49 protein-coding genes, 2 rRNA genes, 1 pseudogene and 1 riboswitch (2 of these 53 running past the window's edge) are annotated in these 52,437 nt (G+C 53.5%); of the genes and pseudogenes, 27 read left to right on the forward strand and 25 right to left on the reverse strand.

Annotated elements, in window-relative coordinates:
* The 3 genes from glyS to RHH53_RS08465 all read right to left on the reverse strand — a co-directional run.
* Positions 1 to 106 carry the 5' end (the start) of a glycine--tRNA ligase subunit beta gene (glyS, locus tag RHH53_RS08455; RefSeq protein ID WP_310743674.1) on the reverse strand. It extends 2,078 nt beyond the left edge of the window, so the window shows 106 of its 2,184 coding nt (coding positions 1-106); its start codon is at positions 104 to 106; its stop codon lies off the left edge, out of view.
* 12 nt (positions 107 to 118) lie between these two features.
* Positions 119 to 2,266 carry a polyribonucleotide nucleotidyltransferase gene (locus tag RHH53_RS08460; RefSeq protein WP_302678049.1) on the reverse strand — a complete coding sequence of 716 codons (2,148 nt, stop codon included), beginning with the start codon at positions 2,264 to 2,266 and terminating at the stop codon, positions 119 to 121.
* A 70-nt stretch (positions 2,267 to 2,336) separates the two neighbouring features.
* Complete coding sequence (locus RHH53_RS08465) at positions 2,337 to 3,362, reverse strand: hypothetical protein (RefSeq protein WP_302676110.1); 1,026 nt, start codon at positions 3,360 to 3,362, stop codon at positions 2,337 to 2,339.
* 201 nt (positions 3,363 to 3,563) lie between these two features.
* Here RHH53_RS08465 and RHH53_RS08470 point away from each other — a divergent pair, with 201 nt between their 5' ends.
* Together RHH53_RS08470 and menA are read left to right on the forward strand one after the other, a co-directional pair.
* On the forward strand, positions 3,564 to 3,953 hold the full coding sequence (locus RHH53_RS08470) for a hypothetical protein (RefSeq protein WP_310743675.1): 390 nt from the start codon (positions 3,564 to 3,566) through the stop codon (positions 3,951 to 3,953).
* A gap of 33 nt (positions 3,954 to 3,986) precedes the next feature.
* Positions 3,987 to 4,883, forward strand: a complete 897-nt coding sequence (menA, locus tag RHH53_RS08475) for a 2-carboxy-1,4-naphthoquinone phytyltransferase (RefSeq protein WP_206199788.1) — start codon at positions 3,987 to 3,989, stop codon at positions 4,881 to 4,883.
* Here the strand turns inward: menA and RHH53_RS08480 are convergent.
* The 5 genes from RHH53_RS08480 to metE all read right to left on the reverse strand — a co-directional run bounded on the left by RHH53_RS08480 (position 4,871) and on the right by metE (position 9,303).
* Entirely contained in the window at positions 4,871 to 5,137 is a 267-nt protein-coding gene (locus RHH53_RS08480) for a DUF5340 domain-containing protein (protein WP_206199789.1), read from the reverse strand. The two genes, menA and RHH53_RS08480, sit on opposite strands and share 13 nt — an antisense overlap.
* A 44-nt stretch (positions 5,138 to 5,181) precedes the next feature.
* Positions 5,182 to 5,688: a GNAT family N-acetyltransferase gene (locus RHH53_RS08485; protein ID WP_225901709.1), complete on the reverse strand. Its 507-nt coding sequence runs from the start codon at positions 5,686 to 5,688 to the stop codon at positions 5,182 to 5,184.
* Between the two features lie 171 nt (positions 5,689 to 5,859).
* The gene (locus RHH53_RS08490) at positions 5,860 to 6,516 is read right to left on the reverse strand and encodes an NAD(P)H-dependent oxidoreductase (protein ID WP_310453678.1); all 657 of its coding nucleotides are present in this window, start codon (positions 6,514 to 6,516) and stop codon (positions 5,860 to 5,862) included.
* Between the two features lie 128 nt (positions 6,517 to 6,644).
* The gene (locus RHH53_RS08495; protein WP_255521535.1) at positions 6,645 to 6,797 is read right to left on the reverse strand and encodes a His/Gly/Thr/Pro-type tRNA ligase C-terminal domain-containing protein; all 153 of its coding nucleotides are present in this window, start codon (positions 6,795 to 6,797) and stop codon (positions 6,645 to 6,647) included.
* Between the two features lie 253 nt (positions 6,798 to 7,050).
* Positions 7,051 to 9,303 carry a 5-methyltetrahydropteroyltriglutamate--homocysteine S-methyltransferase gene (metE, locus tag RHH53_RS08500; protein WP_310743676.1) on the reverse strand — a complete coding sequence of 751 codons (2,253 nt, stop codon included), beginning with the start codon at positions 9,301 to 9,303 and terminating at the stop codon, positions 7,051 to 7,053.
* Positions 9,304 to 9,594: 291 nt separating this feature from the next.
* A riboswitch (cobalamin riboswitch) is annotated at positions 9,595 to 9,740 on the reverse strand.
* A 151-nt stretch (positions 9,741 to 9,891) separates the two neighbouring features.
* On the opposite strand from metE, the gene RHH53_RS08505 reads away from it, so the two are divergent.
* Complete coding sequence (locus RHH53_RS08505; protein WP_302676115.1) at positions 9,892 to 10,341, forward strand: SufE family protein; 450 nt, start codon at positions 9,892 to 9,894, stop codon at positions 10,339 to 10,341.
* 180 nt (positions 10,342 to 10,521) lie between these two features.
* On the opposite strand, the gene thrS is transcribed toward RHH53_RS08505, so the two are convergent.
* Positions 10,522 to 12,339 carry a threonine--tRNA ligase gene (gene thrS, locus RHH53_RS08510; protein WP_302676116.1) on the reverse strand — a complete coding sequence of 606 codons (1,818 nt, stop codon included), beginning with the start codon at positions 12,337 to 12,339 and terminating at the stop codon, positions 10,522 to 10,524.
* A gap of 248 nt (positions 12,340 to 12,587) precedes the next feature.
* Here thrS and RHH53_RS08515 point away from each other — a divergent pair, with 248 nt between their 5' ends.
* Positions 12,588 to 13,292, forward strand: coding sequence for a response regulator (locus tag RHH53_RS08515; protein ID WP_310438214.1), 705 nt, complete (start codon positions 12,588 to 12,590; stop codon positions 13,290 to 13,292).
* 1 nt (position 13,293) lies between these two features.
* Here RHH53_RS08515 and recR read toward each other — a convergent pair whose 3' ends face one another.
* Together recR and RHH53_RS08525 are read right to left on the reverse strand one after the other, a co-directional pair.
* The gene (recR, locus tag RHH53_RS08520; RefSeq protein ID WP_206199797.1) at positions 13,294 to 13,902 is read right to left on the reverse strand and encodes a recombination mediator RecR; all 609 of its coding nucleotides are present in this window, start codon (positions 13,900 to 13,902) and stop codon (positions 13,294 to 13,296) included.
* A gap of 7 nt (positions 13,903 to 13,909) precedes the next feature.
* Positions 13,910 to 15,535 carry a peptide chain release factor 3 gene (locus RHH53_RS08525; RefSeq protein WP_310743677.1) on the reverse strand — a complete coding sequence of 542 codons (1,626 nt, stop codon included), beginning with the start codon at positions 15,533 to 15,535 and terminating at the stop codon, positions 13,910 to 13,912.
* A gap of 44 nt (positions 15,536 to 15,579) precedes the next feature.
* Between RHH53_RS08525 and galE the strand changes: the two genes are divergently transcribed.
* Positions 15,580 to 16,632 (forward strand): UDP-glucose 4-epimerase GalE, encoded by a 1,053-nt coding sequence (galE, locus tag RHH53_RS08530; protein ID WP_206199799.1) that lies wholly within the window; start codon positions 15,580 to 15,582, stop codon positions 16,630 to 16,632.
* Positions 16,633 to 16,636: 4 nt separating this feature from the next.
* On the opposite strand, the pseudogene RHH53_RS08535 reads toward galE, so the two are convergent.
* Positions 16,637 to 17,003 (reverse strand): annotated as a pseudogene (locus RHH53_RS08535) (transposase); the annotation flags it as partial.
* Between the two features lie 166 nt (positions 17,004 to 17,169).
* Here RHH53_RS08535 and RHH53_RS08540 point away from each other — a divergent pair.
* Positions 17,170 to 18,435 carry a hypothetical protein gene (locus tag RHH53_RS08540; RefSeq protein WP_310453681.1) on the forward strand — a complete coding sequence of 422 codons (1,266 nt, stop codon included), beginning with the start codon at positions 17,170 to 17,172 and terminating at the stop codon, positions 18,433 to 18,435.
* Here RHH53_RS08540 and RHH53_RS08545 read toward each other — a convergent pair.
* Positions 18,424 to 19,161, reverse strand: a complete 738-nt coding sequence (locus RHH53_RS08545) for a hypothetical protein (RefSeq protein ID WP_206199802.1) — start codon at positions 19,159 to 19,161, stop codon at positions 18,424 to 18,426. The two genes, RHH53_RS08540 and RHH53_RS08545, sit on opposite strands and share 12 nt — an antisense overlap.
* Positions 19,162 to 19,388: 227 nt before the next feature.
* Complete coding sequence (locus RHH53_RS08550; protein ID WP_310743678.1) at positions 19,389 to 19,598, reverse strand: chlorophyll a/b-binding protein; 210 nt, start codon at positions 19,596 to 19,598, stop codon at positions 19,389 to 19,391.
* Between the two features lie 187 nt (positions 19,599 to 19,785).
* On the opposite strand from RHH53_RS08550, the gene RHH53_RS08555 reads away from it, so the two are divergent.
* Genes RHH53_RS08555 through RHH53_RS08565 form a run of 3 tightly spaced genes read left to right on the forward strand, consistent with a single transcriptional unit; the run spans position 19,786 to position 24,216 of the window.
* Positions 19,786 to 20,766, forward strand: a complete 981-nt coding sequence (locus RHH53_RS08555; protein ID WP_302678060.1) for a bestrophin family protein — start codon at positions 19,786 to 19,788, stop codon at positions 20,764 to 20,766.
* A 23-nt stretch (positions 20,767 to 20,789) separates the two neighbouring features.
* The gene (locus RHH53_RS08560) at positions 20,790 to 23,096 is read left to right on the forward strand and encodes a heavy metal translocating P-type ATPase (protein WP_310743679.1); all 2,307 of its coding nucleotides are present in this window, start codon (positions 20,790 to 20,792) and stop codon (positions 23,094 to 23,096) included.
* Entirely contained in the window at positions 23,071 to 24,216 is a 1,146-nt protein-coding gene (locus tag RHH53_RS08565; protein WP_302678061.1) for a tyrosine-type recombinase/integrase, read from the forward strand. The genes RHH53_RS08560 and RHH53_RS08565 overlap by 26 nt, the downstream gene beginning before the upstream one ends.
* On the opposite strand, the gene RHH53_RS08570 is transcribed toward RHH53_RS08565, so the two are convergent.
* From RHH53_RS08570 to RHH53_RS08580, 3 genes are all read right to left on the reverse strand, one after another.
* Complete coding sequence (locus tag RHH53_RS08570; protein WP_011058047.1) at positions 24,194 to 24,397, reverse strand: hypothetical protein; 204 nt, start codon at positions 24,395 to 24,397, stop codon at positions 24,194 to 24,196. The two genes, RHH53_RS08565 and RHH53_RS08570, sit on opposite strands and share 23 nt — an antisense overlap.
* 65 nt (positions 24,398 to 24,462) lie before the next feature.
* On the reverse strand, positions 24,463 to 24,726 hold the full coding sequence (locus tag RHH53_RS08575; protein WP_302678062.1) for a DUF3146 family protein: 264 nt from the start codon (positions 24,724 to 24,726) through the stop codon (positions 24,463 to 24,465).
* A 12-nt stretch (positions 24,727 to 24,738) separates the two neighbouring features.
* Entirely contained in the window at positions 24,739 to 26,331 is a 1,593-nt protein-coding gene (locus tag RHH53_RS08580) for an Hsp70 family protein (protein ID WP_310743680.1), read from the reverse strand.
* A 120-nt stretch (positions 26,332 to 26,451) separates the two neighbouring features.
* Between RHH53_RS08580 and hemH the strand changes: the two genes are divergently transcribed.
* From hemH to RHH53_RS08595, 3 genes are all read left to right on the forward strand, one after another.
* Entirely contained in the window at positions 26,452 to 27,618 is a 1,167-nt protein-coding gene (gene hemH / locus RHH53_RS08585; RefSeq protein ID WP_302678064.1) for a ferrochelatase, read from the forward strand.
* Positions 27,619 to 27,698: 80 nt separating this feature from the next.
* Complete coding sequence (locus RHH53_RS08590) at positions 27,699 to 27,989, forward strand: hypothetical protein (RefSeq protein ID WP_206199810.1); 291 nt, start codon at positions 27,699 to 27,701, stop codon at positions 27,987 to 27,989.
* 6 nt (positions 27,990 to 27,995) lie between these two features.
* Positions 27,996 to 28,166 carry a hypothetical protein gene (locus RHH53_RS08595; protein ID WP_206199811.1) on the forward strand — a complete coding sequence of 57 codons (171 nt, stop codon included), beginning with the start codon at positions 27,996 to 27,998 and terminating at the stop codon, positions 28,164 to 28,166.
* A 3-nt stretch (positions 28,167 to 28,169) separates the two neighbouring features.
* On the opposite strand, the gene argC is transcribed toward RHH53_RS08595, so the two are convergent.
* Positions 28,170 to 29,222: an N-acetyl-gamma-glutamyl-phosphate reductase gene (gene argC / locus RHH53_RS08600; RefSeq protein WP_310743681.1), complete on the reverse strand. Its 1,053-nt coding sequence runs from the start codon at positions 29,220 to 29,222 to the stop codon at positions 28,170 to 28,172.
* Positions 29,223 to 29,425: 203 nt separating this feature from the next.
* Between argC and RHH53_RS08605 the strand changes: the two genes are divergently transcribed.
* Positions 29,426 to 29,755 carry an Hpt domain-containing protein gene (locus RHH53_RS08605; protein ID WP_302678066.1) on the forward strand — a complete coding sequence of 110 codons (330 nt, stop codon included), beginning with the start codon at positions 29,426 to 29,428 and terminating at the stop codon, positions 29,753 to 29,755.
* 5 nt (positions 29,756 to 29,760) lie between these two features.
* Positions 29,761 to 30,459 carry a DUF1995 family protein gene (locus RHH53_RS08610; RefSeq protein ID WP_302678067.1) on the forward strand — a complete coding sequence of 233 codons (699 nt, stop codon included), beginning with the start codon at positions 29,761 to 29,763 and terminating at the stop codon, positions 30,457 to 30,459.
* Positions 30,460 to 30,466: 7 nt separating this feature from the next.
* On the opposite strand, the gene RHH53_RS08615 is transcribed toward RHH53_RS08610, so the two are convergent.
* Genes RHH53_RS08615 through lpxA form a run of 3 tightly spaced genes read right to left on the reverse strand, consistent with a single transcriptional unit; the run spans position 30,467 to position 33,302 of the window.
* Positions 30,467 to 31,903: a serine/threonine-protein kinase gene (locus RHH53_RS08615; protein WP_206199815.1), complete on the reverse strand. Its 1,437-nt coding sequence runs from the start codon at positions 31,901 to 31,903 to the stop codon at positions 30,467 to 30,469.
* 7 nt (positions 31,904 to 31,910) lie between these two features.
* Positions 31,911 to 32,444, reverse strand: coding sequence for a hypothetical protein (locus RHH53_RS08620; RefSeq protein WP_206199816.1), 534 nt, complete (start codon positions 32,442 to 32,444; stop codon positions 31,911 to 31,913).
* Positions 32,445 to 32,498: 54 nt separating this feature from the next.
* A complete protein-coding gene (gene lpxA / locus RHH53_RS08625) occupies positions 32,499 to 33,302 on the reverse strand; it encodes an acyl-ACP--UDP-N-acetylglucosamine O-acyltransferase (RefSeq protein ID WP_206199817.1) in 804 nt (267 codons plus the stop codon).
* A gap of 64 nt (positions 33,303 to 33,366) precedes the next feature.
* Here lpxA and RHH53_RS08630 point away from each other — a divergent pair, with 64 nt between their 5' ends.
* The 13 genes from RHH53_RS08630 to RHH53_RS08690 all read left to right on the forward strand — a co-directional run bounded on the left by RHH53_RS08630 (position 33,367) and on the right by RHH53_RS08690 (position 47,497).
* Complete coding sequence (locus tag RHH53_RS08630) at positions 33,367 to 34,893, forward strand: UbiD family decarboxylase (protein ID WP_206199818.1); 1,527 nt, start codon at positions 33,367 to 33,369, stop codon at positions 34,891 to 34,893.
* A gap of 25 nt (positions 34,894 to 34,918) precedes the next feature.
* Positions 34,919 to 35,197, forward strand: coding sequence for a hypothetical protein (locus tag RHH53_RS08635; RefSeq protein WP_310743682.1), 279 nt, complete (start codon positions 34,919 to 34,921; stop codon positions 35,195 to 35,197).
* Positions 35,194 to 35,514 carry a nucleotidyltransferase family protein gene (locus tag RHH53_RS08640; RefSeq protein ID WP_302678071.1) on the forward strand — a complete coding sequence of 107 codons (321 nt, stop codon included), beginning with the start codon at positions 35,194 to 35,196 and terminating at the stop codon, positions 35,512 to 35,514. Before RHH53_RS08635 ends, RHH53_RS08640 begins: the two co-directional genes overlap by 4 nt.
* Positions 35,515 to 35,578: 64 nt before the next feature.
* A complete protein-coding gene (gene recO / locus RHH53_RS08645) occupies positions 35,579 to 36,406 on the forward strand; it encodes a DNA repair protein RecO (RefSeq protein WP_310453686.1) in 828 nt (275 codons plus the stop codon).
* Positions 36,403 to 37,704, forward strand: a complete 1,302-nt coding sequence (locus RHH53_RS08650; protein ID WP_310743683.1) for an MFS transporter — start codon at positions 36,403 to 36,405, stop codon at positions 37,702 to 37,704. The genes recO and RHH53_RS08650 overlap by 4 nt, the downstream gene beginning before the upstream one ends.
* A gap of 91 nt (positions 37,705 to 37,795) precedes the next feature.
* Positions 37,796 to 39,199, forward strand: a complete 1,404-nt coding sequence (locus RHH53_RS08655) for a PP2C family protein-serine/threonine phosphatase (protein WP_310438207.1) — start codon at positions 37,796 to 37,798, stop codon at positions 39,197 to 39,199.
* A gap of 98 nt (positions 39,200 to 39,297) precedes the next feature.
* Positions 39,298 to 39,630, forward strand: coding sequence for a hypothetical protein (locus RHH53_RS08660; protein ID WP_206199824.1), 333 nt, complete (start codon positions 39,298 to 39,300; stop codon positions 39,628 to 39,630).
* A 76-nt stretch (positions 39,631 to 39,706) separates the two neighbouring features.
* Complete coding sequence (mutS, locus tag RHH53_RS08665) at positions 39,707 to 42,331, forward strand: DNA mismatch repair protein MutS (RefSeq protein WP_310743684.1); 2,625 nt, start codon at positions 39,707 to 39,709, stop codon at positions 42,329 to 42,331.
* A 49-nt stretch (positions 42,332 to 42,380) separates the two neighbouring features.
* The gene (locus RHH53_RS08670) at positions 42,381 to 43,607 is read left to right on the forward strand and encodes an MFS transporter (RefSeq protein WP_302678074.1); all 1,227 of its coding nucleotides are present in this window, start codon (positions 42,381 to 42,383) and stop codon (positions 43,605 to 43,607) included.
* 68 nt (positions 43,608 to 43,675) lie between these two features.
* Entirely contained in the window at positions 43,676 to 45,385 is a 1,710-nt protein-coding gene (locus RHH53_RS08675; RefSeq protein ID WP_302676140.1) for an AarF/ABC1/UbiB kinase family protein, read from the forward strand.
* 24 nt (positions 45,386 to 45,409) lie between these two features.
* Positions 45,410 to 46,132 carry a Stp1/IreP family PP2C-type Ser/Thr phosphatase gene (locus RHH53_RS08680; RefSeq protein WP_302676141.1) on the forward strand — a complete coding sequence of 241 codons (723 nt, stop codon included), beginning with the start codon at positions 45,410 to 45,412 and terminating at the stop codon, positions 46,130 to 46,132.
* Positions 46,133 to 46,149: 17 nt separating this feature from the next.
* On the forward strand, positions 46,150 to 46,329 hold the full coding sequence (locus RHH53_RS08685; protein ID WP_206199829.1) for a hypothetical protein: 180 nt from the start codon (positions 46,150 to 46,152) through the stop codon (positions 46,327 to 46,329).
* 34 nt (positions 46,330 to 46,363) lie between these two features.
* The gene (locus RHH53_RS08690; protein ID WP_302678075.1) at positions 46,364 to 47,497 is read left to right on the forward strand and encodes a cob(I)yrinic acid a,c-diamide adenosyltransferase; all 1,134 of its coding nucleotides are present in this window, start codon (positions 46,364 to 46,366) and stop codon (positions 47,495 to 47,497) included.
* Here RHH53_RS08690 and RHH53_RS08695 read toward each other — a convergent pair.
* From RHH53_RS08695 to RHH53_RS08710, 4 genes are all read right to left on the reverse strand, one after another.
* Positions 47,494 to 47,817 (reverse strand): helix-turn-helix transcriptional regulator, encoded by a 324-nt coding sequence (locus tag RHH53_RS08695; RefSeq protein ID WP_302678076.1) that lies wholly within the window; start codon positions 47,815 to 47,817, stop codon positions 47,494 to 47,496. The genes RHH53_RS08690 and RHH53_RS08695 overlap by 4 nt on opposite strands.
* Positions 47,817 to 49,151, reverse strand: a complete 1,335-nt coding sequence (locus RHH53_RS08700; protein ID WP_225901541.1) for a S41 family peptidase — start codon at positions 49,149 to 49,151, stop codon at positions 47,817 to 47,819. Before RHH53_RS08700 ends, RHH53_RS08695 begins: the two co-directional genes overlap by 1 nt.
* A 157-nt stretch (positions 49,152 to 49,308) precedes the next feature.
* Positions 49,309 to 49,425 (reverse strand): 5S ribosomal RNA (rrf, locus tag RHH53_RS08705).
* Positions 49,426 to 49,554: 129 nt separating this feature from the next.
* Positions 49,555 to 52,437 (reverse strand): 23S ribosomal RNA (locus RHH53_RS08710) (it continues 732 nt past the right edge of the window).

The following is a 52,437-nucleotide window of genomic DNA, read 5'->3' on the forward strand; positions in this document are numbered from 1 at the left end:
GGGGAATCAGGGTATGCCACTGGCGCAGGGCACTACTGACAAAGCGGGCGGGGAGATCCTCGGTTCCCACCTCTAGGAGGAACGTATGCGGTGATGACTTGGGCATGGTGACCATGGGCTAGATAACGGAGCTACTGCGGGCGGCTTCGGCCTCGTCGGGATGAATACCAAGGCGGGTCAAGTTAATGCGACCTTTGCTGTCCACCTCACGGATTTTGACGACAATTTCATCGCCAATTTTCACTTCGTCCTCGACTTTGCCAACGCGATATTCCGCCAACTGGGAAATGTGGATCATCCCCTCCTTGCCGGGGAGAAACTCGACAAAAGCGCCAATGGGAATAATCCGCGTCACCTTGCCCAGATAGACATCACCGGCGTTGAGCTTTCGCGTCAGACCCTCAATGGCCGCCCGTGCTTGCTTGGCGTTGGTTTCATTGGGGGCAGTAATGGTGACCAGCCCTTCTTCACTAATATCCACCTTGACGTTGTATTGCTCGGAGATACCGCGCACGGTTTTACCACCGGGACCAATGACAAGGCCAATCATATCGGGGGGAATTTGCAACGTCAGCAGTCGTGGCGCACTGGGGGGCAGTTGTGGACGGGGTTTGTCCAGCACCGCCAGCATTTTCTCAAGGATATGGAGCCGTGCCGGACGTGCCTGTTCGATCGCCTGCTTGATCACGGCAACGGGCAAGCCAGTAATTTTCATATCCATTTGCAGGGCGGTAATACCGCTATCGGTGCCGGCTACCTTGAAGTCCATGTCGCCAAGGAAGTCTTCAATCCCCTGAATGTCGGTGAGGATGCGCACCTCATTGCCCTCCTTGATCAGCCCCATGGCCGCCCCACTGACGGGTTTACGGATCGGTACCCCGGCATCCATCAAGGAGAGGGTGGAACCACAAACGGATCCCATGGAGGTAGAACCATCGGAAGAGAGCACCTCCGACACGACGCGAATCACATAGGGAAACTCCTCTTTGGGAGGAATGACCGGTTCGAGGGCACGCTCGGCGAGGGCACCATGGCCAATTTCCCGCCGCCCGGGCGATCGCAGGGGTTTGACTTCACCCACAGAGTAGGGGGGAAAGTTGTAGTGGTGCAGATAACGTTTGCTGTCCTCCGGATGCAGATCATCGAGGGCTTGGGCATCGGCAGGAGAACCGAGGGTGGTCACAGACATCACCTGCGTCAAGCCGCGATTAAAGAGGGCACTACCATGAACCCGCTCTGGCAGAACCCCCACCTCACACCAAATGGGACGCACTTCATCGAGACGGCGGCCATCCACTCGCACCCCTTTTTCAATAATTTGCTGCCGCATGAGTTTCTTCGTCACGGCCTTAAAGAGGGTAGGCAGGGCTTTCGGGTTTTCCGCTGCCGCCACTGCGACCGGGTGATCCGCTGGCAGGGCAGCAATTTCTTGGGCGATCGCCCCTTGCACCTCATCGAGGGCAGCATCGCGAACATTTTTGTCCTTTTCAAAGCGTTTGAGAATGGCTTTGACCGGTTCAACAGCGCGATCGTAGATGAAGTTTTCCAAGGTGGGGTCGATCGCCGGCGGTTCCGCGTGGACAATGTCAATGCCCAATTCCTTGAGGAGATCCCGCTGCGCTTGAATCAGGTCTTGGATCACCTCATAGCCAAAGTCAATGGCTTCAATCATGTCGGCTTCGGGCAGCTCATTGGCACCGGCCTCCACCATCACCACGCCATCGGGAGAGCCGGCCACGACCAGATCTAAGCCACCGCGCTCAATTTCTTTGTAGGTGGGGTTGATAATAAACTCATCCCCCACAAGGCCCACCCGCACTGCTGCCATTGGACCATTAAAGGGAATTTGCGCCAAAAGAACAGCGATCGAGGCTCCCGTTACCGCCAATACATCGGGGGGAACATTTTCATCCAAGGAAACCGTCGTGGCTACTACTTGCAGATCATCGCGCAACCATTGGGGAAAGAGGGGGCGCAGCGGCCGGTCAATCAGGCGACCAATGAGAATCGCTTTTTCGGGGGGGCGACCCTCACGCCGTAAAAAACCGCCGGGAATCCGCCCAGCGGCATAGAGGCGCTCTTCGTAATCCACCACAAGGGGTAAAAAATCAATGCCTTCGCGAGCGGCGGCACGATTCGCCGTCACGAGTACAGCCGTTTCTCCCGAACTAATGAGAATGGAACCGGCAGCTTGGGGGGCAAATTTTTGCAATACTACCTTAATATCCCGTCCATCTAGGGGGATAATCTTTTCTAGACCCTTCATTGGCGTTCTATTTTTTCCTTCTTCCTATTTCTTTCTCTCTACTAGGATAGCCGCTTCTGCCACTCATCCGCTAAAGTTCAAGGATCAGCCGTGTGCCCCCAAGGACGGCAAGACTGGGGGTGGCTGTCCAGCTTTGGGTTAATAAAATTTGTATCAGTTCTGCCGATCGCCGGCTGCTGGGGCTGTCCTGTAACCCCAAATAGAAACTGGCAGAGTGGTGGCTATCTTGACCGAGCACTTTCAACAGATCATCAGCGTAGTGAATGGCTTTTTCCATCTGGGTTTGCAAGTTAGTCCACAGATCGACATTGCGAAGATTGCTCAGGGTTTCGGCCACCACATCTTGACGGTGTTGAATTAGGATGGTTCGCGGCTGTAGCTCTGGCGGTAAATCCGCAAAGAAAATGGCCGGGCCATAGCCAATGAGATGAACCATCTCCATCCATTTCGTTTGTGGCAGCAGCAATTGGCGGACAATGTGGCAGGCAAGGGCAGTAATAATTAACCCTTGACTATGGGCGACAAGGTACAATTCGGCTCCCGCTTGTAACCCCTTGACGATTTCATAGGCCAACCGCAGGGTGGGACGCGGCGCGCCGGCTGGAAAGGCACCGTAGAGATACTGGACAAAATCCCCCCAGCCTAATTTTTGTAGGAACGAGAGGTCAAGGAGTTTCGTTAAGTCAGCGGTGCTATTGATATCGAGGGGGCGCTGTTGCAGTTGGCTCGGTTGGGCGATCGCTAGAATATCGGCATCATCGGCAAGGTCTTTGCTCACCAGTTGGCTAAGGAGTTTGGCATACTCATAGCGGCGATCTTTGCTGGGGTCTGGGGCTGGGGTCTGGAGCCAAAAACGGTAGAGTTCTGCCTTACCGAGGAAACTTTCCAAGAGATCCGCTTGGAAGCCATGGGTCTGATTGTGAATGCCCCGAATTTCTAAAGGATAAGTCGCTGTGAGTTCGGCAAGGCGGTTCAAATCCCGCCGTTGCTTGGCAGCATCGCTCCCTATCCCATTCACATGGAGTAAACGCCGCCGTAGGGGGACGCTCAGGGGGTTGCCGGGCAAAATAATCGTACCGTCTAGGGGAGAGGTCATAGGGAATTTGGAAAGTCTAATGAGAGAATTTGGTGAAACGCAATAAAAGGCGGCTAAATTGTGATCATCGTCACAGTCATTCTATCGGGGGATGGGTCATACTAAATAGTGACTCAGTACTATCCGAGTCATCAACAGGGAACACACAACGAGCCGACAGACTGTAGGTAAGTTTGTCGGTTTTTTTTTAGAATTTCAGGCATGCCCCACAAAAAGATCACGGTTCGTTTAGATGCTGAACTCTATGGCCAACTCCAACGCTGGCAAGTCCAGCAGGGATGCGGTTCCCTTAGTGAGGCAATTCGTAAAATTTTGCAACAATCTCTTCAGCCGACGGAGATGGCCTGTCCCACAGTTTTGCAGCGACTGAGTGCCCTAGAACAGCAAGTGGCCGCCCTTGAACGCCGACTGTGTCCGCCTCAACCCACTATCGAAACGCTGACGATCGCGGAGCTAGAGCGGCTGACTCGCCCACAACTGGTGGCCTTAGCGCGGGACTTGGGCATCTATAGCTATAAGCTGAATAATCCAACGTTGCGGCAGGCCATTTGGGCAGCGAAACAAGCGATCTATGGACAGGAGCGGCAATGATATGCTGACGAAGGTGACTCAAGTATGGGTGAGATGGCTAGTCCGTCAGAATCGATAGATCGCTCCCGTTTGTGGTGGGCGGCGATTAAACTGCCCATGTACAGTGTGGCAGTGATGCCCATTTGGTTGGGCACGGCGGTGGCGATCGCCGAAACGGGAAGGGTGCACTGGTGGCCTTTTGGGTTGTTTCTGACAGCGGCAGTGCTGATTTTGGTTTGGCTGAATCTCAGTAATGATGTGTTTGATGCCGAAACGGGGATCGATCGCCACAAGTACCATTCGGTCGTCAATCTCACGGGCAAAAAGCAACTCATCTTCTGGCTGAGCAACCTCTGCTTACTCTTGGGGCTACTGGGGATTGCGGCCATTAGTTGGTTGCAACAGGATGCAACGGTTTTAGGGTTGGTATTGCTCTGCTGTGCCCTAGGCTATAGCTACCAAGGCCCGCCCTTTCGTTTGGGCTATTTGGGCTTGGGGGAGCCGATTTGTTTTATCTGCTTTGGACCTTTGGCGATCGCTGCTGCCTACTATAGCCAAGTGCAAACCTTTAGCCCTAGTATTTGGCCAGTGGCTATCCTCAATGGTCTAACGACAACACTGATTCTTTTTTGCTCCCACTTTCACCAAGTGGCCGATGATCTAGCCGCTGGCAAACGTTCACCGGTCGTGCGCTTAGGGACGGCTCGCAGTGCTCAACTGGTCTATGGTGCCTGTGGTCTTTTTTATGGGGTGTTGCTGGCCAGTGTCGCATGGGGAATCCTGCCATGGCCAACACTGCTGGCTTTGAGTTCACTGCCTTGGGCGATTTATTTGTGCCAGCGGATGGCGCAATTTCACAGTGTCCCTGAGCAGATCAAGAACTCGAAATTTATTGCGGTGCAACTGCATTTTTGGAGTAGCTTGCTCTTGGGATTGGGTTACTTGCTCTGAGCTGGGGGGCGATCGCGATTCAGCGACCATTGGTACTCCACACTGCCGCCTCTCAATTGCCATTCCTCCTCAAACTGCTTTTGCAGCCGCAGGGCTTTGCGCAGATGAATGACCGCACTATGGAGTTGCTGGTAACCACTGGAGTGGGGAGGGAGGGCGGGCAACGAGACCTGTTCCAAAATTTGCAGCGCTAACTCGTAATGGATGTGGGCAGGAACAGGAATCTCATCTGAGGGGGCAGAAGAAAGAGTCACCGGGGCAGACACCTCCAAGGAACGACTATCTAGATTTCCGCTTTCTAGCGGCGGCGGGGACGGCGATAGGTCAACCGCTCGGAGCGATCGCGCTCGTAGGCAATCAGCCGGCCATAGATTTCGTGCTTGGTTAAGTTTAACGAAAAAAAGACATGCCGCCGCGGATTGCCAAAGCCCTTACGCGTAAAGAACTTCACTGCGGGCGTGTTGGCCGGATCGGTATCCACCAGCATAAATCGCGCCCCCTCCTCAATCATGCGTTCAATGAGCTTATCTACGAGCTTGTCGGCAATCCCCCGCCGTTGATACTGCGGATGTACCCCCAGCCAGTTAATGTAGCCATAGACCCAAGGGGCTTTGCTAATAATTGTGCCTAAGATAAACCCTGCCACTTGCGAGTCGGCTTCGGCCACCAGACAGTATTCGGGATCGGTGTTGTAGAAACCAATAACCTCCCACTCATCCCAGATGCGATACAGCGAGGGATACAGATCACTGGTGAAGAGTTCCTCACCAAGGTGAAATACAGGGGCAATGTCGTCAATGCCCATCTCGCGAATAATAATGTTGGTGGGTTCAGAGCGCTCTTCTTCTTTGGCGGGAACGATTTCTAAATCAACTAAATTGTGGTCAATGGGATCATCGGTGTGCAAAGACATACAAACGTTTGTACCGAGCTATTTCTAGCTTAGCCCATGTCCAGCGGGGTCAATTCGTGAACCTTAGCGCACTTCCACAACTGCCTCTAGGGGATAGCGTACCTTGGGCAAAGTCGCATAGTTGTCATCGGCCGCTCGATAGCCCGCTGCACATAGAACGACGGCATGATAACCCTGGGCAGGTAGACCGAGAAGGCGATCATATTCTTGGGGCAAGAAACCCTCCATCGGGCAGGTGTCAATGCCCAGCAGCGCCGCCGTCACCATAAACTGACCCAAAGCAATATAGACTTGGCGGGTTGACCATTCATCAACATTGAGGGGGTAGGGGGGTGACTGCAAAAAGCCCTTGACCAAGTCCCCATACTTTTGCAGATTTTCCACTGCGGTTTGGTGGACTTCCGCTTGCCGTGCAAGGTAGCGATCGACGTCCGTAGCATTGAGATTGGTTTTAATGGCAAATACCACTAAGTGGGAGGCATCCACCACCTGCCGTTGATTCCAAGTGTGGGGGAGCAGGGCTTGGCGTAGCGCAGGCGTCTCAATGACGTAAAACTTCCACGGTTGCAGGCCAAAGGAAGAAGGAGCCAGTACCAGACTTTGTAGAAGTGTTTGCCACAGATCCACAGGAATTTTGCGATTGGGGTCAAATTTCTTCGTGGCGTAGCGCCATTGCAGTTGTTGCAAAACCGTTGTTGGTGAAATCGGTGTTTCAGTCATTCTGTTCCCTAGAGAATTGATTAGAGCGATTACCCAAAGGGTACGCTACGCGATCGCGAGAACCACTCGCCGCTCATTTTGACAAACTATTAAAGGTGAGGTCAACTGCCCTGTAGATCAATTGCCCACTATTGCCACTGAATATCGGCATCGATCGCAGTCATGGCAGAGGTGAGTTTTTCAACCAGTTCCTTAACAGGGAAAGCGCCGACATCTCCTGCTGCACGGGTGCGGATACTCACGGTCTCGCTTTCGACTTCCTTGGCACCCACAATGCCCATCACAGGAATTTTCTAGGTTTCAGCATTGCGGATTTGTTGACCTAGCGATCGCCCGTACGATCCACACTCATGCGGATGTCCCATCAGCCGAGGTCAGGTGCCCCTACCAATCATGGAGCAGGTCTTTAGGCATGGGGCAGCCTGCTTACAAGCATTGCCCCGCTAATCGCAGGAATGGAAACGCAGTTTTGAGTGGTGGAAAAATCCTGCGATTTTAAGGGGGCAACGGTGCGCTGGCAGCGACAACAGATCCTCAGTTGGTAAGACGAGCCCCTCGCAATTGCTGGGCGGCGGCCACCATGTTTTTCAGTGAGGGAATCACTTCCTCCCAGCGACGGGTTTTCAGACCGCAGTCTGGGTTAACCCAAATCTGGTCACTGGGTAGATGGGCGATCGCAGTCTCCAGCTGCTGAACCATCTGCTCAACAGTGGGAACTGCCGGACTATGAACATCATAAACACCATTGCCCACCTGCTGTTGATAGCCGGCATCAGTAATTTCAAAGAGCGTTTCATTGTTACTGCGGCTATTTTCAATGGACAACACATCTGCATCTAGGCGCTCGATATGTTGAATAATGTCGCCAAACTCCGAATAGCACATGTGGGTATGAATTTGGGTTTCTGGCTTAGCCACACCAGCCGCCAACCGAAACGCATCGACGGCCCAAGCCAAGTACTCCTGCCAACGTTCCGGCTTGAGGGGTAATCCTTCCCGTAAAGCGGGTTCATCAATCTGGATAATCTTTGCCCCAGCAGCTTCTAAATCGGCCACTTCATCCCGTAGAGCCAAGGCAATCTGCATCGCCTGTTCGCTACGCGGAATATCGGTGCGGGTAAAAGACCAGTTAATCATTGTTACCGGCCCCGTCAGCATACCCTTGACGATTTTTTGTGTCAACGATTGCGCCACCTTAAACTCTCGCACCGTCATTGGCTCGGTTCGCGCTACATCCCCATAAATAATGGGTGGACGCACACAGCGACTGCCATAGCTTTGCACCCAGCCGTGTTCAGTAAAGACAAAACCAGTGAGCTTCTGGCCAAAGAATTCCACCATGTCGGTGCGTTCAAACTCGCCATGCACCAATACATCTAGGCCAATTTCTTCCTGAAATCGAATGCATTTGGCAATTTCAGCATCAATTGCTGCTTGGTACTCAGCAAGGGTGATTTCTCCGCGCTTGAGCTTCACCCGCAATTGCCGCACTTCTGGGGTTTGCGGAAAAGAACCAATGGTAGTTGTCGGAAAGAGCGGTAAGGTGGGCTGCAGTTGGCGGCGTTGTTTATAGGGCATAGCCCGTTCCAGATCGTTGACGGTTAAATTGCGCAACCGCTGTTGTACCACTGGATTCACAGGCCTAAATTCCTTAAAGGCCTGCCACTGGGCTTCAATCTCTGCCAATTGGGGGTGCTGGGCAAGGGCTTTGGGACTCTCCTGCAGCGTCTGTGCCAATAGCACCACCTCATCCAACTTTTGTTCGGCAAAACTCAACACCCGCCGCAATGGCTCTGGTAACTTCACTTCTCGTGCTGCATCGTAGGGGACGAATTGTAAAGAGGCTGAGGGGTGCAACCGGATATTAGTTGTGATACCCTGAATCGCTGCTAAGGTTGACACGACAGGTTCTGGGCAAATTTTCCAAATGTTTCGGGCATCCACAATACCCACTCCCAGCTGTTTATCCCTTGGGAAACCATACTGCTGCAATAATGCCAAGTTCTGCCCACGGGTAAAATCTAGACTAATGCCGGCTACGGGCAACGTCACCACCCAAGGATAGGCAGCGCCGAGATCATCAAAGTAGGTCACTAGGTAAATCGGCAAGCCAACTTGACAGAGCGCATCAAATGTTGATTCATACAATTCCCTGAAGTTGTTGGTGTCCCCAAAAACCAAGGCAGGTTCGTGGATTTGTACCTCAACCACCCCTAGGTTCTTCAATTCAGCCAACAGGATAAGATAGCGCTCCACTAGGCAAGACAACGCTTCCTCTAGATTCATCTGCAGCCGACTCAGCCGTAGCAGGGTTAAAGGCCCTAGCACCATGGGAACGGCGCGATCGCCCAAGACCCTTTGGGCGCGACCAATGATGCCCAGAAAATCACTAAAGTCCGCTGCCTGAAGAGGCTGACTCATTTCGGGAACCAAGTAGTGATAGTTGGTGTCAAACCATTTGGTCATCTCAAGAGCTGGAATCCTCTCTTTGCCACGAGCCATTGCAAAGTATTGCTCCAGCCCTGTAAAGGCTTGATACCGCTGTGGGATGAGGCCGAGGCGGACACTCCAGTCAAGGACGGGATCGTAAAAACTGGTATCGCCAACGCCAATGCGATCAATGCCAGCCTGCAGTTGCGTTTGCCAATTTGCCAATTCAATCTCTTGAACTGTTTGTAGCAAATTTTCTTGATTGTATTTGCCATTCCAAAAGGCTTCCAATGCCTTTTTCAGCTCACTATTTTTACCAATGCGGGGGTAGCCTAGCGTTGCAGTTTGAATGGTCATTGTTGCAGTACCCTGAGTTTTGACAGTTCTCTCAATAGACAAAGAAAGATAGCTGTTTTCAGCCCAACAAGCAGTACACTTCCAGCATCATCAGCAGAACCTAACGTGGGTCACTGCAAGAGCAACCCCTTGTCTAAGTGCTTGTAGGTGCTTGAAAATCTCCAAAATCACTTGTGCTACAGCAACGGCAGCAACGTTGCGAGAAAAGGGCGGTAGGGGGGTTCTTTACCTAGGCAAATTAATGAAAATTGAAGCATGAAGAACATCATCTGTACCTCGCAGATGTTGGCATAACGACATTCACAACTCGGCGGGCATTCTGACTGAGAGAGTAGTGCCTCTCATCACAGCTGCGGGACAGCGGCAGATTTGCACTGCACTTTCCCCCTTGCGTCTGATGGCTGATCCCCACCAGAACCGAGTGAGTACATTCAAGGCTAACACAAGTTATGAGTTAAGGGTAAGAGCACGGCGGTCTATTGGTATGAAAAGCTGCCCCTAGGTTGACTGCTGCCGTTATTGTGCAACTGCTGAGGCTAAAATGAGAAATAGCTATCATTTTTCTCAGCAGCGTTCTTCTAGGTAAATATGCCCTCCGCCTGCCAGCCTTTACCGGCTTCCCTCGATCGCATTGTTCAGCGGTTCCAACAGATCTCAGATCCAAAGCGGCGCTATGAATACTTACTGAGCTTTGCAAAGCGCCTGCCGCCATTTCCTGAGGAGCAGAAGGTTGCCGCCAACCGCGTACCCGGCTGTGTCTCCCAAGTGTACGTGATGGCCTCTTTAGAGCAGGGCAAGGTGATTTTTCAGGGGGATTCTGACGCTCAAGTGACGAAGGGATTAGTGGGGCTATTGGTTGAAGGGTTGAGTGGGTTGACACCTGCAGAAATCCTCCAGTTAAAACCTGACTTTATTCAGCAAACCGGACTGAATGTCAGCTTAACCCCCTCGCGAGCCAATGGCTTTTACAACATTTTTCGAACGATGCAACAGCAAGCCCTAGCCTATCACTTGGCCGAGACTTCGTGTCACACTTAAAAATCTCAGCTGATGGGACTACAGCAGCAAAAGCTGGGCTGGGTGCTAGAGAACACCCTTACGAAGGAGGATAATCCTTTAGTTGTAGGATGACGCAACAGTCCCCGCAACGGGGACATTAAGCTTCGTTTGCGGATTTAACACTTCTGCTTATACTCCCTATTCGCCAGAAGGCTCGGCCTACTGCCACTGAATCTCGGCATCCATTGCATTCACTGCCGATGTCAGTTTCTCGATGAGTTGTTCAACAGACAAGGCGCCGACATCTCCCGCTGCACGGGTGCGGATACTCACGGTCTCGCTTTCGACTTCCTTGGCACCCACAATGCCCATCACAGGAATTTTCTGGGTTTCAGCATTGCGGATTTGTTTACCTAGGCGATCGCCCGTGCGATCCACACTCACGCGGATGCCCTGCTCTCGCAGTTGAGCGGCCACACGTTCGGCATAGGGGCGTTGCTCATCCCCCACGGGCAACAGGCGCACTTGCTCGGGTGCCAGCCAGAAGGGGAAATCCCCTGCATACTCCTCAATGAGAATGCCAATGAGCCGCTCCAGCGAGCCAAAGGGGGCACGGTGAATCATCACCGGTCGGCGGCGGGTATTGTCCTCAGCAACGTATTCCAAATCAAAGCGCTCAGGCAAATTGTAGTCCACCTGAACCGTTCCCAACTGCCACTCGCGACCGAGGGCATCCTCAAAGATAAAGTCGAGCTTGGGGCCATAGAAGGCGGCCTCCCCAATCCCCAAGAAATGCTCCATGCCCAACTGTTCTACCGCTCGCTGAATTGCTGACTCCGCCTTTGACCAAGCCTCATCGGAGCCAATGTACTTGTCGGATTTGGGATCGCGGAAGCTCAGCCGTGCCTTGAATTTATTTAAACGCAGACAGCGAAAGACCGAGAGAATGAGATCAACCACATTCAAAAACTCGGCATCCAACTGCTCCGGCGTGACAAAAAGGTGGGAGTCATCAACGGTAAAGCCCCGCACCCGCGTCAAGCCCCCCAATTCCCCGGACTGCTCATAGCGATAAACCGTACCAAACTCCGCCAACCGTAGGGGCAAGTCACGGTAGGAGCGCAACTCACTTTTATAGATTTGAATGTGGAAGGGGCAGTTCATTGGCTTGAGGACAAAGCCCTGCTCGTTGGCTGCCGCCTCAGCATCTTCGGCCATCAGGGGAAACATATCCTCTTTGTACTTTTGCCAGTGGCCAGAGGTCTTAAATAGATCCACACGGGCAATGTGCGGACTCACCACCGGTAGATATCCCCGCTTCATTTGCTCTTTTTTGAGAAACTCCTCGAGGGTTGAGCGCAGAATCGTTCCCTTAGGAGTCCACAGGGGTAGCCCTGGTCCTACAGGATCAGCGAAAATAAAGAGACCCAGCTCTTTGCCCAGTTTGCGGTGGTCACGGCGCAGGGCTTCTTCTTTGCGGCGTTTATATTCCGCCAGTTGTTCTGGGGTTTCCCAAGCAGTACCGTAGATGCGCTGCAGTTGGGCTTTGGTTTCATCGCCGCGCCAGTAGGCACCGGCAACACTTTCAAGGGCGATCGCCTTGGGGTTAATCTCGCCCGTATTTTCAACGTGGGGTCCCGCACAGAGATCCCACCACTCATCCCCCAAGTGGTAAATCGTAATTGGCTCCTCGAGGTCTTGGAGAATTTCCAGCTTGTAGGGTTCCCCTAGCTCCCGGATGCGGCGCTCGGCCTCCTCACGGGTCACTTCCTCGCAGATCACCGGCAACTTGCGCTTAATGATCTTGACCATCTCCTTTTCAATGAGCTTCAAGTCTTTTTCGCTGAAGGGTTCGGGGTGGTCAAAATCGTAATAAAATCCACTCTCAGTCCAAGGACCAATTGTGACCTGCGCCTTGGGAAACAGCTTCTGGACTGCCATTGCCAAAATATGGGACGTGGTGTGGCGAATACGCTTGATCCGCTCCGATTCACTGGTTTTGGGAAGGTGGATAGGGGCAGCAGCAAACTCTGGCATAGGGGCTGATCTATCTAACAAATCTTTCATCCGGCTGAGACTTCTATTGTGACATTCTCCTGCCCTCAAGGGTGGGTCTTTGACCCCAAATTTTTGGGTTCAGGGACGCTTTGCCGCAGTGTAAGGCGAGTGGCCAACTCCAAAAGATAGGGCTATGCTAAGGTTGAAATCACGTAGTGGTCATGCCACTGCCGCCCTCTATTCACAATCTCTTGCTATAGGAATCTTGTATAGAATGGAGTGTTTCCGTGACTAGCCGCAAAGTCCTTGTCATTGATGACAGTAAAGTAATCCGGATGCGCGTCCGCGAGATGTTGCCAGAGGGCGACTACGAAATCCTTGAGGCCAAGGATGGCCGTGAAGGTCTGCAACTCATTGAGCAGTCTGAGCCGACGTTGATCATGCTGGATTTTCTGCTGCCGAAGGTGAGCGGCTGGGAAGTTTATCAAGAATTGGAGAAAAATGATCTCCTTGGCGCTATCCCCCTCGTAATTATGTCAGGGCGCAAGGAAGAGGTCACCGAGAAGCTCCAAGAACCCTTTGAGTGGTTTGAGTTCATTGAGAAGCCCTTTGAAAAAGAACAACTCGAAGCAGCAATTCAAGAGGCCTTTCGCAAAGCCCGTAAGCCCAGACCCGTCAAAGCAGCAGCTCCTGCGGAAGTAGCGGCTCCCGTCGCTGTGGATCTCACCCCCGTCTATGCCAAACTGGCCGCCCTTGAAGGTGCCATTCAAGCTTTGCAGGCACAATCTGTCAAGGCAAATGACTTTGCTCAACTTCAAGCAACGGTTGCGCAACTGCAACAGCAACCAGCGGCAACAGGTAGTGGTGGGGATGAGAATCGCCTCGCCGCTTTGGAAGCGGAAAACCAGCGGTTACACCACGAGGTCGAGCAACTGAAGCGAGCCATTCACCAAATTGTGACGGCATTGCGGCGATTGCAGGGGGGGCACTAAGCTACTGCCACTCAATTTCCCGGCGACCGGCAAGGGCACGGGCAAGGGTCATTTCATCGGCATAGTCGAGATCACCGCCCACCGGTAGGCCAAAGGCAATGCGAGTGACCTTCACAAAAGGCCGCAGCAGCTGCCCCACATAGAGAGTGGTCGTTTCCCCTTCAATACTGGGGTTGATGGCCAAGATCACCTCTTGCACCTGCGGTTGGCTGGCGCGCTGAATCAGAGGTTGAATGTGCAGGTGTTCGGGGGTGATGCCCTCTAGGGGCGAAATGAGTCCGCCCAAGACATGGTACTTGCCGTGGTACTCGCGGGTTTTTTCAATGGCAATGACATCGCGGGAATCAGCCACCACACAAAGGAGATGATTGTCTCGCTGGGGGGAGGCACAGATGTCACACACGGGTTCGGCAGAGAGGTGAAAGCACACGGAACAAAGCCCCACCTGCTGTTTCGCTTCAAGGAGAGCTTGCGCCAAGGCTTGAATATCAGCCTCGGGACGTTTGATCAGGTGAAGGGCAAGACGTTGGGCGGTTTTGGGGCCAATGCCCGGCAGGCGTTGCAACTGCTCAATGAGACGAGCAAGGGGACGGGTATAGACACTACTCATGGGGCAGCTAGGCAGACACAACAGCGGCAAGGGGGGCGATCGCGCTCAGGCGCAGTTTGGGATGATCTGCCATTGTCTGTTGCAGATTCCACTCATTCTTAAAGAGCAGCACCGGCCGTCCCCAACTGTCTTTGACGGTGACAGCATTAAAGATGCGGCCAATGGCTGCAAGGGCTTCCCAACCATCCAGTACCCAGCGCGCAACGGTATAGGGGAGAGGGTCAAGACGAGTTTCCACACCGTATTCGTTTAATAGGCGAAACTGCACCACTTCAAATTGCAATTGGCCAACTGCCGCCAGAATCGGTTCTCGTTTCGATTCATCGGTAGAGTACATGATTTGCACGGCACCCTCTTCCCGTAGCTCATTCACCCCTTTTTGGAAGGATTTGAACTTGGAGGGGTTGGGGTTGCGCAGATAGGCAAAGAGTTCTGGGGAAAAACAGGGAATGCCTTCATATTCCAATTTGGCGCCGACATAGAGGGTGTCGCCAATGGCAAACATGCCTGGATTATTCAGGCCAATCACATCGCCCGCATAGGCCGTTTCAAGGGATTCGCGACCTTGGGCAAAGAGTTTTTGGGGACGAGAAAGGCGGATGGTTTTGCCGGTGCGAGCATGGTTGACGGTCATGTCCTTCTCAAATTTGCCGCTACAGACCCGCACAAAGGCGACGCGATCGCGATGTTTCGGATCCATATTGGCCTGCAGCTTAAACACAAAGCCAGTGAAATGCTCCTGCGTCGGATCAATCGCCCCGCGATCGCTCTTGTAGGCCATGGGTGGCAACGCATAGGTCAAAAAGTGCTCCAGAAACAGGCGCACGCCAAAGTTGGTCATGGCACTGCCAAAGAAGACGGGAGTCATTTTTCCCTGATGCACCAAATTGAGGTCGAGTTCAGCACCAACCCCATCTAGCAGTTCCAGTTCGTCCTTGAGTTGGTGATATTCCAAGCGATAGGGCTCAATGTAGGCGTCAATGGCCGGATCGCCAAGGGCAAGGATGGTTTCCGCCGCAGCACGACTACCGTGGGTCGTGCGCTCAAAAAAGTGAAAGTTGCGGCGCACGCGATCATAGACGCCGCGAAAGCGATCGCCCATTCCTAGCGGCCAGTTCACAGGATAGGGAATCAGCCCCAACTCCTGTTCAATTTCATCAATCAGTTCAAGGGGTTCCCGCCCCGGCCGATCCAGCTTGTTGATGAATGTAAAAATCGGCAGACCCCGCAGTTGGCACACCTCAAAGAGCTTACGGGTTTGGGGTTCTAGACCCTTGGCCGCATCCACCAGCATCACGGCATTATCAGCCGCCGCAAGGGTGCGATAGGTATCTTCACTAAAGTCTTGGTGGCCGGGGGTATCCAAGAGGTTAATCTGATAGCCTTGGTACTCAAACTGCAAGACCGTCGAGGTAATCGAAATCCCCCGTTGTTGCTCCATTTCCATCCAGTCAGAGGTGGCCTGCCGCTGTGCCCGTCGTGCTTTGACGGCTCCCGCCTCGTGAATAGCCCCACCGTAGAGCAGTAACTTTTCCGTCAGCGTCGTTTTCCCGGCATCCGGGTGAGAGATAATGGCGAAATTACGACGTCGTTTCACCTCTTGGGTGATTTCATGGTGCAAGTCACTGGTCATGGCAGAATTTGTAGCAGCTTTCCTAGTGTAACAGATGGACTTTAATGACAATTAATAATGGTAATAATTCGCCGCTGATTCTGGTCACCGGGGGCGCGGGCTATATTGGCAGCCATACCGTTTTGGCACTGCAGCAAGCCGGCTTCCAAGTACTGATTTTAGATAGCCTTGAGCGAGGGCACCGCGATTTGGTCGAGTCTGTTCTTAAAACAGAACTCATTGTGGGTCATATTGGCGATCGCTCCCTCTTAGATTGGATTTTTCAAACCTATCCCGTGACGGCAGTAATGCACTTTGCTGCCTATATTGAAGTGGGCGAGTCTGTCCGCTCCCCCGATCGCTTTTATCAAAATAATGTTTATGGTGCCCTGACCCTCTTACAGGCGATGGTGGCCGCCGCGATTCCCTATTTTGTCTTTTCCTCCACAGCCGCCGTCTATGGCTTGCCCTCAGAGGTGCCGATTCGCGAAACCTGTCCCTGTGCTCCCATTAACCCCTACGGGCGCTCCAAGTGGATGGTGGAGCAAATTGCTGCCGATATGGGCAGGGCCTACGGCCTCAAGTCGGTAATTTTCCGCTATTTCAATGCCGCAGGCGCCGATCCCGACTCCCGCTTAGGGGAAGATCACCATCCAGAAACCCACTTGATTCCCCTAGTGTTGCAGGCGGCGATGGGACGACGCCCCCACATCTGCATTTATGGCACAGATTACCCTACTCCCGATGGCACCTGCATTCGCGACTACATCCATGTCGTGGACCTAGCCCAAGCCCATGTGCTGGGATTAAAGTACCTCCTGAGTGGCGGCGACTCGCAAATTTTTAACTTGGGGAATGGCCAAGGCTTTTCGGTGCGGCAAATTATTGAAGCCGCTCAGAGGGTCACAGGTTGTTCGATTCCAGTCGTTGAGGGCGATCGCCGAGCAGGAGACGCCGCAATCCTCGTTGCCAATAGCGATCGCGCCCGTCAGATTTTAGGTTGGCAGCCGCAGTACCCTGACATCGAGCAAATCATTGATCACGCTTGGCGATGGCACCAATACCGCCACGGATCAGGCACGATTGTGGCAATATATAGCTATTCCAATCAAGAATGAGACATTATCCAGCACAATACTTGCGAATCACCTCATCCATAGAACGGTTTGACCCTGCATACCTCCGCGCTCGCTTCAGCCCACTCACTTCAGCCCACTAAAGTCATGCTCAACCACATTCAAATCAGGAGAGGATTTCGGTAAAAATAACACCGCGTGACCCGCCGCTTTTACCACTGCCTGCATCCCCCCTTGGGGATGAATCGGTGCATTATCCATAATCAACTAATCAACAGCGATGGTCTCTCTAACGCCGGCAAACAGTATTGACTCAGCCAGCTCACAAACCCTCACCCATTCAAATATCCTGAAAACAGCATTGGGGCGATAAAGTCTTTCTGGTGTCTATACCGTCTTGCCACTAAACGCTCTACTTTTCTGACACTTCCCAACTCTCCATCAATCCGTTAGCCTCGCGCTGACCGCCCCTACTCACAGGACACCTGAGAGTCAAACGCTGTCTCATCATCCGACACAGCCTGAAATATAGGGGATGATTGCGGCAACATAGACAAGAGACCTTCTGTGAAAACCACTATGGGTTGTAGCATTCTCCTTTCCTTTGTGGGTCATCAAGATCCGTACTCTGAGAAAACCAACCAAGAAGGCTCCATTGTTTCACTGGCAAAGTTTTTAGCCCAACAGCAGCCGATCAAACGGGTTCTATTGCTCTACACAGAAGACTTTCAACAACGGGCGATCGACACCAAGGACTGGCTTCACAGTGAGCTGCAAATTGGCGAGGAGGCAATTCACCTAAAAGTGGTCAGCAGGGAACTCTCCGCAGACCCAATTAACCCTGTCATCGCCGTCCAAGAGGCCAGGCGCGCACTACACCTAGCCAAGTATTATCAAGGCTCCAACGACTGGCTAGAACTGAATGGTTCCTCTGGTACCCCCGCCATGAAAGCGGCTTGGGGCATTTTACAGGCGATCGAGACGCAACACCGACTCCGGCTATGGCAAGCCCGCAATCCCCAAGAAATTCGACCAGGTCAAGAGCGAATATTTGCGGTGGACTTAAATGTCTTTCGCCAAGCGTTAGATCGTCAAGGGATTCAACAGCAGTTGGATAGTTATGACTACCAAGGGGCTGAAATTTCCCTCAAGCATAGCTCTATTGAGGCTCCTCTGGCCTTAGCACTGATTCGCTATGGTAAATATCGCCTTGCCCGCAACTACCACCAAGCCTTTGATGCCATCAACCCCTACAAAACTGAGATTGAAAAGCTCTGGTTTCAGGAAATCGCCCAACTGCGGCAGAACAATCGCCATGCTCTCTTTCGGGACACTTACTTTCAAGTTGTTGGCCTATTTACGGTGGGGCGCTATGCAGAAGCCCTAATCTTGGCCATGAGTTTGTACGAAAACTTATTGCAATACTTTGTACAAGAGACGGTGGGCCTTGGCATTACAACTGATGGGGCAACGCGAGAACGCAGCTTGAACTTGCTGCAACACCACGATCAGGGTCGACTTTGGCAATACCTCAGAAGCTACCAGCGCAAAAATGGCGATCGCCTGTTCCTTGATGTCGTGACGCGGGAGCTTTTGCTAGCAGTTTTAGAGTATGACTCCCAAACAACGGATCTTGCTCCTCACTTCCAGCGGATCGAGGCCTACTATCAGCAACGCAATAACGTTGTCCATCAACTGGCAGGACTGGCCAAGGTTGAAGATATGCAGGAAAAGGTGCTGAATGCCCTGAGACAGATATTAAGCAAAGTGTTGCCCGAAAAGCAATTGTCTCGCGATCCTTTCAAGGCCTTAAACTGCGTGATTGTCACTCACCTATCCCGCTGAAGCGACTCCATTAGCCTGATAAGGATTTTGTGCCACGATTGTGATGACCTCAAATCCCCCGCGATCGCCCCTCAGGTGATTTTCAAAGCCACGCGGATTGGGTAATTGATTATTAGGATCGTAAACAAAACAAATCAATTTTCTAAAACTCATTTCACTATGGCGGTACGCTTCAAGGTCTATTGCTAATTCTTTAAATAACCGATTCCGCCCTCCCTGTGCTGAGACTACCTTGACCTCAATTGCAACCTTCTCATCAACAAGCATAAAGTCAATCAATCGACCATGGGAGTAGGGCTGAGGAATAGGGTACTCCCGTCTAATATCCGAGTTGGGAAACGTACTTCTCAAGAGCCTTTCAAGGACAACTTGCACATCTTTCTCTTGGAAATTACTGGGAAGCTGTGAATGCGCTCTACTGTAGAAATTGCGACATAGATCAAGAATTTGCTCTAGGGATTCTCGCTGGAAGTGATCTAAACTGACATCTGTTTGATCCCTTGGGGCGATCGCCCTTTGAGGTTGCTGACTGAGGAGAGCTTGCTGATTCTCGCGAATGGAAAACCAAGCCGCACTGAGACTAATTGAGACACCGCCGGTGGCTACAGCCATATTGCCATAGCCAATGCCCACGCCTGCACAACCCAAACCGAACAAAACTGCCAGATCAGCCCACAGGCATTTGGTCGAGTAGCCGAGGATGCGCAAAATTTTTTCTCGCAGCATAGGTTAAATAGACAATTCTTTGGTTAGTTTACATAGCTCTGTCCATAGAAGCAAGATGTAAACAATAATTTATGATTTACTAATTCCAATAAAGACTAATTCCAATAAAGACTACAAGCAAAAAGCCCACCCCGAGAGGCAGGCTGACCCATTCCATGAGTTATTTGTTCTTTCTAACCGCACAAGGGCTGCTGAAGAACGGATATGCCTAAGAGCGCAGCGACGACCTAGAGGCTATTCAAAAAGCCAATCAGACCGTGACCCGTAATCACTTCCAAGACCAGCAGGGAGATAAAGCCAATCATGGCCAAGCGACCATTGAAGAGTTCTGCATAGGGAGTAAACCCAGCCTGCGGCTCACTCATCACGTACATTTTGGGTTCAATGGCAAAGTTGTTCATTTTGCCTTGTTCATCAATAATGCTGCCGCTTCTCATTTTTGTCCTCCGTTTGTTACAAAGTGTTTCATGTTCTTAATATAACTTAACACTTCTGTGGGGGAATGGCAAGGGGTAACGGATTTTCTTAAGATTTGCAGTCTCTTCGGCTGTTCTTTGCGGTAAAAACACGGTTTCAGCACGCCAGTGTGCTAAAGATTGGGGTGGGAATCGCCCACTGGTATTCATGAGCCGCTTCTCTTTCTTCGGTTTTCACCCCTTCAGACGCCAATTACCCCGAGATCGGTCGGGCGTGGCGAAGTTTTTGTTGCAACCGCCGCAATGGTTACGTCTGGCGCTGCGTTTGCGTGGCTCGGTCATTCCGGCCATTCTTTCGGAAGTGCTCTTTTGCGGTGGCTTTGGCGTCTTGGTGACGGTGATCGACCTTTATGTGATCAATGTCCACTGGCCAGTGCTAGGCAGTCTCATTCCCTCGATTGTGCTGGGGTTGCTCCTCGTCTTTCGCACCAACACTGCCTATGAGCGCTTTTGGGAAGGTCGCCGCCAGTGGGGCAACATTGTGAATAATTCCCGCAGCCTAACCCGCTTGATGTGGACTGCCATTGACGAAAATAGTCCGGAGGATCACCAAGCCAAAATTGATGCCGTTCATTTAGTGGGGGTGTTTGCGATCGCCACCAAGCAACACCTGCGAGGAGAATCCTTTGCCGAATTAGAACCCCTGCTCAAGCCCCATCAATACAAAGAGCTACAAACGGTGCAAAATGTCCCCTTGCGCATTGCCCTGTGGATTGAGGACTATCTGCACCACCAACACCGCTGTGGCTCCCTGTCCCTGTACCAACTCACTTACATGGATGAACTGCTGGTGCAATTGGTGGATGCCATGGGTGCCTGTGAGCGAATTTTGAAAACACCGATGCCCCTTGCCTATGCCATTCATCTCAAGCAGCTATTATTTCTCTATTGCTTGCTGCTACCCTTTCAACTGGTGGATAACCTCGTGTGGTGGACAGGCCTAATGGTGGGACTCATTGCCTTTACCCTCTTTGGCGTTGAAGAAATTGGCATCGAAATCGAAAATCCCTTTGGCCGTGACCTCAATGATCTGCCCTTGGATGCAATTTGCCTAACCATGCAGCAGAATATCAATGACCTCATTAGTGCGCCGAACCATGGCCATCGCTCCGCCCAGCCCTTTTCTTAACCGATCCTTAGGGGTAATTGATCATGACTGCAACTGTGCTTTCCCCGCCGCCAGCAAGGGTTCATTACGAAGTGGTGCATCACTTACCGGGGCGAGTGCGGTTGCGGATTCCCCGCCTGCAATATGACGATCGCTATGGGCGGCAACTGCAAGCTCTCTTTGTTCAAGAAGACAGTGTGCAACAAATTCGCCTTAACTTGCCCGCCGCTAGCCTGATTGTTCAATACAGTCCCGAAGTTGACAATCCCCTTCACCGCTTTGGCCAATTGATTCAGGCCGCAGCAGATGAACGTTTACCCTTACCGGGGATGCTGCCCATTGATAAGTTGGTGTACTCCCCTTGGAACACCGCTTACTTTATCGAGAAAATGGCGCTACCCACCTTGGCGCTGGCGATCGTGGCGCTACTACCAGTACAAACCCCCTTCTACCCTGCCATTGTCGCCACTGTGATTGTGATTGTGGCACTGCCCACCTTCCAAGAAGCCCTAGAGAGCCTCGAACACCGCCATCTCAACGTCACCCAACTGGAATCCCTCTGGACGATTCTGCATACGCTGCAAGGGGAATACATGGCGCCGGTGTTAGCTGCCTTTATGGGTCAAGTGGGGGGGTCACTGCGGGATATGACCGCTCAAGTGGGGGAAAACCAAGTCTTTGACCCCCTCGATCAACAGCGCACCTATTGGGTAGAGCGGGGCGGCACTCGCCAAAATGTCTCTGTGCGCGAGCTACAGGTGGGCGATCGCGTGATTGTGGCCGCCGGATCCGCGGTGCCCGTGGATGGTACCGTGCTCTGGGGATCCGCCGTGATTCAGCGGCAGTTTCTCACGGGAGAGTCGGATCTATTGCCCTGTGAACCTGAAGAAACGGTGCTGGCCTCTTCCCTTGTGGTGCGGGGACAAATTTGCATTGTTGCTGAAGCCGTTGGTGAAGAGACGCAGGTGGGCAAAGCGCTGCAACTGGCTCGCCAAGCGCCGCAACTGGATACTCGCATTGAAAACTACGCTGAGGAAATCTCGAACCAAGCCATTTTGCCCGCAATGGGCGTGGCTGCTATTGTTTATGGGGTCACCTTGGATGCCCATCGGGCGATCGCCCCTCTGCAATTGGACTTTGGCTCAGGGATTGGCATTACTATTCCCACTGCAATTTTGGCAGCCCTCACCCATGCGCCCCATGTCGGGGTGTATTTTCGCAATGGCCGCGCCCTCGAACTCCTCTCACGAGTCAATGTCATTGTTTTTGACAAAACCGGCACACTGACGGAAGTGAAGGGAACCATTGTGGGGGTCAATCTCCTCAAGCCCGGCCTGAGTGAACAAACGCTGCTCTATTGGCTGGCAACTGTGGAACAGTCAATCAATCACCCCTTTGCCCTTGCCATCCTTGAGTATGCGGCTGAACGCGGGATTGAGGGGGGAACCTATAGCAACTGGGTCTATGAACCGGGTAAGGGAGTTGCGGCAACCGTCGAGGGGCAAGAGATTTTGGTGGGCACACCCCAATGGATGGGCGATCGCCAAGTGCCCATTGATCTTGATGAACTGCGCACCCATGAAGGCGTGCTTTGGAACCGCTCCCTTGTCTGTGTTGCCTGTAATGGTGAACTGGTGGCACTGGTGTTCTATAGCAACCCCGTGCGTTCTGAAGCCGCTAGTGTGATTGCCGCTCTGCAACAGCGGGGTATTGAGTGCTATATGGTGACGGGAGATCACCACGAAGTCGCCAATGCGGTGGGCTATGCCACTGGCTTTCGTCTTGGTCAAATCTATACCAATAAAATGCCAGAGGACAAAGTTGAACTTCTAGAGAAGTTTAAAAATGGTGGCGAAAAAGTCGTGGCCTATGTGGGCGAAGGCTTCAATGATACAGCAGCAATGGCCTACGCTGATATTTCCATTACCCTTTCTGAAGGCAGTGATGCGGCGCGGCAAACCGCAGATCTTCTCTTGATGAATAATCGCCTTGAGGGACTGGTGCAGGCGATCGCCCTCAGCCAAGAAGTGATGAACATTATCAATCAAAATATCGCCCTTGTGGTCATTCCCAATGTCAGTGTGGTTTTAGCGGGGGTCTTTTTGAGCTTGCACCCCGTGATTGCCGTCTTGATTAGCAATGGCGCCACCCTCTTGGCCGAACTGAATAGCCTGCGCATCCTCACGGACTATCGCCCCGTCAAAGTTGAGCACAAGTCCAGTCGTAGCCGCTCCCAAGCGGGGGTTCTCGATATTCCTTGGAAAAAACGTCCTCGCCGCAGTTTTGGTCATTTCGGCAGCGAGTTGAGTTCTGAGTCCCTCAGCAATGGCCACGTCCCCTCAGAAACTTGACCAACAACTTCAGCAGGTCAATCAACGCCTCAAACTAGCGCAGTTGGGTCTGCAAATTGAACAACGCGGCCAACGTCTCAGCCTGAGGGGTACCCTGCCGCCACGACCGGGCAGCCATCGGCTCCGCCCCCACCAACAGCGTTTAAGTCTAGGGTTACCCGCCACCCCCAGCGGCCTCAAGGCGGCAGAGCGAGAAGCCAAAATTATTGCCGCCAAATTACTAGAAAACACCTTTCGCTGGCAGGACTATGAACGGGTCAAGGGCTTAGGGCGTCTGGGCGAGTTATCCCTAGGAGAGCAAATTGCCGCCTTTGAAACGGCCTTCCTGGCTCAAGATCGCAGCCGCACCACGTGGGAGATGGCCTATGCGCCCTATCTGCGTCAGTTGCTCAAAGCCGCCGCTGCCCATCCCGACCATTCATTACCAGAACTGATCTATGGCCTGTTGCAGCAAATCCCCGCTGATAAGCGACAACGGCAGGTGGCCTGTACCGCCTTTCAAGGGTTTTGTCGGTTCCTAGGGGTGGAGTTACCGATTCCCCTAGCTCAGTTTTGGGGCACCTATTCCCGGCGATCGCTCCAACCACGGGAGTTACCCAGTGATGAGGAGATTCTAGCCGCCTACCAGCAAATTCCCAATCCCCAGTGGCGCTATGTCTATGGCTTGATGGCGGCCTATGGCCTGCGCAATCATGAAGTGTTCTTCTGCGATTTAAGTGGGCTCGTCACAGGTGACCCGGCAGGGATGATCGAGGTGCAGGAAACCACCAAAACAGGTTGCCATCAGGTGTGGCCCTTTCCTCCCCAGTGGGTTGAGGTGTTTGGCTTGCGATCGCCCCAGTTGCCGAGGATCAATACGGATTTGACCCAAACAACCCTCCAACGCATTGGCCAGCGGGTAAATCAACAGTTCCGTCGCTACGGCTTGCCCTTTCGTCCCTATGACTTGCGCCATGCGTGGGCGGTGCGCACAATTCACTATGGCTTACCCGATACCGTTGCCGCACGGATGATGGGACACAGTGTGGCGATTCATACCCAAACCTACCACCGCTGGCTGACCCTACGGGATCAACGGCAGGCAGTGGCTCGTGTCCTTACTCAATTCGAATGCTCTTGAAGTCACTGGGGGGGGGTGGCGGCGGGCTGGGGGGCTGATAGTCGCCGTACTGCTTGAGCCAATCGCTGACTGGCTTTTGATCAAGGCTCAACCCCAACAATCCAGAGACAAAGCCGCCCATAAAGGCAACGGGTTTTTGGCTCAACTCTTTGACAAGGGGCGCTAATTCGCTCAAGAACATAGGCTATCTGGCAATATCAGCACAGGTTTCCTCACTGATTGTAGCTTAGGCACAGCGGAACGCACCTAAAACTTGGCACGGACAACAAATTCATAATCACCCCCCGGCTCTAATTGGTAGTCTTGGGCTTCGAGAAACCGCCCCAAGGGTTCTTTGATCAGAGCACGCCCAAAGGCTGGGGAGATTTGCAGCTTTTTCGCCCTGAATTGCCAGCAAAATTCCCACTGGTACTCGCTGGCGCAGACGTGGCCACGAATGTGACCCTCTTGCCAACTTTGGGCAATGATGCGGACATAGGCAGTAGTTTGGGGTAGCGAATGGGAAGCCACAATGCAATTCGGTCAACGCAATTGGGTGACGATTTGATTATTGATGAGACGCTCTTGGGTGAGCAAGTCATCAACGGTAACCCGCAGTTGGCGATCGCCATCCACTTGAAAGAGGACCCGAATGCGATCGCTCCCCGGATAGCCAGGGGGATCCAGCTTGGCGAGGGTTTTGCCTTGGGGGGTGTCATTGAGGGGCTGCACCGTGCGTTCACCGGCACTACGGGTAATCAGGCGATCGCCATCAAAAAAGATCTCCACACCCCCTTGCTCGTCCCCCAATTCACCAATCACCAGTTCAATACTGGGCTGTCCCTCCGTCGAGGCCCCTAAAATCAATTCCACGGGTTCGCCCATGGGGTAGGGTTGTCCCCGCTGGATAATGGGGTGCCAGCCATGACGGTTGAGCTTAGCATCCCAGAAGCGAATGCCGTAGCTGTGGTAGAGAAAATCCTTGACATCCAGCCCTTGGGTCACTGCTAGAGCACCCATGGCCACCGCTGTAAAAGGCTGTTGGGCGTTGATCTTTGTGGCCTCAAAATACTCAGCAACCCATTTTTGCACTGCGGGAATTTGCGTTGTCCCCCCCACTAGGAGCACCGCATCAATCGTGTCGGGGGTGATGCCTTGGCGGCGTGCCTGTTGGAGCACTTGGGTGAGAGCATCATCCAGACGTTGGAAAAATTGCTGCTGATGGAGTAGCTCCTCCAGTTCCGAGCGTTCGAGGCGGATCTCTAGGGTGTTAAATGTTTCGCTGTCAAAGTACACCTCTTGGGCATAGGGCTGCTGCGAGAGTTGAATTTTTAAGCGCTCGGCAAGGCGCAGCAGTAGGCTATTGGCGGTCATGCCGCGTTTTACCCACTCATCGACAATCCAGTGGTCAATATCCGTGCCCCCTAAATTCAAGCCTGCTTTGGCAATCACCCGCGCTGTGCGAGGCCGTTGGTTGTCGCTTGAGGCCCACTGGCGATCGCCCCACTTGAGAATAAATCCCAAGGGACGGCTTTGGCGTTGATCGCTCTTGAGTTCGACAAGGGAGAGATCGAGGGTGCCCCCGCCAAAATCAATCACCAAGATCAGCGGGCGATCGGCCACGCCATAACCTAAGGCCGCAGCCGTGGGTTCATCCAAGAGGCGAATTTGCTCAATGGCAAACCCCTCACACACCTGCAACAGCCAACTGCGATAGGTTTCAAAGCTATCCACCGGCACGGTGAAGATCAACCCCTGTTCGACATCGCCGCCGCTAGTGTGTTTCAGGTCCTTCAACAGGGCTTGCAAAAACCACGTGCCAATGGTTTCAAAGCTCAAAGAACAGCCATCCAGCTCGGGTAAATAGCCCTGTACGGTGGCGCCAATCCCCCGCTTAAACCGCGAGAAAAAGCGACGATCGCCCACCCCATCCAAGCCGCGATCGCGCACCTGCTGCCCTACCACGACCAGAGGAACACTGGCATCCTCCACATAGGCCAAGCTAGGAATGAGCGCCGGTACCTCACCAAACCCCACCGAGAGTCCAGAGAGCGTTACCGCTTCGGCTGCTTGGGTGGCATAATTCCACCGCGCCACCAACGTATTACTGGTTCCAAAATCAATTGCGTAGGTCACCGTTTGCACACATCAACCGCATTCTCTCATCCCTACCTTAGCGAGATTTTCTCCCCCTGAGATCCTGAGAGTATGTCACAATAAGAAAGCGATCGCGAAAAGATTTAGGTGATTTTGGGCATGGCGAGCCAAACAGGTGTACTACTTCTCAATTTGGGGGGGCCCGATCGCCCCGAGGATGTGCGCCCCTTTTTGTACAACCTGTTCTCTGATCCCGAAATCATTCGCCTGCCCTTCCGTTGGCTACAAAAGCCCCTTGCATGGTTTATCTCCACCAGTCGTGCCCGGCGTTCTCAGGCCAACTATGCCCAAATTGGTGGCGGCTCCCCCCTACGGCGCATGACTGAACAGCAAGCCCGTGCCCTGAAAGACGCCCTAGAACGCATTGGCATTGAGGCCAATTTGTACATTGGTATGCGCTACTGGCACCCCTTTACCGAGGAGGCGATCGCCCAAATCAAAGCGGATCAAATTCGCGATCTAGTGATTTTACCCCTTTACCCACAGTTTTCCATTAGCACCAGTGGCTCTAGTTTTCGCCTCCTAGAGAGCTTGTGGAACCAAGACCCTGAATTGCAAAAGATTCGCTATACGCTGATCCCCTCTTGGTACAACCACCCCGGCTATGTGGCGGCTATGGCGGACTTGATTCGCCAAGAACTCGACCAATGCCCCAACCCTGACGAAGCCGTGATTTTCTTTAGTGCCCACGGCGTTCCCAAAAGCTATGTCACCGAAGCAGGGGATCCCTACCAAGAGGAAATCGAAGCCTGCGTGAAGCTCATCATGGCTGCCCTGAATCGCCCCAATACCCATGTGTTGGCCTACCAAAGTCGGGTGGGGCCTGTGGAATGGCTGCAACCCTACACCGAAGATGTGATTCCTGAGTTGGCCGCTCAAGGGGTGAAAACCCTTGTTGTTGTTCCGATTAGCTTTATTTCAGAGCACATTGAAACCCTTCAGGAAATTGACATCGAGTACCGCGAGATTGCCGAAGAGGCTGGCATTGAAGTCTTTCGGCGCGTGCCTGCTCTTAATGATCACAGTGGCTTTATTAGTGCCCTTGCCCAACTGGTGAAGGATGCTCTTGCAGCACCACCGCGTACCTTTGCTGAGGTGAATAAGTCCCGCAAGCGGGTGAAGCTCTACCCTCAGGAGCGCTGGGAATGGGGGATGACCTCTGCCGCCGAACGTTGGAATGGACGCTTGGCAATGTTGGGATTTTTAGCCCTGATCATTGAGTTAATCAGTGGTCAAGGGCCATTGCACATGCTTGGACTGCTTTGAGACTTTGCTCAACTCCTGCCATAGAACCCTAGAAATTGTCGCTAGAATAAGGATAACCTTATTGGCAAAGGGCTACCCCTGTGTCTGAATCGCCCACACCGAAATTTGACAAAGAAAAATTCCTCTTCCCCACCAGCCGCTACCATGGTGCATTTACGCCGCAAAACTTGGCCTTTAATGCCAATTTGCAGGAATTTGCTCAACGGGTGAGCTATATTTGTGGTCTGGAAACGGGCGGTAAGATCAGCTCTGAGGAGGCCTACAATCAAATTAAGGTGCTTTGGAAGCAACTGAAGAAATCCCGAGACTTGCTCTTTGCCAATGTTCCTCCTGATGAGGAGGCGGATGGTTCAGATAGTGATGAGTCCTAAATCCTGATGGCTGGCTTGACACCGACAACGTTACTCTTAAGCTTGAGTACCGCTCCCTTTCTGGCGGCTTTGTGCCTAGGGCAGGGATTATGGCAGATGGGATTGTCTTTGAGTGCAAGCAGCACTGAGCTATTACGGGGCGATCGCCTGCCCTTGGTCGAACAGGATGAAACTTGAGTCCTAGGGATAAAAGGCAACCTGCGGTAAGCCCAGCGTTTCTGGCCAGCCCATCATTAGATTCAAGCATTGCACCGCTTGGGAGGCCTGTCCCTTCATTAGGTTATCAATGGCGGACATGACAATCACCCGGCCGGTGCGCTCATCCACCTCAATGCCAATAAAACAGGCATTGGTGCCCCATGCCCATTTCGTCTGGGGATAGAGGCCGGGGGGCAGGATATTCACCCAAGGGGAATGGCGATAAAAAGCTTGGTAGATGGTGATTAAATCTTCACGCACTAGACCCGGATCCCGCAGTGTGGCATAGACAGTGGCCAAAATCCCCCGCGGCATGGGGACAAGGTGCGGCGTGAACTGCACAAGGACGCTTTGGCCGGCCAATTCGCTACAAATGGCTTCAATTTCTGGCGTGTGGCGATGTCGAGCAACACTGTAGGGAGCAAGGGAGTTGTCAGCTTCCGCAAGCAGGAGATTGATTTTGCCCTGACGACCGCCGCCGGAGGTACCAGACTTAGCATCAATAATGGCGGTGTTCGGTTCAATCAGACCCTGCTTGATCAAGGGTGCTAGAGCCAGCAAGCTAGCGGTGGGATAACACCCCGGACAACCAATAAGGGCACTTTGGCGAATGCGATCGCGATAGAGTTCTGGCAACCCATAGACCGCCTGTCGGGTCGTAGCCTCATCTTCCCTTGGTTCACCGTACCACTGGGTGTAGGTTTTCAAATCCTGAAAGCGATAGTCTGCCGACAAATCCAGCACTTTGCAGCCCTGCTCAAGGAGTTGCGGGGCAAGCTTACAGGCAATGCCATTGGGCAGCGAGAGAAACACCACTTGGGCGCGATCGCGAATCACCTCCACGGATACGGGTTCCACCGTGAGATTCACCCGACCCTGCAAATGGGGATATAGCTCCGTGTAGGGGCGACCCGCACTCCCCTCACCGCCAAGGTATGCAATCTCCACTTGGGGATGGTCAAGGAGTAAACGCACCAGTTGGACGCCCCCATAGCCAGAGGCCCCCACAATCCCCACCGTCACGCGATCGCCCATCGTTCCTCAATCCTGCCGCTGTTGTTGGCCTCACCACTGCGATAGTGCCATCGAATCCCCTGTTTCGCCAAGGGGGCAGACCACGCTGAAGAAGTTAAGAATTATTACAAATCTCCCCTTGCGTTTCCTCGCCTAACCCTTGAACTGCCTTGGCTGGTACAGGCTAAAATAACGACGAGTAACCTGTGGGGAATTGTGAATCGATGACATCGCCAATTGATTGGGACTACTTGGCTGCCCTTTCGGGGGGCGATCGCGAGTTTGAAATGGAATTGCTGCAAACCTTTGTCGAGGATGCTCAGGAGCGTCTCCAAGCATTGGCGGAAGCGGTCAATCAGGGAAACGTTGATCAAATCAAGCGGGATGCCCATCATCTCAAGGGCGCCAGTGGCAATGTTGGCATTACTGCCATGCAAACCATCGCTGCCCAACTGGAACAATCCACGACCCCGCAAACGCTCGCCCAAGCGAAAACCCTAGTGGAAGAGCTACAACGCCTGTTTGCCACCGTTGCCAGTGAGGTCTCCGCTTAAGACCCATGTCGATCCTGCCCCCCGATAGTCTGGAGACTGCCCTCAGCCAAGCTCAACAGGCCACCCAAGCGGCGCTTCAAGAGGGTAAAAATCGCCTGCAAATCGAGATCCTGTTGCCCGATCTCAATGCGATGGCCTTTGCCGCTGGCTACCTCCCTTTGTTTGAGGAACTAGGTCGTGATCTCAAGGTCTTTTTTGCCGATGCTGGATCTGCCGCCCTTGCCCGTCGCGAATGGGGTGAAACTGCCTATAGTGTGCGGGGTGTGAATGAACTACTGACACCCATTACAGCGAGCGATCGCGCCATTGTCATCGTTGCCCCAACCCCTGTAGAAGCCAATGCCATTGAGCAGATGTGTGAAACGGCGGGCGATCGCCCCTTTATCCTTTTGAACCCAAGGCTTCAGGATGTGGCCGTCGTTGGTATTGGCTACGCCGGTCGGCGGCTGCGGGAGCGATTTCTCAACACCCTTGAACCCTGCTACTACCTTCGTCCCCTCGCAGAAACCATCATTCTCTGGCGCTGCTATCCGCAACCGTGGCAAATTTGGCAATACGGTGAAACCGCCCCCACCTGCCTAGCAGAATTTGAGCAACGCCCCAGTAGTGAAGACATTGAGCGTGCCCTGACGCCCCAAGGCAAACCCCGTGGTCAGGGAGTCTTTAGTCGCTTGAGTGCCTTTTTGCGAGCACTCCAGAACTAACCAATCTTTAAGGGGTGGCCGGTTCAGTGTTACTGGTTGGGGGGGGTGACACCTCGGGCATTGCCTCTGTCGGTGGCGGTGAGGGCGTAGGTGTTGGTGGAGATGGTTCAACGGCGGTGGGAGGGGCGACGGGAGGCTCTGCGTTCTTTGGGGGCTTTGGGGACTTTGGGGGTTTTGGAGAGAGGGATGGCGGAGGAGTCGGCGTTGGCTCTGGGGATGTTTCCTCAGGACTCGGGCTAGGGGTAGGCGTTTCCGTTGGCTCTGGGGTGGGCGTCGGTTCCGTAGGGGTGGGTTCCGGCTCTGGCGTCGGTGTCGGGGTGGGGGTGGGCGTCACCTCTACAGGTGGCACAATGGTCGGCAGGGTGGGTGGAAATTCCTGTTCCTGAGGACGCGGGGGGCGAGGGGTGACTGTGTCCACGGGTTGGTTGCGCAAAAATAGCCCTAGGCCAATGCCTGCTAAGCTGCCAAAGATTGCCGTTCCCAACAGCCATAGCCACGGCGAAAAATTGCGTTGTTTGGGGGGAGCAACGACGGCTGTCCCCTCCGGTTGAGTATTTGCCAAGATAGTGGATCGGTACTGCGGCATCACCGCTACCGTTGCTGTGGTTTGACGCGCCACGGGCTGTCCCATGAGCAGTTGCAGCCACGCCTGCACCGTTTGGGGACGTTCGCGGACATCCAAAGCCATTCCTGCTTCAATGGCATCAATGGTGCGCTGACTAAGATTGGGCTGAAACTGGCGTAAATCCTCGAGAGGCACGCGATCGCGCAAGACCGAGGCCACAGGAGGGCGTCCTGCCAAAAGGGCATAGAGCGTTGCTGCTAGGGCATAGACATCCGTTGCCGGCGTCCATTGGTGGCGGGGTAAATACTGCTCCACCGGCGCATAACCTGCTGAGAGCAATCCCGTATTTGTTTCCGTCACCCCAGCAGTGTATTCACGGGCAATGCCAAAGTCAATCAGCACCACTTGATCTGTGCCGTCCCGCAGCATGATGTTATCGGGCTTGACATCGCGGTGCAGCAGCCCATGCTCATGCACTAATTCAAGAGCGCTAGCCACTTGGCGAATATAGTGGAGAGCCGTTTTTTCCGGTAGCGGCCCTTCTTCTTGGATCACTTGGGCAAGGGTGCGTCCGGGGATATAGTCCATGACAATGAAGGGACGCCCCCCCTCAATAAAGCAATCACTGACGCGCACAATGTGGGGATGATTAAACTGGGCAAGGCGCTGCGCTTCTTGGATAAACCGCTCCCCCAGATCATGAATCCGCTTCGGGGGTTCCTGCTGCAAGTTCAATGTTTTGAGCACCACTGGCTGATGGAGCAGGGTGTGGGTGGCGCGATAGGTGACACCAAAGCCCCCCTGACTCAAAAGGGCATCGAGGCGATATTTTCCCCCTTGGAGGGTTGTGCCCACACTCAGCAAACTCAGGGAGGACATAGGCACCTTAGGGACGCAATGGAGCAGATGGAGGAGTGGTTGGCAGTGGGGCTAAGCGTTGACTGAGAATAACCAAGCGATAGCCCAAATATGCAGGTAAGGTTGCCATCATCATCAAGAGTATCACGGACAACAAAGATTCCCATTCAAACCGAGACCCATAGTAGCTGCGGTAGGGATCGTAGTTGGCACTGGGCTTGATTTTTTCCCGCAGGGCCATGGGCCGCTTAAAGCGCAATCGACGATCGTCGAGCTTCTCAAATAAAATCCAACCCCCTTGGGCTTCCTCTTGGCAGACTTTGCGCAGGACATCGGGATCATGAAATTGGTTGCGGCGCGATCGCAGGATTTTGAATTCCCAACCTCCCAGCTTGGGGGATACTTGACGCTGTTCTTCTTTGGAGGGGTAGGTGGTCAACTGTTCCTCTTCTTCATCGCGTTGTTGGCTGAGTTGCTCCTGCCAGCCCCACCACTGATAGTAAAGCAGTGCTGAGACACCGAGGCTACCGCTCATCAGGGATAATAACAGCACTTCAGCCATGGGGAATAGGAGCAAGCGTCTGTTGGGCGATCGTACTCGAAAAGTTGATCCTCCTCAGGACAAATCACCCCCTTCTCCCCGGCGGACAAAGTGGCAAATCCCTCGTTCTGAGGCACTAATAAAATCGCAAAACTCTTGAATGAGGGGATGGATAAACTGTTCCCGCAGGTGTTGAACGGCTTGGGAGGTGGTCAATTGGGAGCGGTAGAGAATATCCAAGGCCTTTTTGAGGAGCTGTCGGTCTTGAGCCGAAAAGCCCGCTCGCCGCAAACCCACCACATTCAAGCCCATGATCGTATTGGTACTCAGGCTGCGGGTCATACAAAAGGGGGGCACATCTTTTTGAATGGCAGTGCCGCCGGAGAGCATGGCCAAGCGCCCAATGCGCGTAAATTGATGCACAAGGCAGTTACCGCTGATAAAGGCGCGATCGCCCACATGGGCATACCCGGCAATCAAAGTATTATTGGCGATCGTCACATGGTTTCCCACATAAACATTGTGACCCAAATGACTGTGGGCCATCAGCAGACAATCATGCCCGACATGGGTGACGGTTTCTGGTTGGGTTCCCCGATGAATGGTTACCCCCTCGCGCAACGTACAGCGATCGCCAATGTGGACATAGCTAATCCCCCCTTGATAAGCCACATCTTGGGGGAGATCGCCAATCACCGCCCCACTATGCACTTTGCAGTTCTCGCCAAGACGGGTATATCCCAACAGAGTGACATGGGGAGCCAACTGCGTACCGCGTCCAATCTCCACCGTGGCCGCCACATAGCAAAAAGGACCAATTTCTACCTCTTCCCCAATGTGGGCACCCGCCTCAATCACCGCCGTGGGATGAACCGCCATGACCTTCCTGCACGATTGGCTAAAGATTCTTAACATAAAAGAGATTAAGCGATTTTGATCCCCGATGACGAACGACCTGCGGCAATATCTCCAGCTTTTAGAACAGCGGCAACAACTGCGACGCATCACCGTACCCGTTGATCCCGATCTGGAGATGGCGGAAATCTGTAACCGCCTGTTGGCTGCCGGCGGGCCAGCGTTACTGTTTGAAAACGTCATTGGTTCCCCCTATCCCGTCGCCATTAATCTCTTGGGAACCCTAGAGCGGGTGTGCTGGGCCATGAAAATGGAACACCCCCTAGACCTGGAAACCCTAGGGGAAAAGTTGGCTAAGCTACAACAGCCGAAGCCGCCCAAAACCCTGAGTCAAGCCCTTGATTTCGGCAAAATTCTCTTTGATGTTGTCCGTGCCAAGCCGAGTCGCGATTTGTTACCCCCGTGTCAGCAGGTGGTGATCAAAGCCCCCGATTTGGATCTACGGCAACTGCCCCTGATTCGCCCCTACCCCAAGGATGCAGGCAAAATTATTACCCTTGGTCTCGTCATTACCAAAGACTGTGAGACGGGCATTCCCAATGTCGGGGTTTACCGCTTGCAACTGCAATCCCCAACCACCATGACCGTGCATTGGCTTTCAGTGCGGGGAGGGGCACGCCATCTCCGCAAAGCTGCCGCCCGTGGCAAAAACTTAGAAGTGGCTGTGGCCTTGGGGGTGCATCCTCTAATCATCATGGCGGCGGCAACGCCAATTCCCGTGGATTTGTCGGAGTGGCTCTTTGCCGGGCTTTATGGCGGTGGGGGCATTCATTTGGCCAAGTGCAAAACCGTTGATTTGGAGGTGCCTGCCCACGCAGAATTTGTCCTTGAGGGCACCATTACCCCCGGTGAAGTTTTGCCCGATGGCCCCTGTGGCGATCACATGGGCTACTACGGTGGTGTAGAAGATTCGCCCGTCATTCATTTCCACTGCCTGACCCATCGCCGCAATCCCATCTATCTCACCACCTTTAGTGGCCGCCCGCCCAAGGAAGAGGCGATGATTGCCCTTGCCCTCAACCGCATTTACACACCCATTCTGCGGCAGCAGGTACCGGAGATTGTGGACTTCTTTTTGCCCATGGAAGCCCTCAGTTATAAGGCGGCGATTATTTCCATTGACAAAGCCTATCCTGGCCAAGCACGCCGCGCTGCCCTCGCCTTTTGGAGTGCCCTACCCCAATTTACCTACACCAAGTTTGTGATTGTTGTGGACAAAGAGATCAATATTCGTGATCCGCGTCAGGTGGTGTGGGCGATCAGCTCCAAGGTGGATCCCAGCCGCGATGTCTTTATTTTGGGAGATACCCCCTTTGACTCCCTTGACTTTGCCAGCGAAAAAATCGGCCTTGGGGGACGCATGGGCATTGATGCCACCACGAAAATTCCTCCAGAAACAGACCATCCTTGGGGCGATCCCCTCACATCGGATCCTGAGGTGGCACGGCGAGTCACAGAACGCTGGCAGGAATATGGCCTTGGCGATATTGACCTAACAGCCGTAGATGCGACGCGGTTCGGCTATGAGCTAGACCCCGCCTTTCGTTGGCGATAATCGAAGAAACAACGGTTCATAAAACATGACGAATAGAGATGCGATGCGTTGGCAACAGCGGTTGCAGAACTTTGGTCGTGTCCTAATCCGCCTAGAAACCGCCTGTGCTCAGGAGGAGTATTCGGAACTAGAGCGAGCCGGTGAAGACACGGAGATACTGCTAGATGCCTTGGCAAGGCGAAATCTCTTGAGCCATACCTACGAAGAGCAAACGACAAAAGAGGCGGAACGACTGATCAAACACAGGTTGACTCCTGTTTTTCGGAAACTGTACAACTGCTTACAGGAAAAATATCAACAATGACGGACGGACTCACCCCAGAAAAACGCAAAGCCATCATTGACACTCTAACGGCCAATCCCAAGGTAGAACGAATCGTCCTCTTTGGCTCACGGGCGATCGGTACCTTCAGAACAACTTCGGATATTGATATTGCCCTCTTTGGCGAGAACCTCACCCTTAGTGATCAAGCTGCCCTTGCCGAGGCGATCGCTGAACTGCCCATTGCCCAACGGGTGGATCTCCTCATCTATCACAGTATTGAGAATGCAACCCTACGGGAAGAGATTAACCAGCATGGGGTGGAATGGTTTGCCCGCAACAAGTTGATCACTGTTTAGGGGACAGGCCGCGATAGGCTAAAAGATAGGCGAACAATCTGCCGCTATTGTCTGGATACTTGGGATGGGTCGCACCTACCGCACAATTGGCATTAACCTCAAGGCCATGCCCCTGGGGGAAAGCGATCGCCTGCTCAGTGTCTTTAGTCGCGATCGCGGGCTGTTGAAGTTAGTCGCCCCCCATAGCCGTGGCTGCCGCTCGAAACTGGGCGGACGGGTGGATTTGTTTGTCGTCAATGACCTTTTTATTAGTCCTGGCCGCAATTTAGATCGCATTCTGCAAGCAGAAACAGTCGCCACCTACCAAGGCCTCAACAGCCACTTGACCACTCTGACCGCTGCCCAATATCTCGGTGAGGTGGTGCTCTACCAAGTCCATCCGCAGCAGCCTCAACCGGATCTCTTTGATTGGCTCTGTACCACCTTAGACCAACTTCAGGGGGTTTCGAGTCGCGCTGCCCTAGCGCTATTGGTGCGCGGCCTGTGGGGCATCTTGCGATTGGGGGGCATTGCCCCAGAATGGTACCAGTGCCATGAAAGTGGCTGCGAAATTGCTGTGCCTGCAGCGGATACCGACTGGCGGGTGGGCTTTAGTTTTGCCAGCGGTGGCGTTTTTATCCTTACAGAAGAAGGGAACGACAGGGGATCTTCGGGGGGCGATCGCCAACTGACAGCCAGTGAAGTGCGCCTCGGGCAATGGCTTGCACTGCCCACCACCCCATCCTTGGCACGGGATGAATTCCTTGCCCAAGCCGAGACCTATCCCCTCAGTGTTTGGCTGTTCCTTGAACGCATATTGCGCCAGTACCTGCAATTTCACCTTGAGCAAACGCTGCAGGTGCCTCCCCTCCTTGATCATTGTTTTTCACCTGTTGCGGTGTCCCAGCCATGACCCTTGAGCAGCAAGACATTCGCATAGATCTCCCCCTACCACCGGTGCCTCCCCTCTGGCAAAACCGCAATTTTATTGCTCTTTGGTTGGCGCAGGTCTGCTCACAGTTGGCTGACAAAATTTACCTTGTATTTGTAATTGCCCTCACTACAGAGTTTTTCCAAGCGGCAGACCAGAGTATTAGTGGCTGGGTGTCAGCAATTATGGTGGCCTTTACGATTCCGGCCATTCTCCTCGGATCGGTGGCGGGGGTGCTGGTGGATCGCTGGTCGAAAAAACAGGTACTTATCGTGACCAATCTCTACCGTGCCCTCCTTGTCTTAGGGATTCCGATCACGATTCTCCTTGGCGCCGGGCAATGGTTTGGGTTTATGGCGCTGTTGCTGATCACGTTTACGATTTCCTGTTTAACCCAATTTTTTGCCCCCGCAGAACAGGCAGCCATTCCGCTGCTGGTGGATAAGTCCCATCTGCTGTCGGCCAACTCCCTCTATACCCTGACGATGATGGCTGCTCTCGTGGTGGGGTTCGCTGCGGGTGAGCCGCTTTTGAATCTTGCGAGCCACTGGCACTCCCAGTGGGGTGGGGCTGTCTTTGTCAGTGCCTGCTATGGCGGGGCAGCACTCCTACTCATGCTGCTGCGGCCACCGGATCAGTGTCATCTGCCACCAAGCCGCTATCGTCAAGTGTGGCAAGAACTCCGCCAAGGCCTTCAGCTTTTGCAGGAATATACAGCCCTGCGTTTTGCCCTGCTGCAACTCATCCTGCTGTTTGCCATTGTCGCGGCGATGTCGGTTTTGGTGGTGCGCCTTGCGGAGGTCTTACCCAGCCTCGATACGGATCAATTTGGGTTTCTTTTGGCGGCTGCGGCCGGCGGACTCGGGCTAGGGGCACTGCTTTTGAATACAGTGGGCAAGCACTTTGCCTACGGCTGGTCGAGTTTATTGGGCTGTTGGGGTATGGGGGGCATGTTTGTTGGTCTGTCCTTGAGTCTAGATTCTTTGGCTTGGAGCATGGGCTACATCATTGGTTTGGGCTTCTTTGCCGCCTTTGTGGCGATTCCAATGCAAACCTTAATTCAACTGATGACCCCAGCCGAACAGCGAGGGGCGATTTTTGGCCTGCAAAATAACCTCGTGAATATTGCCCTCAGTGTGCCCTTGGCGGTGGTTGGTTTAGCGGAGACGTGGTGGGGGCTGCAACCCGTACTCATTGGCTTGGGAGGGGCGATCGCCCTTGGTGGGACGCTGATGACCCTCAACCATCGCAACGGCATGGTGACTGGCGGCCTGCTCTAAAAGTTCCATAAAAAATCTTAAATCCTTTCATCTTGACGTTTTTTGCGCTACGCTGTAGAGTCAATTGACGCTTTTGCTGGCGTAACTTACCATGTCACCTGCCTTCCCCTCATCCTCTACGACCTCCTCTAGCCCTGTGATCGCCCTCAAGGAAATGGTGTCGCGGTTACAGCGGGAAAATAGTAAAATTCAGGAGCTATTGGCCTCCCTGAGCTTTGCGCTGCGGAGTTTCAACAACCTGAATCAATTTTTTGAACTGATCCCGCTGATTACCTGCCGCGTGACGGAGGCGGAGGCCGCGGCCCTGGTTTTATTTCGCGCCGATGGTCAGGCTCGTCTTGAACAACTCCATTGTCACGCCAGCGATCAGTGTCCCAATATTCGCGCCGCCCTAGAAACGGCCACCCGCACCCTTGCCAATAGCGTTGGTATGGCTGCAATTGATGCGGGGAGCGATCGCGAGATCAGCTGTCCTCGGCTTGAGCAACTTTTGGATCAGCAACTGCGAGAACGTCTCCCCCAAGGCATTCAGTTCTACGGCACGGCGATTCTCGTCAAGGATTCGGGACTCACGGAGCGGGGGCGGCTCTACGTTTTTAGTCAGCAACCCGAATACGAGTGGAATGAAACACGGCAGCAACTGTTGCAGGTGATCGCGGATCAAACAGCCGTGGCCATTGCCAATGATGAGTTGGCTCTGAAGTTGCGCGATCGCCAGCGTTTGGATCGGGAACTGGAAATTGGGGCAGAAATTCAACGGCGACTCTTGCCCCACCGCTGCCCCAAAATCCACGGCCTCGAGCTAGCCGCCGAGTGTCGCACCGCCAGTTGGGTGGGGGGAGACTACTATGACTTTATCCCCATTACCTATGGCCTCGGTGATCAAAAGGAGATCGAGCAAGGCCGTTGGGGCATTGCCATTGGGGATGTGATGGGTAAGGGGGTACCGGCCGGATTGATCATGACCATGACCCGCGGCATGCTGCGGGCAGAAGCCCTCAATGGTCACCGTCCCAGTCGAATTTTGCAGCACCTCAATCGGGCGATGCAGCCGGATTTAGAAAGCTCCCATCGCTTTGTTACCCTCTTTTACTCTGAGTACAATCCCCAAACCCGGCTCTTGGCCTACAGTAATGCGGCTCACCTTCCCCCCCTGCTGTGGCGGGCTGAAACGGGGACTATCCATCGGCTAGACACCTACGGCATGCTTATTGGTTTGGATACTCGCAGCCAATATCAAGAGGCAGAAGTGCGACTGCAACCCGGCGACACGGTGGTTTACTACACGGATGGCATCACAGAAGCCGATAATCCGAAAGGTAAACGCTTTGAGGAAGAGCGCCTCGCAGCAGTCTTCAAAGAGGGCTGTGCCAAGGGTTTGGGCGCTCAGGCCTTATTAGACTACATCTTCGATGCCGTTGATGCCTTTACCAATGCCAATGGCCGGCGCAGCGATGATATGACGTTGGTGATTCTGCGAGTCATTGACCAATAGGGGATAGAGCCGCCGCTTGTCCAGCAGTCACCCCAAGCATCTTGACAATAAGATCAATACAAACGGTTAAGATAGCCACAGAGGCGTGTGAGGTGGGGATGCGCTACTTTGTCGAGGTCAGCTTCCGCTGCGATGATGAGGCCATTTGGGATACCCTCACCCGTTATTTGGGTCTTGTCGAAGCGAAAATGCTGAATCAAGCAATGACGCTCCACCATTTTTTTGAAATCCATCCCCTTGTTACTGGTGTGGAAACCTTTGTCCAATCCAGCGAAAGCCAACCCTATCTCTTGATGACTACGTATCCGGAACGCATCAGCAAGGCCAATGTGCAACGTAGCCGCTTTCAAGAGGCAATGTCCATCCTTGGGGAACATAGTCCGGGACTGGCAGAGTGGCTCTTCATGGAGACTACGGGAGATGAGTATTAGGTGCGCTACGCCACGATAGGGAAAACTATAATATAAAGTCCCTTTGGAGCACACCACAGGAAGTTGTGACGTTGCTATGTCCGACGATCGCCCGCTGCCCCATTCTGAGACTGAGTCCCCTGCCCTGCGCTTAGGACGCAACCCTGGTCTACAGGTGCGCCACGATGAGGTGGAGCGATCGCTGTTGACGCCGATGCTGCAGCACTATGCTGAACTCAAAGATGCCTATCCCCAAGCGCTGCTGCTCTACCGCGTAGGCGATTTCTACGAAACCTTTTTTCAAGACGCCTGCACCGTTGCCCGCGAGCTGGAACTGGTGCTCACCGGTAAAGAGGGGGGCAAAGAAGTTGGCCGGGTGGCCATGGCTGGCATTCCCCACCATGCCCTTGAACGCTATTGCCGCACCCTTATTGAAAAGGGCTACGCCATTGCCATCTGCGATCAAGTGGAAGACCCCGCCCAAGCTCAAGGACTGGTGAAGCGGGAAGTGACCCGAGTGTTTACGCCAGGAACGGTGTTGGACACAGAACTGCTCCAACCGCGCCGCAATAATTTTTTAGCTGCTGTTCTGCTTTCTGGGAGCCATTGGGGATTGGCCTATGCCGATGTTTCGACGGGGGAGTTTTGTACCACCCAAAGCAGCGATCGCGCCGAGTTAATTGCTGAACTCAACCGCTTACAACCTGCAGAGATTCTCCTGCCTAGTCAGGCTCCAGACATTAATCGCGTTTTGCGCCCGGGTGAAGCTCAGGATCAATTGCCCCCTGAATTGCCGCCCCAGTGGTGCTACACTCTGCGATCGCCCCAAGATTTTCAGGCAGCGGAAGCACGCCAACGCCTGTGTCAACGTTTTCAGGTCAAATCCCTTGAAGGCTTTGGCTGTGAGCATCTGCCCCTTGCTATGCGGGCGGCCGGTGGCCTCTTGGCCTACTTGGATGAAACCCATCGCCAACAACCGGTGCCCCTGCAAAACCTCAGTACCTACTCCCTCGCCCAGTATCTCTTTCTCGACCCGCAAACCCGCCGCAATCTAGAACTGACGCAAACTGTCCGCGATGGCAGCTTCCAAGGCTCGCTCCTGTGGGCGATCGATCGCACCACAACCGCCATGGGGGGGCGTCTATTACGCCGCTGGCTCCTGCAACCCCTCCTTGATATTGAGCACATCACGGCGCGCCAAGAGGCTATTGCTGAATTAATGGCCAATAGTAGCCTACGTCAGAGTCTGCACCGCCACCTTCAGGAAATCTATGACCTTGAACGCTTAGCCGGTCGCGCCGGCTCAGGGACAGCCAATGCACGGGATCTAGCAGCTCTACGGGACTCCTTCCGCACGTTGGTGTCCTTAGCAGCGGTGGTCGCCGACACTGAATCTCCCTATCTCCAAGCCCTAGCTCAACTTCCTCCCGTAATTGAGCAATTGGCAGAGACCCTCAGCGCAGCCCTTGTGGATCAGCCCCCCATTAGTCTCACCGAAGGGGGTCTCCTGCGATCGGGTGCCTACCCCGAACTAGATCAGCAACGCCAGCAAATTGAGCAAGATCAGCAGTGGATTCTTAATTTAGAAGCCCAAGAACGGCAACGCACAGGCATTACCACGCTCAAAGTGGGCTATACCAAAGTCTTTGGCTACTATCTGAGTGTCTCCCGCGCCAAGCTGAACCAAGTCCCCGATGACTATATCCGCAAACAAACCCTAACAAATGAGGAACGCTTTATCACGGCGGAACTCAAGGAACGGGAAGCACGGCTATTGGCGGCTCAAAGCCATCTTTTTGAACTGGAGTACCAGTATTTTGTGCAGTTGCGGGAGCAGGTGGCCGCTCAGGCCTCAACGATTCGTGAGATTGCGGCAGCGGTGGCAGCGGTAGATGCCCTTTTGGGGTTAGCAGAGGTGGCGTTGTATCAGGGCTATTGCCGACCGCAAATGACCCGCGATCGCCAGCTTCAGATTCACGGCGGGCGCCATCCGGTGGTCGAGCAGATGTTACCAGCGGGGTTTTTCGTTCCCAACGATACGGAACTCGGTACAAGCGCTGATTTGATGGTGCTGACAGGCCCCAATGCCAGTGGCAAAAGTTGTTATCTACGGCAGGTGGGTTTGATTCAACTGCTGGCGCAAATGGGCAGTTATGTGCCCGCCACCAGTGCTACTTTGGGAGTGTGCGATCGCATTTTTACGCGGGTGGGTGCCGTTGACGATCTCGCCACGGGTCAATCTACCTTTATGGTGGAGATGAATGAAACGGCCAATATCCTCAACCATGCGGGCGATCGCTCCCTGGTTCTCCTCGATGAAATTGGGCGCGGTACGGCCACCTTTGATGGGCTGGCGATCGCTTGGTCAGTGGCAGAATACCTAGCCACCACCCTCAAATCCCGCACCATTTTTGCCACCCACTACCACGAACTGAATCAACTGGCAACGCTACTGCCCAATGTGGCCAACTTTCAAGTCGTGGTCAAAGAACTCCCCGACGAGATTATTTTTCTCCACCAAGTCAAGCCCGGCGGTGCCGATCGCTCCTACGGCATTGAAGCGGGACGCCTTGCCGGATTGCCCCCTATCGTGATTCAACGTGCCCGTGAAGTGATGCGCCAAATTGAGAAGCACAGCAAAATTGCCGTGGGACTACGCAAAAGCCAAATGAATGGCACACCAACTACCCCCGAAATTGATCAGGGCGAGCTACCCTTTTAATTCCTTGGCTAGAATAGAAAATGTAACGTTTTGTTAACAAGGGGGATCCGTGGTTCTCCTGCTGAAGTTACCCCCACCCTTGCGGCAAACCCTGTTGAGGCTCATCGTAGCCGGCCTTTTGTTTTGGTCGAGCATTGCGGCAATGTTGCCCACCTTGCCCCTCTACATTGCTGAGAAAGGGGGCACGCCCCATCAGGTGGGGTTTGTCATGGGTGCCTTTGCTGTGGGGCTGATTGCTTCCCGTTCGTGGTTAGGGCCTCTGGCCGATCGCCGGGGACGCAAAATTACACTGCTGATTGGCCTCGCGGTGGCCGCGATCGCTCCCCTGTTTTATATCGTCAGCCACAACCTACCCCTCCTTGTTGTGGTGCGCCTTCTCCATGGCGTGAGCATCGCTGGCTTTACCACCGGCTACATGGCACTGGTGACGGATATTGCCCCACCTGAGCATCGCGGTGAAATCATTGGCTACACCAGCCTTGTCCATCCCATTGGGGTTGCCCTCGGACCGAGTCTCGGCAGTTGGCTGCAAATGAACTACAGTCATAGCTTGGTCTTCATGGTTGCCAGTAGCTTAGCTGCCCTTGGGTTCATGGCTGCCGCAGGCGTGCGGGCGGTGAATATCCCACAGGACTGTGGAGGGTCTCGCCCAGAGAAAGCCCTCTTTTGGCGGCTCTTGCTTTCAGAACGGCTGCGGATTCCCAGCTTGGTGATGCTGAGTGTAGGGCTGACCTTTGGCACGATCGCCACCTTTATTCCCCTGTTTATTGCGGCTGAGCGGCTCGACATTTCCGCAGGGCTGTTTTACTCCGTGGCGGCGATCGCCAGCTTTATCGGTCGTGTGGCCACGGGTTCTGCCTCCGATCGCTGGGGAAGGGGCATTTTTATCTCCGCCAGCCTTGCCTGCTATGTGGTCTCAATGGTGCTCCTCGCTCAAGCCCAAACCCCCTTGGATATCCTCTGGGCGGCGATTCTTGAAGGTCTTGCCGGCGGTGTCCTGATTCCCATGGTCGCTGCCCTGATGGCCGATCGCTCCACCACCGATGAGCGGGGACGGGTTCTCAGCCTCAGTTTAGGGGGCTTTGATCTGGGGATGGCCTTGGCAGGGCCAGTGCTGGGGGGGCTGATTGATCCTTTGGGTTATCGCCTCATCTTTCGCATGGCGGCGGTCTTTAGCCTCTTGGGGCTAACCTTCTTTTTAACCGCTAGTAGCAAAAGCCTGCCCGATTCCCTGCGTTTTGCCCTCGGCATGGGGCGCGATCGCTATGCCCTGTAGCCTATTATTCTTTGGTATCGTTAGGGATTCGTTACAATTTGTTGAGATCACCCACTAGGGAAAAGCGTGTGTCCACACCAGTTTCGGCCAGTTTGACGCCCACCGGCAAATCCTACCGTTGGAATCGCGAGCGTTACTCAAAAACGCGGCGCTTCTTTGATATTTGGTTTTTTGTCTGGCGATTTCTCTTTGGCCGTTGGCTCCTCACCAAATCTTGGAGCTACTGGGGCGGTATGACTGATGCTAAGCGTGCGGCGCGACGCCGTGCCCAAGCGATTTGGATTCGCGAAACCTTCCTTGACCTTGGCCCCACCTTCATTAAACTGGGGCAACTCTTTTCCACCCGTGCCGATCTCTTCCCCAGCGAATACGTCGAAGAACTGAGCAAGCTCCAAGATCGCGTCCCCGCCTTTAGTTACGAGCTAGTCGAAAAAATCATCTACGAAGACTTTGGCCGCCATATCCCTGAACTGTTTCGCAGTTTTGATCCCATCCCCATGGCTGCCGCCAGTCTGGGTCAAGTCCACAAAGCGCAACTGCTCTCAGGCGAAGAAGTGGTGGTCAAAGTCCAACGCCCCGGCCTGCGGCAGTTGTTTGACATTGATCTAGCGATTCTCAAAGGCATTGCCCAATACTTTCAAAACCACCCCAAATGGGGGCAAGGGCGCGACTGGATGGGCATCTACGATGAGTGTTGTCGCATTCTCTACGAAGAAATTGACTACCTCAATGAGGGACGCAATGCCGACACCTTCCGCCGCAACTTTCGCGATCGCGACTGGGCCTGTGTTCCTCGCGTCTATTGGCGCTACACCTCACGGCGTGTGCTCACCCTTGAGTACCTACCGGGGATTAAAATTAGCCACTACGAAGCCCTTGAAGCGGCGGGTCTAGACCGCAAACGCCTTGCTGAACTCGGTGCCAAGGCCTACCTCTATCAAGTTCTTAATGACGGCTTTTTCCACGCTGACCCCCATCCAGGCAACATTGCCGTCAGCCCCAACGGCCAACTGATTTTCTACGACTTTGGCATGATGGGGCGCATTCAACCTGTGACTCGCGATAAATTGCTGAAAACATTTTTAAGCATTGCCCAACGGGATGCCGAACAGGTGGTACAGTGCCTTGTAGAGCTAGGAGCGTTGGTTCCCACAGGCGATCTAGGGCCGGTACGTCGCTCGATTCAGTATCTCCTCGACAATTTCATGAACCAGTCCTTTGAAGCCCAATCGGTGGCTCAAATTAGCGATGACCTCTACGAAATTGCCTATGACCAACCCTTCCGGTTTCCCGCCACCTTTACCTTTGTGATGCGGGCGTTTTCCACCCTAGAGGGGGTAGGCAAAGGACTCGACAAAGACTTTAACTTCATGCAAGTTGCCCAACCATTTGCGACCGAACTTATGACCAACGGAAACTTCCCCGATCCCAGTAATGGCAGTCTTTTCTCTGAACTGAGTCGTCAAGCGGCTCAAGTGGGCAGCAGTGCCATTGGCTTGCCCCGTCGCCTTGAAGAGGTGCTCGATAAACTGGAAAATGGTGATTTGCGCTTGCGCGTCCGTTCCAGTGAGAGCGATCGCATTCTGCGGCGCCTGAGTAACATTAACTTAGGGCTAAATTATGTCGTCCTTATTGGCAGTTTTTCCTTAGTGGCGACAATTTTACTCGTGAACCAGTATCTCCTCTTGGCGGGTGTGGCAGCCGCATTAGCGGTATGGTTTGGTATCCTCTATTGGCGACTAATGCTTAAACTCGATAAGTATGAAAAAATGTTTTAACAAGCAGCCCAACATAGGGGGGTCATGGACGTTGCCGGCTTAACTGATTGTGGTCTGATTCGCAAAAGCAATCAGGATGCTTTTTATGTTGACGAAAAGCATCAGCGTTTTTTTATTGTGGCCGATGGCATGGGTGGGCACGCTGGGGGCGAGGAAGCCAGTCGTTTAGCTGTCGAACATATTCAGGCATTCTTGGAAACCCACCTTGAAGACCTGCAGCATGACCCTGTGACCCTACTCCGCCAAGCCTTTCTCGCTGCCAATCAGGCCATTGTTGAGCAGCAACGCCAAAATACTGCCCGTGCTGATATGGGGACAACGGCTGTGGTGGTTCTCGTTGATGAAAAGGGCGATCGCGCTTGGTGCGCCCATGTGGGCGACTCCCGCATCTACCGCTGGCGCAAAGACCAACTCCAGCAAATTACCAGCGATCACACTTGGATTGCCCAAGCCGTACAACTGGGTAGCTTGACCATTGAGCAGGCGCGGCAGCATCCGTGGCGCCATGTCCTCTCCCAGTGCCTAGGCCGCGAAGACCTCACCCAAATTGATATTCAACCCATTGATCTAGAGCCGGGCGATCGCCTACTGCTGTGCAGTGACGGCTTAACTGAAGAACTCACCGACGAGGTGATCAGTATCTACCTCAGTGAACCCAATGTCGAAAAAGCAGCAACCGCCCTTGTCAATGCAGCTAAAACCCACGGTGGCCGTGACAATGTCACCGTCGTTGTCATTGGTGTTTAACCCATCAAGCAAAACCTATGCAAACGGAATTTATCCGTCTGACCCTACCCCGACATACCCTCTCCCCGCCTTTCCATGAGGCCATCGAACAGACCCTGCAAGCCCATGGTCAGCCCCTGCGTTGGGCGATTACCGCCACCACTACCACAGATCTAACGGTTGAAGCGGTTGTTCTCAAAACCCCACCCCGCCCTTGATACAATCCCTCTAGGTTCTTTGATTCACACCCCTATGACCCGTGCAGGTATTGGCATTCAAACCGCTCAGATTCGCCCCGGACGGGTGAGCGGTCAACTCCACGTCTATGACGGTGCCGGTAAGGGCAAATCCCAAGCTGCCCTCGGGGTTGTTCTGCGCTCCATTGGTCTGGGTATTGCCTCTGCCTGGCCCACTCGGGTACTCTTGTTGCGCTTTCTCAAAGGACCCGGCCGTGCCTATGCCGAAGATGCCGCCATTGAAGCGCTGCAGCGCGGGTTTCCCCATTTAATCGATCAAGTGCGGACGGGGCGCGCAGAATACTTTACCGCCGAAGAAATTACCAAATTTGATCGCCAAGAAGCCCAGCGGGGTTGGGATATTGCCAAGGGAGCGATCGCCTCTGGTCTCTATTCCGTCATTGTTTTAGATGAACTCAACCCCGTCCTAGATTTAGGCCTTTTGCCCGTTGATGAAGTTGTCAACACCCTCCGCCACAAGCCCCAACACCTAGAAATTATTGCCACTGGCCGGGGGGCTCCTGCCCAACTCCTGCAAATTGCTGACCTCCACTCCGAGATGCGTCCCCTTGTGCATCCTACGGCTCAAGAACAGGGCATTGAAGGCATTGAAATCTATACAGGTGACGGCAAAGGCAAGTCCACCAGTGCCCTCGGTAAAGCCCTTCAGGCGATCGGCAAAGGAATTAGCCGCGATCAATCCCACCGTGTGCTCATTCTCCAGTGGCTCAAGGGGGGGCAAGGCTACACCGAAGATGCCGCGATCGCTGCCCTCAAAGAGAGCTATCCCCATTTAGTGGATCATCACCGCTGTGGTCGGGATGCCATTGTCTGGCGCGGTCAGCAGCAGGAAATTGACTACATCGAAGCCGAACGCGGCTGGGAAATTGCTCGAGCCGCCATTGCCTCTGGCCTTTACAAGACCATTATTCTCGATGAACTCAACCCCACCGTTGACCTCGAGCTTCTCCCCGTCGAACCGATTGTCCAAACACTCCTGCGCAAGCCGCGCACCACGGAAATCATTATTACCGGTCGCTGCAAATATCCCCCCGCCTACTTTGAACTCGCCAGCGTCCACTCGGAGATGATCTGCCACAAGCACTATGCTGAAAAAGGCGTTGATCTCAAGCGCGGCATTGATTTTTAAGAACAGATGCGAGCCAGCACCGTTTCCCCCACCGTAAACTGCTGCAAATAGGCCATTAGGACTTCAAATTGGGGACGATTGAGGCGGTAATAGACCCACCGCCCTTCTTGACGCGACAGCACGAGATTGGCTTGCCGCAGTGCCCGCAGATGAAACGAGAGTTTTGAGGGGGTCAGGTGCAGGCGATCGCACAGATCACAGACACATAGCTCCTCCCGATGCAGAATCTCAATCACCTTCAACCGCAACGGCTCCCCAAGGGCATGAAAGGCCAATTGAATCTCAGCGGGGTATTCCTGATCAATCTCTGAAACAACCATCACTGCACCGGACAAGGGACACCAAGGGGCTGGCGAAACTGCTCCTGCTCCCCTGTTTGCGCCGTATTCACAGGCTTAGGCGCTTGACTGCGATAAATGACTTGGCGCAATTGAGCCACCCCTGCTTGGTACAAGCGATCGGCTGCTGTCGTCCACAAACGGGGATTGGTACTCACCTCTTGCGGCAGCGTCACCATTACATTCGGCGTAATCCCTGTGCGGTTAATATCTGTGCCATTGGGCGTGTAGTAATGGGCAACCGTCACCGACAATCCTGAACCATCACTCAATTGATGAATGGATTGTACCAAGGCCTTACCGTAGGTTGGCGTGCCCACCACAATCGCACGACCGTTATCCTGCAATGCCCCTGTGAGAATTTCACTACTGCTAGCAGAGCGGTGATCCACCAAAACCACGAGGGGCAAATTCGTCAATGCCGATTGATTCGCCCGTGCCTGCTCACTGTGGCCACTGCGATCGACCGTACGCACAATCAAACCTTGATTCAACCACATGCGGGCAATATCAATGCCTGCCTGCAATAGTCCTCCTGGATTCCCCCGCAAATCCAAAACAAACCCCTCCACCTTCTCCGCCTCTAGCTTGCGAATCGCCGCGCGCAACTGATCCGCTGCATGGGCAGTAAATTCACTCAGATAGATATAGCCAATGCGGGCACCGCCTTCCTCCTTCACCAGCGATCGCACCGCAGGGAGTTCAATCAATGCCCGTGTCAGCGTCAGGCGAAAGGTACCGCGATTAGGGCGAAACAACTGAAGTTCAATGGGAGTCCCCACCCGCCCCCGAATCCGCCGCGATGCCTCCTCAATCGACATCCGCCGAGTAGAGTGACCATCAATGGCCAGCAGGCGATCGCCCGCCCGAATTCCCGCCTTAGTTGCAGGTGAATTTTCCAGCGGCTCCAAAATGGTCAACTGTTGTGTCTTTTCATCCACCGTCAAGCGAATACCAATCCCCGAAACTTCCCCCGACGTTTGCGTGCGCAAAGCCGTAAACTCCTCTGGAGTCATGAAGCGCGTATAGGGGTCATTCAACTGCTGCAACATTCCCCGAATAGCTGCATAGGCCTGCTCCCGCGACGTATAGCGCTGCGCCAAAAGTTGCCGCCGTACCGCCAGCCAATCCACCTGATTAAACGACTCATCCACATATTCCTGCTGCACAATTTGCCATACCTCATCCACCAACATCTTGGGGCTATCCTGCATTCGTCCATAGCTTGGTAACGCCGCCGCCAGCACCGCTGCCACCACCGAGGAACCCACCAGCACCCAGTGCTGAAGACCCATCAAACGCATGAATTGAGGCATGACCCTAAAAACCTTTTGAGGAGAGCGATATTTGATGCAATATAGACCGAACTACCCATCGATGTCACTCCTCTATCCAAAACCGATCATCCCTTAAACATTTCTTAAAAATCAAGACCCCACCTAGACAACCTAGATGGGGTGGTTTGAATATTTTGCCTAGCACCGAGCTATTTTTGCAGGAGGCGACCCTCCGACTATCTTCACCGCTGCGGCGTTTCACCTCTGAGTTCGGGATGGATCAGCGTGGTTCCACCGCGCCATAGGCACTAGGCGAAACATGAATTTTTCTTGAATTGAGAACCTAGACTAAAGAGTTGCTAGATAAATTCAGGATCAATAACCTTTCAACTAAATAGCGATTGTCAGTATAGTTAATTGAATCAGACACCTGTTGATTGATGAGGTCAAGCCCTCGGTCTATTAGTACTCCTAGACTTCATCCATTACTGGACTTCCATCGAGAGCCTATTAACGGGTGTTCTACCCGTGACCTTACTGGCTTACGCCATGGGAGCACTCATCTTGAGGTGGGCTTCCCACTTAGATGCTTTCAGCGGTTATCCACTCCGCACATGGCTACCCTGCGTTTACCGTTGGCACGATAACAGGTACACCAGAGGTGCGTTCCTCCCGGTCCTCTCGTACTAAGGAGGACTCCTCTCAATGCTCCTACGCCTGCACCGGATATGGACCGAACTGTCTCACGCATGTTGTTCTCGTATCACTACGAGCATGGACTATATCTTCATCCTGACTCTCGCCATTAACGAATCAGGAGCCGACATTTGATGTCTCTGACAACCTCAGAGCATCTCAGCTTACGCTTGATGGCTAACTCAAGCCTAGGCTTCAGTCTCTACGGGATCAAGAGTTGTCGTGATCTCAAGAACTGTTCTACTTGATCAGAGCGAATCGAACGCTTTTTGGAAGCATTCAGCTCACCAAATTGATCCACCTGCTGAGCAAGTTTTAGGAATTGTTCTGGCGTTAATCGCCTTGATTGAACAACTTCCTGTAGAACAGTAATTGCTAAATCACATTGTGGCTTCTTGAGTTTAAGGTAGCTGCGAAGAGTTAGCAGCACTTCTAAGACAGATGGCGCATCAACAATTGCATACTCGCTTAAGCCATCCTTTCGGTCTCTCACAAACCCTGCTTGGAAAATAGACTTTAACCACTCCAAGAAGGAACGATGCGAAGAAGACTGAAAGAAGGTGATGCTAGCACGAATTTGATAACCAAGGATGTAATCCTTACGTCGCACTAGTTGAAGATTGATGCAACCATCACCATCCAAAAAACCAGCAATGTAACTCAGCGTTAAATCGTCTGTCACGAGACTCTTGCTTACCCTCGGTATTGTCTTAATCAGCCGTTCGTCACTGATCAAGATTCTACCGATTTTAGTCGGTTTGCTGCTCCACATTACTGTGAAGTGACGCAATGATTTACGTTCTGAACCCAGCTCACGTACCGCTTTAATGGGCGAACAGCCCAACCCTTGGGACGTACTACCGCCCCAGGTTGCGATGAGCCGACATCGAGGTGCCAAACCTCCCCGTCGATGTGAACTCTTGGGGGAGATCAGCCTGTTATCCCTAGAGTAACTTTTATCCGTTGAGCGACGGCCCTTCCACGCGGAACCGTCGGATCACTAAGGCCGACTTTCGTCTCTGCTCGACTTGTAGGTCTTGCAGTCAAGCTCCCTTATGCCTTTGCACTCTACGGCTGATTTCCGACCAGCCTGAGGGAACCTTTGCGCGCCTCCGTTACCATTTAGGAGGCGACCGCCCCAGTCAAACTGCCCACCTGAAACTGTTCCTTCGCTGGCTAACAGCAGAAGGTTAGAATTCTAGCCTTGCCAGAGTGGTATCTCACCGGCGACTCCATATCCCCCGCAAGGGATACTTCAACGTCTCCCACCTATCCTGCGCAAGCAAAGCCCGAACCCAATTCCAGGCTACAGTAAAGCTTCATAGGGTCTTTCTGTCCGGGTGCAGGTAGTCCGCATCTTCACAGACACTTCTATTTCGCCGAGTCTCTCTCCGAGACAGCGCCCAGATCGTTACGCCTTTCGTGCGGGTCGGAACTTACCCGACAAGGAATTTCGCTACCTTAGGACCGTTATAGTTACGGCCGCCGTTCACCGGGGCTTCGGTCGCCAGCTTCGCTTGCGCTGACCAGCTTCCTTAACCTTCCGGCACTGGGCAGGCGTCAGCCCCCATACATCGTCTTACGACTTAGCGGAGACCTGTGTTTTTGGTAAACAGTCGCCTGGGCCTCTTCACTGCGACCACCTCTCGGTGGCACCCCTTCTCCCGAAGTTACGGGGCCATTTTGCCGAGTTCCTTAGAGAGAGTTATCTCGCGCCCCTTGGTATACTCTACCCCCCCACCTGTGTCGGTTTCGGGTACGGGTATCTTGGCTTAACGTGCTTAGAGCTTTTCTTGGAAGCATGACATCAATCACTTCCCCACCGTAGTGGGTCGTACTCCTGCCTTAGCTCAGAGCGTTTTCACCGCTCCTCAACACCTCGGACAGTTGAACCGGTAACCAACATCCGGCTGATCTAGCCTTCTCCGTCCCTCTGCACAAACCAAGATGAGTACTGGAATATTGACCAGTTGTCCATCGACTACGCCTTTCGGCCTCGCCTTAGGTCCCGACTAACCCTTCGCGGACGAGCCTTCCGAAGGAACCCTTGGGGTTTCGGGGCATTGGATTCTCACCAATGTTTTCGCTACTCAAGCCGACATTCTCACTTCTGCCTCGTCCACACCTGCTTACGCTAGTGCTTCAAACTAATGCAGAACGCTCCCCTACCACTTACGTAGTAAGTCCACAGCTTCGGTACATCACTTAGTCCCGTTCATTTTCGGCGCAGGAACGCTTGACCAGTGAGCTATTACGCACTCTTTTAAGGATGGCTGCTTCTAGGCAAACCTCCTGGTTGTCTGAGCATCCCCACCTCCTTTGCCACTTAGTGATGATTTAGGGACCTTAGCTGGTGGTCTGGGCTGTTTCCCTCTCGACGATGAAGCTTATCCCCCACCGTCTGACTGGCTGTGTGTACACAGGGTATTCAGAGTTTGACTCGATTTGGTACCGCTCTCGCAGCCCGCACCGAATCAGTGCTTTACCCCCCTGCTATAATCACAACCGCTATGCCTCAACATATTTCGGGGAGAACCAGCTAGCTCCGGGTTCGATTGGCATTTCACCCCTAACCACAGCTCATCCGCCGATTTTTCAACATCGGTCGGTGCGAACCTTCACTTGGTGT

This window comes from Thermosynechococcus sp. PKX82 (assembly GCF_031583255.1).
Lineage (GTDB): Bacteria > Cyanobacteriota > Cyanobacteriia > Thermosynechococcales > Thermosynechococcaceae > Thermosynechococcus.

Excerpts from the sequence above, each read along its gene's own strand:
- RHH53_RS08460 (WP_302678049.1), bottom strand. The coding sequence starts at position 2,266 with ATGAAGGGTCTAGAAAAGATTATCCCCCTAGATGGACGGGATATTAAG.
- RHH53_RS08465 (WP_302676110.1), bottom strand. The coding sequence starts at position 3,362 with ATGACCTCTCCCCTAGACGGTACGATTATTTTGCCCGGCAACCCCCTG.
- RHH53_RS08470 (WP_310743675.1), top strand. The coding sequence starts at position 3,564 with ATGCCCCACAAAAAGATCACGGTTCGTTTAGATGCTGAACTCTATGGC.
- menA (WP_206199788.1), top strand. The coding sequence starts at position 3,987 with ATGGCTAGTCCGTCAGAATCGATAGATCGCTCCCGTTTGTGGTGGGCG.
- RHH53_RS08485 (WP_225901709.1), bottom strand. The coding sequence starts at position 5,688 with ATGGGCATTGACGACATTGCCCCTGTATTTCACCTTGGTGAGGAACTC.
- RHH53_RS08490 (WP_310453678.1), bottom strand. The coding sequence starts at position 6,516 with ATGACTGAAACACCGATTTCACCAACAACGGTTTTGCAACAACTGCAA.
- RHH53_RS08495 (WP_255521535.1), bottom strand. The coding sequence starts at position 6,797 with ATGGGCATTGTGGGTGCCAAGGAAGTCGAAAGCGAGACCGTGAGTATC.
- metE (WP_310743676.1), bottom strand. The coding sequence starts at position 9,303 with ATGACCATTCAAACTGCAACGCTAGGCTACCCCCGCATTGGTAAAAAT.
- RHH53_RS08505 (WP_302676115.1), top strand. The coding sequence starts at position 9,892 with ATGCCCTCCGCCTGCCAGCCTTTACCGGCTTCCCTCGATCGCATTGTT.
- thrS (WP_302676116.1), bottom strand. The coding sequence starts at position 12,339 with ATGCCAGAGTTTGCTGCTGCCCCTATCCACCTTCCCAAAACCAGTGAA.
- recR (WP_206199797.1), bottom strand. The coding sequence starts at position 13,902 with ATGAGTAGTGTCTATACCCGTCCCCTTGCTCGTCTCATTGAGCAGTTG.
- RHH53_RS08525 (WP_310743677.1), bottom strand. The coding sequence starts at position 15,535 with ATGACCAGTGACTTGCACCATGAAATCACCCAAGAGGTGAAACGACGT.
- galE (WP_206199799.1), top strand. The coding sequence starts at position 15,580 with ATGACAATTAATAATGGTAATAATTCGCCGCTGATTCTGGTCACCGGG.
- RHH53_RS08540 (WP_310453681.1), top strand. The coding sequence starts at position 17,170 with ATGGGTTGTAGCATTCTCCTTTCCTTTGTGGGTCATCAAGATCCGTAC.
- RHH53_RS08545 (WP_206199802.1), bottom strand. The coding sequence starts at position 19,161 with ATGCTGCGAGAAAAAATTTTGCGCATCCTCGGCTACTCGACCAAATGC.
- RHH53_RS08550 (WP_310743678.1), bottom strand. The coding sequence starts at position 19,598 with ATGAGAAGCGGCAGCATTATTGATGAACAAGGCAAAATGAACAACTTT.
- RHH53_RS08555 (WP_302678060.1), top strand. The coding sequence starts at position 19,786 with ATGAGCCGCTTCTCTTTCTTCGGTTTTCACCCCTTCAGACGCCAATTA.
- RHH53_RS08560 (WP_310743679.1), top strand. The coding sequence starts at position 20,790 with ATGACTGCAACTGTGCTTTCCCCGCCGCCAGCAAGGGTTCATTACGAA.
- RHH53_RS08565 (WP_302678061.1), top strand. The coding sequence starts at position 23,071 with ATGGCCACGTCCCCTCAGAAACTTGACCAACAACTTCAGCAGGTCAAT.
- RHH53_RS08570 (WP_011058047.1), bottom strand. The coding sequence starts at position 24,397 with ATGTTCTTGAGCGAATTAGCGCCCCTTGTCAAAGAGTTGAGCCAAAAA.
- hemH (WP_302678064.1), top strand. The coding sequence starts at position 26,452 with ATGGCGAGCCAAACAGGTGTACTACTTCTCAATTTGGGGGGGCCCGAT.
- RHH53_RS08595 (WP_206199811.1), top strand. The coding sequence starts at position 27,996 with ATGGCTGGCTTGACACCGACAACGTTACTCTTAAGCTTGAGTACCGCT.
- argC (WP_310743681.1), bottom strand. The coding sequence starts at position 29,222 with ATGGGCGATCGCGTGACGGTGGGGATTGTGGGGGCCTCTGGCTATGGG.
- RHH53_RS08605 (WP_302678066.1), top strand. The coding sequence starts at position 29,426 with ATGACATCGCCAATTGATTGGGACTACTTGGCTGCCCTTTCGGGGGGC.
- RHH53_RS08610 (WP_302678067.1), top strand. The coding sequence starts at position 29,761 with ATGTCGATCCTGCCCCCCGATAGTCTGGAGACTGCCCTCAGCCAAGCT.
- RHH53_RS08615 (WP_206199815.1), bottom strand. The coding sequence starts at position 31,903 with ATGTCCTCCCTGAGTTTGCTGAGTGTGGGCACAACCCTCCAAGGGGGA.
- RHH53_RS08620 (WP_206199816.1), bottom strand. The coding sequence starts at position 32,444 with ATGGCTGAAGTGCTGTTATTATCCCTGATGAGCGGTAGCCTCGGTGTC.
- lpxA (WP_206199817.1), bottom strand. The coding sequence starts at position 33,302 with ATGGCGGTTCATCCCACGGCGGTGATTGAGGCGGGTGCCCACATTGGG.
- RHH53_RS08630 (WP_206199818.1), top strand. The coding sequence starts at position 33,367 with ATGACGAACGACCTGCGGCAATATCTCCAGCTTTTAGAACAGCGGCAA.
- RHH53_RS08635 (WP_310743682.1), top strand. The coding sequence starts at position 34,919 with ATGACGAATAGAGATGCGATGCGTTGGCAACAGCGGTTGCAGAACTTT.
- RHH53_RS08640 (WP_302678071.1), top strand. The coding sequence starts at position 35,194 with ATGACGGACGGACTCACCCCAGAAAAACGCAAAGCCATCATTGACACT.
- recO (WP_310453686.1), top strand. The coding sequence starts at position 35,579 with ATGGGTCGCACCTACCGCACAATTGGCATTAACCTCAAGGCCATGCCC.
- RHH53_RS08650 (WP_310743683.1), top strand. The coding sequence starts at position 36,403 with ATGACCCTTGAGCAGCAAGACATTCGCATAGATCTCCCCCTACCACCG.
- RHH53_RS08655 (WP_310438207.1), top strand. The coding sequence starts at position 37,796 with ATGTCACCTGCCTTCCCCTCATCCTCTACGACCTCCTCTAGCCCTGTG.
- RHH53_RS08660 (WP_206199824.1), top strand. The coding sequence starts at position 39,298 with ATGCGCTACTTTGTCGAGGTCAGCTTCCGCTGCGATGATGAGGCCATT.
- mutS (WP_310743684.1), top strand. The coding sequence starts at position 39,707 with ATGTCCGACGATCGCCCGCTGCCCCATTCTGAGACTGAGTCCCCTGCC.
- RHH53_RS08680 (WP_302676141.1), top strand. The coding sequence starts at position 45,410 with ATGGACGTTGCCGGCTTAACTGATTGTGGTCTGATTCGCAAAAGCAAT.
- RHH53_RS08685 (WP_206199829.1), top strand. The coding sequence starts at position 46,150 with ATGCAAACGGAATTTATCCGTCTGACCCTACCCCGACATACCCTCTCC.
- RHH53_RS08690 (WP_302678075.1), top strand. The coding sequence starts at position 46,364 with ATGACCCGTGCAGGTATTGGCATTCAAACCGCTCAGATTCGCCCCGGA.
- RHH53_RS08695 (WP_302678076.1), bottom strand. The coding sequence starts at position 47,817 with ATGGTTGTTTCAGAGATTGATCAGGAATACCCCGCTGAGATTCAATTG.
- RHH53_RS08700 (WP_225901541.1), bottom strand. The coding sequence starts at position 49,151 with ATGCCTCAATTCATGCGTTTGATGGGTCTTCAGCACTGGGTGCTGGTG.